This window comes from Streptomyces sp. ISL-10 (assembly GCF_018614575.1).
In the GTDB taxonomy this organism is placed as follows: Bacteria; Actinomycetota; Actinomycetes; order Streptomycetales; family Streptomycetaceae; genus Streptomyces.
Window position 1 is genome coordinate 173,015 of record NZ_JAGGOJ010000002.1, and the last position, 43,083, is coordinate 216,097.

At 71.1% G+C, this 43,083-nt stretch carries 50 protein-coding genes and 3 pseudogenes (1 of these 53 running past the window's edge); 18 read left to right on the forward strand and 35 right to left on the reverse strand.

Annotation, left to right across the window (positions count from 1 at the left end; translation table 11 throughout):
- Positions 1-546, forward strand: partial view of a cupin domain-containing protein gene (locus J7E88_RS00695; RefSeq protein ID WP_215176107.1) — the final stretch only. 666 nt of this gene lie to the left of the window's left edge; 546 of the gene's 1,212 nt are visible here — the last part of the coding sequence; the start codon falls outside the window, past its left edge; its stop codon occupies positions 544-546.
- On the forward strand, positions 456-1,262 hold the full coding sequence (locus J7E88_RS00700) for an aldo/keto reductase (protein ID WP_215176109.1): 807 nt from the start codon (positions 456-458) through the stop codon (positions 1,260-1,262). Before J7E88_RS00695 ends, J7E88_RS00700 begins: the two co-directional genes overlap by 91 nt.
- Here J7E88_RS00700 and J7E88_RS00705 read toward each other — a convergent pair.
- From J7E88_RS00705 to J7E88_RS00805, 21 genes and pseudogenes are all read right to left on the reverse strand, one after another.
- Positions 1,250-2,089, reverse strand: coding sequence for a hypothetical protein (locus J7E88_RS00705; RefSeq protein WP_215176111.1), 840 nt, complete (start codon positions 2,087-2,089; stop codon positions 1,250-1,252). The genes J7E88_RS00700 and J7E88_RS00705 overlap by 13 nt on opposite strands.
- Before the next feature lie 200 nt (positions 2,090-2,289).
- Positions 2,290-3,657: a DUF317 domain-containing protein gene (locus tag J7E88_RS36925; RefSeq protein WP_215176113.1), complete on the reverse strand. Its 1,368-nt coding sequence runs from the start codon at positions 3,655-3,657 to the stop codon at positions 2,290-2,292.
- 67 nt (positions 3,658-3,724) lie between these two features.
- A complete protein-coding gene (locus J7E88_RS00715) occupies positions 3,725-4,834 on the reverse strand; it encodes a DnaB-like helicase N-terminal domain-containing protein (RefSeq protein WP_215176114.1) in 1,110 nt (369 codons plus the stop codon).
- Entirely contained in the window at positions 4,834-6,105 is a 1,272-nt protein-coding gene (locus J7E88_RS00720; protein ID WP_215176116.1) for a DNA cytosine methyltransferase, read from the reverse strand. Before J7E88_RS00720 ends, J7E88_RS00715 begins: the two co-directional genes overlap by 1 nt.
- A pseudogene (locus J7E88_RS00725) lies at positions 6,102-6,966 on the reverse strand (hypothetical protein). Before J7E88_RS00725 ends, J7E88_RS00720 begins: the two are co-directional and overlap by 4 nt.
- 92 nt (positions 6,967-7,058) lie before the next feature.
- Positions 7,059-7,538: a hypothetical protein gene (locus J7E88_RS00730; protein ID WP_215176120.1), complete on the reverse strand. Its 480-nt coding sequence runs from the start codon at positions 7,536-7,538 to the stop codon at positions 7,059-7,061.
- A 58-nt stretch (positions 7,539-7,596) separates the two neighbouring features.
- Positions 7,597-8,169, reverse strand: a complete 573-nt coding sequence (locus J7E88_RS00735) for a hypothetical protein (RefSeq protein WP_215176122.1) — start codon at positions 8,167-8,169, stop codon at positions 7,597-7,599.
- A complete protein-coding gene (locus J7E88_RS00740) occupies positions 8,126-9,055 on the reverse strand; it encodes an alpha/beta fold hydrolase (RefSeq protein WP_215176124.1) in 930 nt (309 codons plus the stop codon). The genes J7E88_RS00735 and J7E88_RS00740 overlap by 44 nt, the downstream gene beginning before the upstream one ends.
- Positions 9,052-10,839, reverse strand: coding sequence for a type IV secretory system conjugative DNA transfer family protein (locus tag J7E88_RS00745; RefSeq protein WP_215176132.1), 1,788 nt, complete (start codon positions 10,837-10,839; stop codon positions 9,052-9,054). The genes J7E88_RS00740 and J7E88_RS00745 overlap by 4 nt, the downstream gene beginning before the upstream one ends.
- Positions 10,840-10,922: 83 nt before the next feature.
- On the reverse strand, positions 10,923-11,513 hold the full coding sequence (locus J7E88_RS00750; protein ID WP_251021946.1) for a DUF317 domain-containing protein: 591 nt from the start codon (positions 11,511-11,513) through the stop codon (positions 10,923-10,925).
- A 133-nt stretch (positions 11,514-11,646) separates the two neighbouring features.
- Positions 11,647-12,195 carry a hypothetical protein gene (locus J7E88_RS00755; protein ID WP_308307210.1) on the reverse strand — a complete coding sequence of 183 codons (549 nt, stop codon included), beginning with the start codon at positions 12,193-12,195 and terminating at the stop codon, positions 11,647-11,649.
- Positions 12,196-12,245: 50 nt separating this feature from the next.
- Complete coding sequence (locus tag J7E88_RS00760) at positions 12,246-12,971, reverse strand: DUF317 domain-containing protein (RefSeq protein ID WP_308307211.1); 726 nt, start codon at positions 12,969-12,971, stop codon at positions 12,246-12,248.
- Between the two features lie 114 nt (positions 12,972-13,085).
- Positions 13,086-13,433: a hypothetical protein gene (locus tag J7E88_RS00765; RefSeq protein WP_215176133.1), complete on the reverse strand. Its 348-nt coding sequence runs from the start codon at positions 13,431-13,433 to the stop codon at positions 13,086-13,088.
- 30 nt (positions 13,434-13,463) lie between these two features.
- The gene (locus J7E88_RS00770) at positions 13,464-14,267 is read right to left on the reverse strand and encodes a DUF317 domain-containing protein (RefSeq protein WP_215176134.1); all 804 of its coding nucleotides are present in this window, start codon (positions 14,265-14,267) and stop codon (positions 13,464-13,466) included.
- Positions 14,264-14,647: a hypothetical protein gene (locus J7E88_RS00775; RefSeq protein ID WP_215176135.1), complete on the reverse strand. Its 384-nt coding sequence runs from the start codon at positions 14,645-14,647 to the stop codon at positions 14,264-14,266. Before J7E88_RS00775 ends, J7E88_RS00770 begins: the two co-directional genes overlap by 4 nt.
- Positions 14,648-14,928: 281 nt before the next feature.
- Positions 14,929-15,336: a hypothetical protein gene (locus tag J7E88_RS00780; protein WP_215176136.1), complete on the reverse strand. Its 408-nt coding sequence runs from the start codon at positions 15,334-15,336 to the stop codon at positions 14,929-14,931.
- A gap of 15 nt (positions 15,337-15,351) precedes the next feature.
- Positions 15,352-16,008 (reverse strand): hypothetical protein, encoded by a 657-nt coding sequence (locus tag J7E88_RS00785; RefSeq protein ID WP_215176137.1) that lies wholly within the window; start codon positions 16,006-16,008, stop codon positions 15,352-15,354.
- Positions 16,005-16,754, reverse strand: coding sequence for a hypothetical protein (locus J7E88_RS00790; RefSeq protein ID WP_215176138.1), 750 nt, complete (start codon positions 16,752-16,754; stop codon positions 16,005-16,007). Before J7E88_RS00790 ends, J7E88_RS00785 begins: the two co-directional genes overlap by 4 nt.
- Before the next feature lie 22 nt (positions 16,755-16,776).
- Positions 16,777-17,475 (reverse strand): hypothetical protein, encoded by a 699-nt coding sequence (locus J7E88_RS00795; RefSeq protein WP_215176139.1) that lies wholly within the window; start codon positions 17,473-17,475, stop codon positions 16,777-16,779.
- Positions 17,476-17,488: 13 nt separating this feature from the next.
- Entirely contained in the window at positions 17,489-18,337 is an 849-nt protein-coding gene (locus J7E88_RS00800; RefSeq protein WP_215176140.1) for a relaxase/mobilization nuclease, read from the reverse strand.
- On the reverse strand, positions 18,334-18,759 hold the full coding sequence (locus tag J7E88_RS00805; RefSeq protein WP_030958056.1) for a hypothetical protein: 426 nt from the start codon (positions 18,757-18,759) through the stop codon (positions 18,334-18,336). Before J7E88_RS00805 ends, J7E88_RS00800 begins: the two co-directional genes overlap by 4 nt.
- A gap of 273 nt (positions 18,760-19,032) precedes the next feature.
- On the opposite strand from J7E88_RS00805, the gene J7E88_RS00810 reads away from it, so the two are divergent.
- Positions 19,033-19,575: an HNH endonuclease gene (locus J7E88_RS00810; protein WP_215176141.1), complete on the forward strand. Its 543-nt coding sequence runs from the start codon at positions 19,033-19,035 to the stop codon at positions 19,573-19,575.
- A 64-nt stretch (positions 19,576-19,639) separates the two neighbouring features.
- Here J7E88_RS00810 and J7E88_RS00815 read toward each other — a convergent pair whose 3' ends face one another.
- The 7 genes from J7E88_RS00815 to J7E88_RS00845 all read right to left on the reverse strand — a co-directional run bounded on the left by J7E88_RS00815 (position 19,640) and on the right by J7E88_RS00845 (position 25,310).
- On the reverse strand, positions 19,640-20,137 hold the full coding sequence (locus J7E88_RS00815) for a hypothetical protein (RefSeq protein ID WP_215176142.1): 498 nt from the start codon (positions 20,135-20,137) through the stop codon (positions 19,640-19,642).
- Between the two features lie 29 nt (positions 20,138-20,166).
- On the reverse strand, positions 20,167-21,459 hold the full coding sequence (locus tag J7E88_RS00820) for an MFS transporter (RefSeq protein WP_285427492.1): 1,293 nt from the start codon (positions 21,457-21,459) through the stop codon (positions 20,167-20,169).
- A 28-nt stretch (positions 21,460-21,487) separates the two neighbouring features.
- Positions 21,488-22,666, reverse strand: a complete 1,179-nt coding sequence (locus tag J7E88_RS00825) for a hypothetical protein (RefSeq protein WP_215176144.1) — start codon at positions 22,664-22,666, stop codon at positions 21,488-21,490.
- The gene (locus J7E88_RS00830) at positions 22,663-23,121 is read right to left on the reverse strand and encodes a hypothetical protein (RefSeq protein WP_030958049.1); all 459 of its coding nucleotides are present in this window, start codon (positions 23,119-23,121) and stop codon (positions 22,663-22,665) included. The genes J7E88_RS00825 and J7E88_RS00830 overlap by 4 nt, the downstream gene beginning before the upstream one ends.
- A 193-nt stretch (positions 23,122-23,314) precedes the next feature.
- Entirely contained in the window at positions 23,315-24,076 is a 762-nt protein-coding gene (locus tag J7E88_RS00835) for a glycosyltransferase (protein ID WP_215176146.1), read from the reverse strand.
- 25 nt (positions 24,077-24,101) lie between these two features.
- Complete coding sequence (locus J7E88_RS00840) at positions 24,102-24,521, reverse strand: hypothetical protein (protein ID WP_308307214.1); 420 nt, start codon at positions 24,519-24,521, stop codon at positions 24,102-24,104.
- A gap of 273 nt (positions 24,522-24,794) precedes the next feature.
- On the reverse strand, positions 24,795-25,310 hold the full coding sequence (locus tag J7E88_RS00845) for a hypothetical protein (RefSeq protein ID WP_215176148.1): 516 nt from the start codon (positions 25,308-25,310) through the stop codon (positions 24,795-24,797).
- A 166-nt stretch (positions 25,311-25,476) separates the two neighbouring features.
- Here J7E88_RS00845 and J7E88_RS00850 point away from each other — a divergent pair, with 166 nt between their 5' ends.
- Positions 25,477-25,680 (forward strand): hypothetical protein, encoded by a 204-nt coding sequence (locus tag J7E88_RS00850; protein ID WP_215176150.1) that lies wholly within the window; start codon positions 25,477-25,479, stop codon positions 25,678-25,680.
- Between the two features lie 237 nt (positions 25,681-25,917).
- Here the strand turns inward: J7E88_RS00850 and J7E88_RS00855 are convergent, their stop codons facing one another.
- From J7E88_RS00855 to J7E88_RS00885, 7 genes are all read right to left on the reverse strand, one after another.
- A complete protein-coding gene (locus J7E88_RS00855; RefSeq protein WP_215176152.1) occupies positions 25,918-27,432 on the reverse strand; it encodes a VirB4 family type IV secretion system protein in 1,515 nt (504 codons plus the stop codon).
- 28 nt (positions 27,433-27,460) lie between these two features.
- Positions 27,461-27,919 (reverse strand): DUF6238 family protein, encoded by a 459-nt coding sequence (locus J7E88_RS00860; RefSeq protein ID WP_215176154.1) that lies wholly within the window; start codon positions 27,917-27,919, stop codon positions 27,461-27,463.
- 84 nt (positions 27,920-28,003) lie between these two features.
- The gene (locus tag J7E88_RS00865; RefSeq protein WP_215176155.1) at positions 28,004-29,476 is read right to left on the reverse strand and encodes an SCO6880 family protein; all 1,473 of its coding nucleotides are present in this window, start codon (positions 29,474-29,476) and stop codon (positions 28,004-28,006) included.
- An 80-nt stretch (positions 29,477-29,556) separates the two neighbouring features.
- A complete protein-coding gene (locus J7E88_RS00870; RefSeq protein ID WP_215176156.1) occupies positions 29,557-30,933 on the reverse strand; it encodes a type IV secretion system protein in 1,377 nt (458 codons plus the stop codon).
- A 36-nt stretch (positions 30,934-30,969) separates the two neighbouring features.
- Positions 30,970-31,662, reverse strand: a complete 693-nt coding sequence (locus J7E88_RS00875) for a hypothetical protein (RefSeq protein WP_215176157.1) — start codon at positions 31,660-31,662, stop codon at positions 30,970-30,972.
- A complete protein-coding gene (locus tag J7E88_RS00880) occupies positions 31,662-31,976 on the reverse strand; it encodes a hypothetical protein (protein ID WP_215176159.1) in 315 nt (104 codons plus the stop codon). Before J7E88_RS00880 ends, J7E88_RS00875 begins: the two co-directional genes overlap by 1 nt.
- Positions 31,977-32,120: 144 nt before the next feature.
- Positions 32,121-33,254, reverse strand: coding sequence for a C40 family peptidase (locus tag J7E88_RS00885; RefSeq protein WP_215176165.1), 1,134 nt, complete (start codon positions 33,252-33,254; stop codon positions 32,121-32,123).
- A 507-nt stretch (positions 33,255-33,761) separates the two neighbouring features.
- Here J7E88_RS00885 and J7E88_RS00890 point away from each other — a divergent pair.
- The 14 genes and pseudogenes from J7E88_RS00890 to J7E88_RS00955 all read left to right on the forward strand — a co-directional run.
- A complete protein-coding gene (locus J7E88_RS00890; RefSeq protein ID WP_215176166.1) occupies positions 33,762-34,517 on the forward strand; it encodes a site-specific DNA-methyltransferase in 756 nt (251 codons plus the stop codon).
- Between the two features lie 243 nt (positions 34,518-34,760).
- Entirely contained in the window at positions 34,761-35,318 is a 558-nt protein-coding gene (locus J7E88_RS00895) for a DUF4913 domain-containing protein (RefSeq protein WP_030958027.1), read from the forward strand.
- Positions 35,315-35,797, forward strand: coding sequence for a hypothetical protein (locus J7E88_RS00900; protein ID WP_030958026.1), 483 nt, complete (start codon positions 35,315-35,317; stop codon positions 35,795-35,797). The genes J7E88_RS00895 and J7E88_RS00900 overlap by 4 nt, the downstream gene beginning before the upstream one ends.
- 17 nt (positions 35,798-35,814) lie before the next feature.
- Positions 35,815-36,514, forward strand: a pseudogene (locus tag J7E88_RS00905) (hypothetical protein).
- Positions 36,515-36,529: 15 nt separating this feature from the next.
- Positions 36,530-37,279: a hypothetical protein gene (locus J7E88_RS00910; protein WP_215176167.1), complete on the forward strand. Its 750-nt coding sequence runs from the start codon at positions 36,530-36,532 to the stop codon at positions 37,277-37,279.
- Between the two features lie 145 nt (positions 37,280-37,424).
- Positions 37,425-37,778, forward strand: a complete 354-nt coding sequence (locus tag J7E88_RS00915; protein ID WP_215176168.1) for an SH3 domain-containing protein — start codon at positions 37,425-37,427, stop codon at positions 37,776-37,778.
- 107 nt (positions 37,779-37,885) lie between these two features.
- On the forward strand, positions 37,886-38,368 hold the full coding sequence (locus tag J7E88_RS00920; protein ID WP_215176170.1) for a hypothetical protein: 483 nt from the start codon (positions 37,886-37,888) through the stop codon (positions 38,366-38,368).
- Positions 38,365-38,814, forward strand: coding sequence for a hypothetical protein (locus J7E88_RS00925; RefSeq protein WP_215176172.1), 450 nt, complete (start codon positions 38,365-38,367; stop codon positions 38,812-38,814). Before J7E88_RS00920 ends, J7E88_RS00925 begins: the two co-directional genes overlap by 4 nt.
- Before the next feature lie 10 nt (positions 38,815-38,824).
- Entirely contained in the window at positions 38,825-39,238 is a 414-nt protein-coding gene (locus tag J7E88_RS00930) for a hypothetical protein (protein ID WP_215176174.1), read from the forward strand.
- A gap of 41 nt (positions 39,239-39,279) precedes the next feature.
- Complete coding sequence (locus tag J7E88_RS00935) at positions 39,280-40,125, forward strand: winged helix-turn-helix transcriptional regulator (protein WP_215176176.1); 846 nt, start codon at positions 39,280-39,282, stop codon at positions 40,123-40,125.
- Positions 40,122-40,640: a regulator gene (locus J7E88_RS00940; RefSeq protein WP_215176178.1), complete on the forward strand. Its 519-nt coding sequence runs from the start codon at positions 40,122-40,124 to the stop codon at positions 40,638-40,640. Before J7E88_RS00935 ends, J7E88_RS00940 begins: the two co-directional genes overlap by 4 nt.
- Entirely contained in the window at positions 40,637-41,872 is a 1,236-nt protein-coding gene (locus tag J7E88_RS00945) for an MFS transporter (protein WP_215176179.1), read from the forward strand. The genes J7E88_RS00940 and J7E88_RS00945 overlap by 4 nt, the downstream gene beginning before the upstream one ends.
- A gap of 37 nt (positions 41,873-41,909) precedes the next feature.
- Entirely contained in the window at positions 41,910-42,212 is a 303-nt protein-coding gene (locus J7E88_RS00950; protein WP_215176181.1) for a hypothetical protein, read from the forward strand.
- A gap of 66 nt (positions 42,213-42,278) precedes the next feature.
- Positions 42,279-43,083 (forward strand): annotated as a pseudogene (locus tag J7E88_RS00955) (acetyl-CoA carboxylase biotin carboxylase subunit family protein); the annotation flags it as partial.

Genomic DNA, 43,083 nt, shown 5'->3' on the forward strand with positions numbered 1-43,083 from the left:
CTGCACGTGACGTTCGGGTTCACCAAACGGACCGGTGTCACCTGGGCTAACTTCCTCTCTGACGCCGCCCGCGCCGACGACGCGTTCCGTCACGACCTGGAGGGCGTGCAGCGCACCGCACACCAGGTGCTGACGGACAAGCTCAGCGCCCTGGCCGCCACCTACAGCCCAGAGCGGTACCTGGACGAACTGCGGTCCAGCACCCCGCCCGCACGCCACATGCCGCACGTGGCCGCCTTCGGTCGGCCGGACGGAGTCGCGGCCGTCACCGAGTTCGCGCCCTCCATCGTCCGCTCCGGTGACACCGTCCAAGTGTGCGGTGGCGGTAAGCGGCTGACCTTCCACGAGCGCGCAGAACCGAGCCTGCGTGCGCTCCTGTCAGGTCACCCGGTCTACCTCGAGGGTGCCCCCGACGACGTCATCACTTTGGCCGACTTGTTGATCACGGAGGGGCTGTGCGAACCGCTGACGGAACTATCGTCCTCGGGCTACACCGGTCTGGTCACGCCCGTGACCTACTCGAAGCAGCCGCCGACCTCGATGTAACACGCCTCGACACCGCGTCTAACTACCTGCGTCATCGCTCCCACGAGGTCCTGAAGACGACGGCAGGCGATCTTCTGCCGAAATTCTCGGTCTCCACCAAGGTCGGGTATTTCCCCGAGGGGCACAGCCTCGCTCCCGCCCGGCTCCGCGTAGCCGTCGAGCAAGCCATCAAGGATCTTGGGCGGGAGCCTGATCTGGTATTTCTCCACAACCCAGAGCACTCGGCACCCGACGCCGAGACGCTGGAACAGGCATGCACGGTCCTGGCCGACGCAGCGCAGGCGGGGCTCTGCCGTTCCTGGGGCGTCTCGACCTGGGATCCGCGCTCGCTCATGAACTTCGACGTGCCAAGCCCTGATGTCCTTATGGCCCGAGCAGGGTTGCTGGTCGGGGTCGACGTCCTCGAAGCGGCCGAAGCCCTGGCGATGCGGTGGTGCCCGTCGCAGGTGTGGGGCATGAGCCCCTTCGGCGGAAGTACGGCCGAGGCGGTGTGGGAACGCTTCGATCCGAGGATCTTCCTGCGAGGCTCCCCGTCCGCCACGAAGATCCAGGCTGCCTTCCGTTCCTCGTACGGCCTCCCTCGGGTCGACGCGGTCGCGGTCGGCACAGACGACGTCGCCCATCTGCGGGAGCTGACCGAGGCCCTGGCGTACGAGGTCGACGAGAACGTGATCCGGGAGTACAGGCAGCTCCTCAAAGCCCGTCAGCGCGCCTGAAGTTCCTGCAGCAGCTGCTCCGCCGTCTTCCTCGCGGGGACCAGGCGGGGGTCCTCGGGATCGGCGTAAGGGCCGAGGATCTTCGCGGCGACGAACAGGGTCATCAGCATGCCGTCCCGGCTCTCCAGATCCTCACGCCGCTCGCTGCGGACGCGGTCTGCCAGAGCTGGGACGGCGAGCGAGGCCCCCCACAGACTTGCCGCGTCCAGGCCGCGAGGGGCCATGCCCCAGTCCTCCCAGTCGAACACACAGAACACCGGCGCCGTGATATTCGCCCAGTTGAAATCTGCATGGGCCGGCCGCCATTCGGCTACGGCCGCATCGACACCCGGGAAGACGTTGTGGATCGTTCCCCTGACCAGGTCCTGAGTGAGGGTCTCGGTATCCGGTGTCGCGATACGGTTTGTGTGCTGCGTGGCAAGGGCATCCAGCGAGGCGTTCAGCGCACTCCACCACTCCTCGGGCAGCTGTGGATCCTCCGCCACTACGGCGCTGCTCACTGGCGCCGCCGGCAGCACCTCCGTCTCGTCCGCTCGCCACATCACCGGCTCCGTGTCGTCCCGCCACGCGACGCCTGTGAGCCAGGCCGGTTTCGCGATCCCGCGAAGGGCCTCGGCGGACGCGGTGCCATCCCCTCCCTGGACCCCGATCCGATCGAGTCCGCGCCGCTCGATCCGCACCCACGTATTGCGGTCCGTACGCGCCCCCAGAGACCGGCGCTTGCGCACTACAGCCTCCCGGCTAAGGCGTACCTCAAGCGACCGTTCGACACGGTCCAGCACGGCTTCCACAGGCTCCTTGCGCAGGTCCACTGAACGCGGTGTCATGCGCCCGAACGTACCAAGTCCCAGCCACATCGCGAGGGAGATTCGGGGCGAGGCGTACAGGTGCAGCTGACGAGGAGATCGATCCCGTGCTGCCCTCTAGGTGAGGACGCGCCCCGAACGGGGACAGGTGCGATACCGGGCTTACCGGGCGCAGGGCTGCCGTTGGGCGGCATCAGCGACATAAGCCGCTCGTGTCCGGTTCAGAGACCGCGGCTGATCGTGTGCCCGGTCGTTGGCGGGGAGATAGCTGGCGGCGAGGGTCGGAGTCGGACGCTGCGGGGGCGCCTTGCGGTATTGGTGCGCCGGGTGCCGGTTCCGTGGGCGAGGGTCTCGGAGAGGTCGGCCAGCAGCGAACTTGGGGTATGTGGGGACGCGGTGAGGGCCCAGGTGGGTCGGTCGGGACCTGGACCTGCCCAGACGGTCCAGGTGGCGAGGTTCTGGCTCGGGTGCTGGGCGGCGAAAGCGTCGAACCGGACCCCCGCGTCCCCGGCGGGGGACGTCCAGCCGATCCATCGCCCGTCCACAGTGTGCTTCCACCCGGCCTCGGACAGGGGCTGTGTGGCGGCGGCGACGGTCTTTTCGTCCACCAGGGCGCCGACGGCCGTGTCCCAGCCGTCGCCGTCGGCGAGGTGATCCAGCAGTTCCTGCAGCACTGGGGCCGGAGTGGCGGCGGTCGCGGTGAGGACCCACATGCGGTCGGAGACGGGCGTCTCGTACGCGGCTACGGTCCAGGCGGTCTCGCGGGGGTGGGCTTCGTGGACGCGCTCGATGCGCAGGGTCTGGGACTCGTGGATCGCGTGGGTCGTCTCGTCCGACCAGGTCCGCCACTTCTCCCAGTCACCGTGGGCGGCGAGGAACGCCTCCAGCAGAGCATCGTGGTCGCCGGCATCAGCCGCGTACGCGGGGACCGTTTCCGGCGGGGGGTGTGGAGGTCCAGATTCGGCGGCGGGTGGGGACGTTTTCGCCTGGGCGGCGGCGCGCTCGGTGTCGGTCATGGGTGCCGGGCCTGGCCGCATGGCGGCGCCGTGGACCCTCTCGAAGGCGACCAGGGCTGCGGCGGGCGAGTCGAAGGTGTCGGCGACCTGCCGCAGATGGTTCTCGCCGTGGAGATAGACGCTCTTGCCGCTGCCGAGGTAGGTGCCGACCGCGACGGTGGTGTGGCCGTCCTCGGCGTGAGCGTGGATGAGGAGCTGGCCATGGCGGATGTCGTCATAGATCTTCTGGGCCGCGTCGGAGACCTCGCGGATTTCGCTGCGGGTGCACCAGGGCATTGGATAGTCGGCCCAGGTCCATTCCTCGGCCATGGCTTCCCGGAGCCGCGGGGTGATCTCGACGCTGACCCCGTCAGCGGCCAGTTGCTGGGCCGCCTTTTCGGCCCAGTAGGGCTCCTCGTGATCGATGCGGGCCAGGACCAGGGTGTTCTCGGCCACCACGGTCCAGTTGGCGGCCTCCAGGCCCACGTGGGGGATGTGGGCCTGGGAGCCGGTCAGGACGGCGGTCACGGCACTGGGGTGGGTGGGGTGGACGTCGAGGCGGACGTGCGCGTCGATGAACTGGGCGGTGGTCACGTGGGGGTGTCATCTCCTGTGCCCGGTGGCCGGGCCTACGGGCCCGGCCACCGGCGTGTGCGGGGGGCTATCGGGTGGCGCGAGTGGTGCGGGCGGCCGCGGTGGTTGGGGGGCCCGCGCGGGTGGTAGGCGCGGGGCGTGGGCGCTGCGGAAGGATCCGTCCGGTGGCGTGCTGCCAGCGGGTGCGGATGGCGCCGAGGTCGGCGAGGGCCCGGCGGGCACCGACGACGAGCTGGAACGGTGTGTTCGCAGGGTCGCTGGCGTACGCCTCGATGCGGCGGCCGACGTGGTCGGCGGCGGCCAGGAGGGAGCGCTGCAAGGTGCGTTCGCCCCAGTGCTCGACGGAGCCGACCGGTCCGGCGAGAAGGCAGAGCACGTCGCCGGGTTCGCTGCCGTGCTCAAGAAGGCCGCGCTGTTGTGCTTCCCATAGGACGGTGACGGGGTCGATGGGCTCGTGGCGGCGTTCGAGGGTGGTGAGGCACTGCCACAGGCCGGCGTGCAGCGGCTGGGTGAAATCCTCGGGAAGCAGCCACCGTACGGACTCGATGCCAGCGGGGTGGGCGGTGGCCGTAGCGAGCAGCAACTGCTCCTCCTGCGCCGCCTCGGCATAGTCGGGTGCGATGGCCGGCGGGGGTGGCGGGGTGCGGGGCAGGACGCCCGCGCGTGGCGGGAAGCGTGCTGCGATGTCGTCCACGACTGCGGCGAGCGCGTCGGCCTCGGCGAGCACCGTCTGGACGGGGTGGGGGAGGGAGGCGTCGTGGACGGTCTGGAGAAGGTGCTCGGCGGCGGCCCGCAGCCGGCGGCGGGCGTGTTCGGCCTCGACCATCCGAGCGTAGGCGGGTGCGTGGCGGGGCCAGGGGCAGACCTGGATGAGGGTGTGCAGATAGGAGGCGGTCAGTCCGCGTGCCTGCTGCTGGCCCGCTGCGAGCACCTGGTTGAGCCACGTGGTGTCCTTCGCGTGCTCGGCCGGGTCGGGCGGCGGCAGGGTGCTGATCGCGGCGAACAGGGCGGCGTGCGCGGCGGTGGAGAACGAGTCGGCGGAGACCCCGGTCACGTCGCCGAGACGGTGCGGATCGAGAAGAAGCGCGCCGAGGAGGGCCTGCTCGACGTGGAACACCGGCTGCGGCGCCGGGATCGTGTCGAGGTCCTCCTCGTCGGGTTCGGGGCTGAGGGGCATCAGGCGGCCAGGGTGAAGTCGTTCGGGTCGAGGGTGACGCCGAGGTGCGGGGCGAGGAGGTGGCCGGCGAGCAGCGGCGGGACCGCGTTGCCGATCTGCGAGAACTGCTGGCCCTTGTTTCCGGCCCACGGGTAGTCGCAGGGGAAGGTCTGCAGGAGGCCGGCCTCGCGAGCGGTGATCCGGATCGGCTCCGGTACTGCCGGCGCGTCCGTGTCCTTCGTCGGCGCCGAGAGCGGTGTGGCGACCCAGGTGCATTCGTTCGCGCGGTGCCCGAAGAACAGCGTGCCTGCCGGCTCCTCGATCGACCGGACAGTGGCGTTGGCCTGGTTGTTGCTGCGCAGAGACCAGGACCAGCGGTGCGCCTCGGCGGTGAACGTCGGCGCCGGGGCGGTGGCAGCACGGTTCTCACGGGTGCCGTGCCGCGCCGCGCACCCCGCGCCTTCGCGACGGGACTGCAGGACCACTCCGTCCGGTCGCGGCATCCAGGTTCCGCGGTCCCGGGCGTCGGAGAGCGTCTTGCGGGAGCCCGAAGGGAACGGTTCGGGCCCGCCGCCGGGCCCGCCCCCGGCACAGACGGTGGGAACGGGCCGGTCGGTCGCACCCCACCCCAGAGCTTCGGCCATGCTCACCCAGCGGGCACGTCCCGGACCGAACAGCGAGTCGGGCTCGGCGACCCGGGCGTGCGTCGGCGTTGGAGGCTGTGCCGTACGGACTCGCGAGGCGAGCAGGATCGCCCGCTTGCGCGTCTGCGGAACGCCGAAGTCGGCCGCGTTGAGGATCCCGTACCAGACCGAGAAACCCCAGCCGCGCAGGATCGCCGCGTACTGCTTCCACAGCGGCAGGACGTCCGGAACCTCCTCCATGGCGACCCACTCGGGCTCGCCGACCGTGTTCAGGGCGTGGAGGTAGCGCATCGGCTCGGCCGCGAGCAGGGAACGCTCGTCACGGCAGGCGGCGAGGAGGCGCTCGCGGGTGTCGCGTCCGGCGGCGAGGTCCTCGACCGCCGCATGCACCAGCGGCTGGTCCACCAGGCCAAGACGTTTGCCGGCCATGCTCCACGCCTGACACGGCGGAGAAGCGATCAGCCCGCGCGTCCGGCCGAGGAAGGGCCACGTCGGATACATCGCCACGTCGGTCCGGATCGTCAACTGCCCAGCGGCAGCACGGGTCCTGCACGCCCACTCGTCCCACTCCAGCCCCACGTCACGCACACCGAAGACACCCAGTGCACTGCTCCAGCCGCCCGGCCCCGCGAAGAGGTCGAGTATCACGTGGCCAGCCCGAAGTCGTCCTGCGCCAGCGCGTCCGCATCCCCGCGGCACGCCCAGGGCGAGCAGCCGTCCGCGACACCCCGCTCCAACTCGTCCTCGTCGGCGAGCTCCTGCTGGAGGGCCGCCCACTCGGAGGCGGTGACGTGGTCGATCGGGGCCCGGCCGAGGGGGCCGCGGGAGCGGTGCAGGAACGCCTCGCCCAGCAGCCGATTGCCGCTGGCGTTGGCGCGGGCATTGCCCTTTCGGATGGCAGCGTCGAATTCCACGACGTCCTCCCACTCGGCGGGGGAGTTGTCGCGGATGCGCCGCCACTGAGCATTGCCATGGAAAGGGCAGCCCAGGCAGCTCGATTTCGGGGTTTCGGCCAGATCGAGAGAGGTGAGATAGCGAACGCAGTCGGAACGCGACCAGCCCATGTCGATCAGCGGATGTCGGTTCTGCATGTACTTCACGTCGGCGTCCTTGGCGCGGTGGAATTCGTCGGTGGATATGCCGATCCACTGCTCGACGAAAACGCCCTTTGGTATCCGAGTCGGATACGGGTAGCCGAGAAGATCGCGGATCTTCTTCTTGATGGGCTTCACCTTGTACTCCCCGGTGCACTGGCGCCGGGTCATCCCAGGACGCCCGTCCGTGTTGAGGGATGTAGAGGGGCATGGAGGCGAAACGATGATCCGGGTTCAGGGCGTCGTTGCGGATGTTTCCGGAGGAAACCCGGAGAACAGGTATACCGGCGGGCGTTGCTATTTCGCGTTCGAGGCGGTCGAGATGGTCATAGACGGATTTGGGCTCCCATCCGGTGTCGGCGAAGATCGCGTAGTCAATTTTCGGGAGGATGTCTTCGGCAGACAGGGCGAGCAGGGTGCTGGACTGGACGCCGGCACCGAGAGAAAGGGCGCGGAACTGGGGGGAGGGGTGAATGGGCAATCCTTGGGCGGAGCGTGGAGGCCGGGTCAGCGGGCGCGGGCTCGGGAGATGTCCGGTTGCGGGACGGGCAGGAGCGCGGGCACGAAGGAGCGCCGTGCGGCGAGGGCGGCGGTGGCCTCGCGGGCGCCGGTGACCGCAGCGGTGTAGTGGGGCAGGACGCGGTCGGTGATCCGCCAGGCGGCGCGGGCCGGATCGAGAGGGCCGGCGACGGTCGGCGGCGCGGGGATGCGGTCGGTGATGCCCTCGTGCAGCCCTTGGGGGATCACAGGGCAGACCAGGGCCCGGCCTCGCCGGTGCTCGACGAGGTACAGCTCCAGGTCGTCGTGCCGCCGCAGGGTGATTCCGTGGCTGCGGAAGGCGATGGCCGGCCTGGCGTCCAGCGGCGTCCACACGCGGCATGTGTCAGCGAACTGGTCGGCGGCGCGGGTGTACTGGCGGTAGAGGGCCGTCCAGGTGCCGGGCAGACGGTCGGCGAGCTGGAGGGCGAACAGGTGGAAGGGGTGCAAGAAGTGTCCTCGGCGGGAGAGAAGGTCAGCGTGTCCAGCTGGCGGCGTCGGGGCAGCGTCAACGCCGTACGCGAGGAGTGCGGGACGCTGAGGGGGCTGTGGTGGGGCCGGTCGCCCGCTGAACAGGCTTCGCTTGTTCTTGTGTGGCGGCGAGGTCGCGGGTGATGCCGGTGGCGACGTTGTGGCACCCGATCGCGCTCAGGTCGAGCTGGTGGGCGGCATCGGCGAGGTGGCCGGTCATACGCGGTATGGCCTCGGCGTGGCGAGCGGTGCGTACCGATTCGTCGTCTGCCGGGTAGCCGACGAACGGCGCGCCTTCGTACGGGTTGGCGTACAGCGCGCTGGCGAGGTCGTTGCCGGCCAGGGAGGAAGCGACCACGACCGAGGCCAGGCACTCCAGGCTGGCGCGGCTGCCGGCGATGTCGGCGTACGCGCCGCCGTCGAGCGCGCCCAGGCGTACGAGGGCGGTGGCCATCAGGTCCTGGACCTTGAGCAGGAGCGGGCTGATCCGGCGCAGCGCGTCGGTGCCGGGGGTGTAGGAGAGGTCCCGGACGCGTGCGTGCAGGGCCTCGAACTCGCCTGCCAGGTCACGGAGTTGTTCTGCCTGTTCTGCAAGGTTGAGCGAAGGCATGGGGCGGTGTGCTCCGGGAGATCGGGTTAGAGATGGAGGCGCAGCGGGAGATTCGGTCGGTGACCAGCTGGGCGTGACGCAGGGGCAATGCGTGGGTGGCGTCCGGGACGATCTCCAGCTGGGCGCTGGGCAGACAGGCGGCGAGACGACCGGTCCGCTCGGGCGGGATGTGGGCGTCGAGGCTTCCGGCCAGAAGGTGGACCCGCCCGCCGAGCTGCTGCAGCGAACCGGGGTCGGGCTGCTGATTGGCGAGGTCGTGCCACAGGGCAGCGAGGTCTCCGGTCGCCATGGTGTGCAGGCCCTGCCGGCACGGCAACGGCAATGCACCGGACGCCGACTGTGCGGGGGAGTGCAGGGCCCACCGGCTGGTGGTGGGAAGGCACCGCCGGACCGCGTCGAGCAGGTACGGCGCGTGCGTGCACGCGGACGCGAGAAGGTTGCGGCCCAGCGTGAGGAAGGACTGGGCCGGACCGGTGCCCGTGCGGGTGCTGATGCCGCCGTACGGGGGCGAGATCAGCACCAGCCCGCGGATCCGGGGCGCGAGGTGGGGGTGGCGCGCGACCAGGCGCATGAGCGTCATCGCCCCCATGGAGTGGCCGGCGAGCACGAGCGGTCCCCGTGGCGCTGTCGTCTCAAGAACCTGGGAGAGGTCGTCGGCCAGTTGGTTGAGGCTCAGGGCGGCGGTGCCGCGGGTTGAATAGCCGTGCGCGCGCTGGTCGTAGCGCACGACGCGCATCCCCTCGCGGAGCAGGAGTGGTACGTGCGAGCGCCACAGGGCAGCGGTGACTGAGAGCCCGTGCACGAGGACTGCCGTCACGGGTGCTTGGGCGGGACCGTCGACGTAGGTTGCGAGCCGGGCACCATCGGGGAGTCGTATCGATCTCATGCTGCGGTCCCGAAGTCGGTCTGCCTCGGTGTGTGCTTGGCGACCGCCCGCTTGGTGATGCCGTCGGAGGCCCGCTTGGAGGCGGCGGAGAGTTCGTCGGCGCCGGGCTCCAGGTACCACGGGCGAAGGTCGAGCATCGCGGCGCGCATGCCGGTGGCGAAGCAGAGCGCGGTGCCCTTGGGTAGGGCGCGGATTGCGTCGGCCGGCAGGATCCGCTCCTGTCGCATCGACACGGAGGTCGACTTGCCGGACTCGGAATGTGAGGTGGACGTCGTCTCGACGTCATGGTCGCCGATCAGCCGGGACAGCTTGTCGGCGAAGTCGGGGTCGTCGATGCCGGAGCCGATCACCTTCACGGTGGACGCTGACCACATGGCGTCCATGCCCGCGTCCCCCCAGACCTTCTGGCCCTGGCGGTAGGACTGCAGGATCGTGATCGGGATGATCCCGCGTGACCCGAGATGCGAGTACAGGTCCGGAAGGTCCGAAATTTTGCAGACGTTGGCGGCCTCGTCGAGGATCGCGAGCATTGGCGGGTCGAGCCGCCCGCCGGCGCGCTCGGCCTGCGCGGTCGCGGCGCGCATCACCGAGTCCGCGCATGCGGCGATCAGCGCGCTGGCGCCGCCTCCGCCGTCCTTGCTCAGGAGGAGGAGCGTGTCGGTGGAGGTGACGAACTCGGTCGGCCGGAACTCGGGCACGTCCTTCTGCGGGGTGACCCAGGCGGCGATCTCGCTGTTCAGCAGAGCGGCGGCGTACTGGCGGGCGGTCTCGTAGATGCCATCGCGGGTCTCCGGCGGTCCCTCGACCGTGCCCTTGAGCTGGGCGGCGACGGCGGCGAAGTCGTGGTCACGGAGGATGTCGAGCGGAGTGCGGTCGGCGGGGAAGGCGAGCCACTGCATGACGTCGGTGATCGGCCGTTCGTCGAGGGCAGCGGCCAGGAACAACTGGGACAGGATGTTGGATCCGGCCTTGGACCAGAAGTCCCCCTGCTGGCTCGCGTCCACCGAGGCGGCGAGGAAGTGGCCGGCCAACCGCCCTGCGCCGTCCAGGGTTTTGGCGTCCGCCAACGGGTTCCACCACATCTCGCGTGCTGCGTGCGCGATCTGCTGCGGATCCATCGACCACACCTGACCGACGCGTGCGCGGGCGTCGTAGGTGGCGGTGAACGCATCACCTGCGGCCTTGTTCGAGGTCAGCAGAACCGGGCCGGGCGCGGCGAGTACGGAGGGGATCGCGAGCGAGGTGGTCTTGCCCGAGCGCGGCGCCATGATGGCGACGGCCACATCCTCGTAGCCCATGCGCACCTCGTGCTTGGTGCCCTGCAGGTTGCCGAGCAGGATGCCGGTGTCGCGGGCCTCGATGTGCTTGGCGTCCTTCAGGCTCGGGCGCAGGGAGCGGGCCTTGGCGGTGATCGCCTTGGCCATCAGCGGTTCGATGTCCCGGGCCTTGGCCATGCCGGTGATCTTCTTCCGGCCGCCGCCGCGGCTCTTGTGCCGAGACCACAGGACGCCGGTCACGGCGCCGAGGGCGAGCAGGGCTGCGATCGGGACGATCCGAGCGCCGACAAGCAGGGACGTTTCTCCGACCTGGGGCCAGAGCTGGTCAGGGTGGAGGAGGGCGGCGGTCGGCTGGTAGGGCGCCCAGTGGTCGGCGGTCAGCCATGCGGTGATGTTGCCGGACAGCCAGGCGAGATGGGACAGCGGGACGACGACGCCGAGCACTCCGAGGAGGAGGCGCAGGACGATGTCGTACCCGTCGGAGGAACGGTTGGAGGAGGGTGGCAAAGGGCTACGTGCTTCCGGGCGGGGACGAAGGGGTTAGCGGCTACGGGTGTTCTTGGCCGGTGACCGTCGAAGGGGACTCGGATTCACCGGCGTGCTGGCGCGGCGGGCGGCGAGGGCGTGGACGCGTTCTTCCAGGGCGGAGGCGACCTGCGCGGCGGGGACTTCCCGCCGCGTGACGGTGATGAGATCCGGGTCCCGGGTGGGGAGGTGACGACGGTGGCCGTACGCAGCACCGGGCTGGGGTCGGTCAGTGCTGTGGTGAACGCGGTGATCAGGTGGGGCGGTGTGTGCTCGCCGAATCGGGCCTGCCAAAGAGGAGGGCCGGTGCGATCGAGGGCGGCTCCGACCCACCAGCAGCCGGTGGTCTCGTTGACCTCGACGCGGATCGTGCCGTCGGCCGAAGCGAGCCGGTCGTGGCTGTAGGCCGGTGACCAGCCCGATGTCCGGAGCGGTTCCAGCGGGTCCCAGTCGTCTGCAGGATCGGCGGCGGGACTGGTGAGGGTGTCGGTGAATGCGGCGATGAGTTCGACCGGGGTGCGGGCACCGAAGCTCGCGTACCAGGCGGGCCGGTCGGGCTGGTGGGCGTGGTGGAACGTCCACCACTGGCCGTCCGGGTCGGGCTCGAGCCGGAGGAGGGCCCTCTGGTCGGGGCTGGAGAGGATCACGCGCGGCATCAGGGGGTCGTGGCCGTAGCTCCAGCCGCACGCCCGATGGAGGGGGACGGTGACCCAGGAGGGATCTCCGCCTCCGGCCAAGTGGCGCGGGCGACGAAGGCGACATCGACGATCTCGGGAGGCTTCGGCATGGTCACCTCCGCACCGTGCTGGCCCGGCCGGACGCGAGGACCGCAGTCGCGGTCGGTGGCGGGGCCAGGGTCGAGGGGGCGTGGCGGGCAGCTGTGTTGATGTCGAGGACGGCCTGGCCGTGGGAGGCCCAGTCGTCGAGGTAGCTCCAGGCTTCGGCGTGGTACTCGGCGAGGGCGTCGTCGTACGCCGGGATTCCGGGGCAGGCGTCGGCAGCGAGACTGTCGCGCGTCTGCCGCCATTCCTCATGCAGTACATCCAGGCGGTCGAGCGCATCCTGCAGGACGCCCAGCTGCCATACCCAGCGGCTCTGTACCGCGTGGGAGGGGAGTTGGGCGAGCTGCGTCTCGGCGGTGGCCAGCAGGTGGCGGGCGCCGCCGTGGACGGTTTCGAACGCAGCGGCTGTCTCGGCGTCGCGCTGGCTCTGGCGGAGTCCGTAGGCGTGGTCGTCGTACGGCCAGCCGTCGAGGCCGGTGTGCTCGTCGGAGTACGCGTCCCAGGCGTCGAGGATCTTCTTGCTATCAGCGACGAAGTCGGAGAGGTGACGCAGCACCTCGCGATGGGCGGCGGGGTCGAGGGGAATGGTGGGGTGTCCTATCGGGATCAGCGGCGAGCGGTGGAACGGGTGGCGTTTTCCTTCGCCGGGGGCGTCACGGCCTCTGGCTGGCGCCGCACGCCGCGGGCCTGCCTGCGGATGCCGGCGAGTCGGGCGGCGTGGGCCTCGACGACCTGCTCCGGGGTGAGCGGGCTCGGCTTCTGCACGGCGCCGTGGGCGGTGCGGTCGTACATGCCGCGCTGGAGCGGGGCGCGGTCAGCGAGCGTGGTGATGAAGGCGGTCACGAGGTGCTCCGGTGTGTTGCCGTCGAACCAGGCGTGCCAGATCCGGGGGCCCGCAGCGGAGGGTCCGGGTTGGTCCCGGACCTCGATGTGCCAGGACGTACGGTCTGGTTCGCGCCACGGCACGGTGCCGTCACCCTTCTCCGGCCGGCGCTCCACCCTGCACCCCGGTGGATCGGAGACGGCGGCCCCGCGGCCGTCGATGAGCCAGCCAGCAGCTTCCAGCGCCGGCAGGGGGTTGGCCGGCTCGGCGGGTGCAGGTGCGACGAGGGCGTCGGTGAGGGCGGCGAGGACCTCGGCGGGAACGAGTTCGCCGAACTCGGCGTACCAGCCCGGCTCGCTGCCGGTGGGCTCGGCCCCGCAGCCGCCACCACGCGGAGGTGGCGGACTGCGGGTCGAACTGCAGGCTGTGACGGTGATCAGGGCTGCGCAGGACGATGTCGGCGCTGAGCGGGTCGGAGGTGGGTCTCCATCCGGCGGCGGCCAGGCCATGGGTGACGTGGCGGGCGTCTCCGGGGCCGGCGAGGTGGCGGGGGCTGGTGTCGAACGGGATCCGCCAGGCGTGCTTGTCGGCGAAGGCGGCGAGCTGCCGTTCGCTCAGCGGCACTAGCCGCACTCCGGCTCGGTGGCGACGGCGCTGCCGTACAGGCCCCGGAGGCCGTCCAGGACGTAGTGGAGGGTGTGCTGGTCTGCCTGCTCCCATGCGGCGGTGCGCAGGTCCGTGATCAGGAGTCCGACCTCGAGGGTGCGCGGGGTGTCCGGATGGTCCTGCACGGCGCGGGCGAGGGCCCGCAAGGTGTCGGCGAGCTGGACGGGCAGGCCCGTGTACTCGTCGAGCAGAGGCTCGACGAGGGCGAGCGCCTCTTCGGGGTCGGGGCTCTCACGCAGGTAGTCGGTAAGAAGGGACAGGGTCTCGGTCGCCGTGCGGACCGTGTCAGGGGTGAGTGCGGGCATCAAGCTCCTCGGTTCGTGGGGTGTGGGTGATCAGTGGTAGGTGCGGGCGCCACCAGCGTTGGCGTGGGGGCGGGCCGCGGTGCGGGGCCGGCTGCTCCGGGCGGCGTTGCGAGCCCAGGTGGCGGCGCGGGCGGCAGTGATCCGGGCCTGCTGCCAGGCGCTGAGCTCGGAGGGCAGCACGGACACGGACGCGGTGCGGATCTGGGCGCTCTGTGGAACCCGTCCCAGCGGGCGCATCACGGGTTCGGGGCTGGCGAGCGCGGTCGAGAAGGCTTCCACCAGGTGCATCGGGGTGCTGGGGGCGAACTGGGCTGTCCAGCCGTTGCCTTGCTTGTCCTTCGCCCCGGACCACCACATCGCCTCGCCGTCGGGGCCCTGGTGGAACTGCATCCAGGCGCTGCCGTCGGGGCTGGTCGCGGTCACGTGCTCGGCGTTGGACGGATGGTCCCACCCGTGCTCCCGCAAAGGTGCCCACACGTTGGGGGCGTGCGCGGAGCGGGGCCGGGTGAGGGCGTCGGTGAGACCGGCGACGATCTCCACCGGCGTTTGCCGCCCGAGTACTGCCCACCACTGCTCTTGGTGGCCGCTCGCGGCACCGTGGATCGTCCACCCGCCGGGCAGTACGAAGGGGTCGTAGGTGATACGGACCGCGCGGTCCGGGCTTTCCATGGCGAGAGGACCGCCGGCCTTGGACTTGTCCCGCCAACCCGAAGCGCGCAGGAACTCGGAGACGTGCCGGAGGTCACCGCCGCCGGCGAGGGCGCGGGGCTCGACGAGGTACTGCTGCTGCGCCTGCTCGCCCGCCCCCCAGCCCTGCCACTGCTTCCTCTTCACCGGCGCCGCCGGACGACGAGTGGAGCAGGGGCCGGCGGCTTCGCCGGTGCGGTGTCGGGCCGGTTGCCGGCGTGCTGGAGGATCTCTCGGTGCTCGTCCAGGTCCCCGCCGATGGCGTCGAGCTCGTTCGTGGCCCGCCCCAGGGCGAGCCACACCTCGGCGGGCAGGGCGCCGCGCTCGGCCTGGACCTTGGCGAACATGCTGCTGACGGAGACGAGGTGGGTGACGCCGGCGAGGACGCCGTCCGCAGGGTCGACAACGCGTGCGATGACCTGCGTTGCTTCATGCGGGGGGAGTATCGCGAGGTGGTCGCCGAGCTGGCCGAGCTGGCGGGCGATCTCGTCGGCCAGCCGCACCGGGTACGGGTTGGAGTGGGGCATGCTCCTCCAGGACGGGGGTCGGTATCAGTGGTGGTGGCGGTGGCCGGTCCGCCGGGCTTCGCCGAGGACGGCTTCGGGGCGGGCAGGTGCCGGCGGGGAGGGGCGGTGGGGGCTGGTGGTGATGCAGGCGCGTAGGTAGCGGCGGAACAGGGCGGTGGCGAGGCGGGGTGTGAGGCGGTGGCTGATCGGCGGGGGCTTGCGGGGTGTTACGGGGTTCTCCGATAAGGCTGTCGGTGCGGGGCGGGCAGCCCGAGCAGGGTGCCGGGGCCGCCCGACGGGCGTTACGGGGTACGCCGGGACGGTGTGGGGCGCGAGGCGGAGGCAGCCCGTGGCGGCTGCTGTCTGATGGGGCGCGGCTTCTTGGCGCGGACTTCCCGCGCGGCCTGCTGGTAGGCGGTTTCGTCGAGCAGGTCGGGGTCGATGTTGACCTTGTATCCGGCCATCAGCAGCGTCGGGATCGCCCGGCTCGCCAGGTGCTTCTGCTCCTCGGCACCGAAGTGGTCGGGCACGGTGTGCCAGATGTACAGGGGGGTGCCGACGGGGTACTCGTGGCGTTCCATACCGAGCTGTTCCAGCAGGTCGTGGAGCTTGGCCGGGGCGCCGGTGGGAGTGGCGGCGTGGATGGTGGTGGTCAACGCTTTGACGTAGATCTCGACGTCGGTGCCGTAATCATCGGCACGATTGCCCATGGGCGGTTCTCCAGTTCAGCGGCGTCGGGGTGCGGGAGCGGACGGCTGCCTCGCGGGGCTCGGCGGCGGTGTTGTGGCTGTCGACCGCTCGGGAGCCCGCGCGGCGTGATTGCGGGCGGCGAGGATCCGGTGGGCGGCGCGTGACAGCGCGTTGGCCGTATTGCCGAGGTCGGCGACGGGGTCGGGGCCTGCGCTCTCGGCGTCCGGGGCAGGGGACAAGGCGATCCAGGCCCTGACCACAACGTCCCGGGTGAGCGGCAGCAGGCCGCTGGCCGGCCCGGCGATCTCGGTCAGGACCTCGGCGACCTCGGTGCTGCTCTCAGCGCGGGAGGCCCGCTCGGCGAGCTGGGCGAGGTAGCGCAGAGCCGCGTCGCGTTCGCCATTCGGCGCGGTCAGCGCGTTCAGGGCGGGGTCGAGATGGACGCTGTGACCGCCGCAGAGCAGGGCGTGCGATGCCGCGGTGGCCTTCAGGCGCTGCTGCTCGATCGGGAGGCCGTGGGGAAGACGGTGGTACTCCCCGCGCGGACCGGGAGCGGTAAGGAAGCCACCGGTTCGCTGGAGGATGTCCGCCGCTCGCTCGGTCCCGCCGATCGCGACGACCAGCCCGGTGCGTGAATCCTTGGTGATGGTGACGTACTCCAGCACCAGGAAGTCGGGCTCCCCTGGCTTCATCGAGCCCTGGAGGCTGGCGTTCGTGTGGCGGCCGGGGCCGGCGGCAGGACGGCACTGGGGGCGGTCCGAGCTGCGGGGTGCTGGAGCGCCGTGCCGATGCCGAGCGCGTCGAGCTGTGGGCCGATCGCGTGCAGGGCGCGGGCCTGGGCCCTGGTGTCGTCTGCGCCGAGGCGGTAGATACCGGTGTGCGGATCCTGGATGAAGCCGTGAGCAGCCAGGACGGCGCCGGCTGCATCACCGACGGGCGCGGCGGCAACGCTGCCGTCCTGCTGCCAGGTCAGGACGACCCGATCCGGCTGGGACGGCTGGATGCCGCCGAGGGCGTTGTGTCGGACCTGGGCGAGCGCGGCTTCGTAGCGGGCGAGCAGGTCGCCGGCGACCTGCTCGGCGCCCAGGAACGGATCGTCCGCGAGCGCGATGCCGTTGGGCTCGGGTACGGGGCGGTACGCCTCGTCGGGCAGTGCGCGCGGGGCGACGGCGGCAATGAGGAATCCGTCGCGTTCGTCGTGCCGTTCCAGGACGACGAGCTGGGCTCCGTCCGGGCGGCTCAGGACGGCTGCCTGCTGGAGTGGGTGCTCAGGGAGTGACGCGGCGACGAGGTCCAGGTCCCAGATGCGGTCGGACAGTTCGGCGAGGTCGTCCTTGTGCTCGGGAGGGTGGTAGGAGCTCGTCCAGGTGCCCGGGAGTTCGCCGGCGAGGACGTCGGCGTACGAGGCGAGGCGCTCGGAGTTGGCGTGATCGTGCATGGTGTCCTTGGGCGAGGTGGGGTCAGCGGCGCAGGCCGGCAGCCACGGGAGGTGGTGGCGGGGCCGGCGCGGTGCGCGGTGGTGGCGGGCAGGCGCAGACGGCGGAGCGATCGCGCTCAGTGGCGGGGACCTCTTCGGCGCAGATGCTGCGGCTGGGGTGCGGGACGTGCCGGTCGGCGAGGGCGTTACGGGTGTCGGAGAGGTCGCTACGGATGGCTTGGAGACGCTCGTCGGCGAGGTAGCGCAGACGGCGGGCGATGTGCGGGTCGGCCGCGTCGCCAAGGCCGTCGTGGAACTCGGCGGTGGCGATGAGGACTTCTTCGAGGGCGGCGAGGATGCCGTCGTGGGAGGCGGTCAGTTCGGTGAGTGCGCCGGCCGCATCCCAGGTGGTGGTGGCTTCGCGGATGCGCTGGGCGAGATGGGCGACGGTGGCGCCCAGCGGCAGATCGTGGACCGGTCGGCGGTCGGTGTCGAAGTCCTCGTCGCAGTCGACGTGGTATCCGACGGCCCGAAGCCGGGCGACGGCTTCGATCCCGAGGCGGGTGTCGTCGCCCTCGATGAGGTTGGTGGGGGCGCGGTGGTAGGTCTCGTGGACGCGGACCACCGGGACGAAGCCCGTACGCTGCAGGACGCTGTGGGCCTCGGGGTCTCCGCCGCGGGCGAGGACCTCCTCGGAGTGCGGGTCGCGGCGGACGGTCAGGAATCGGTCGCCCAGGGGCAAAGAGACGTTTCTCCTACGGTGATCGCCGTGCGGCTGCCGTGATGGTGGGCAGTGCCGGGAAGGCTGTGCGTGGCCGGGTGGGTGCGTTCAGGTGGGTCGCGGTGGTGTCGAGGTCCTGCTGGATGCCGTAGAGGCGGCGGGCGATCAGCTCCAGGCAGTGCGCCGTGGCGGCATCGGGCTGGTGGGCGATGCGGTGGGCGGTGTGTTCGACGAGTCCGCGCACTGTGGCCAACGGGCCGGTCTGCTCGTCGGCGAGCTGCGAGAGGATGGCCGCGAGCTGGGCTGATGCTGTGGAGGCGGGCCGGGCGAGGGCTGGCGGCCTTGGAGTGCTTCGTACGGGCATCAGGCGCAGGTCCTGCTCGATGCGGCGGGACTCGGCCGAGAGGCGTCGCAGGACCTCGGCAGGTTGCGTGTGCCAGGAGCCGTCGAGGCGGATCAGGTTGGCGATCAGGTCGAGGCGTCCGGGCTGGGCCTGGACGGCGATCCACCGGCAGTCGTTCGGCTCGCCGGGGACTTCGATGCCTGCGGCGCGGGCCAGCCGGTGGGCGGCTTCGGCCCATTCGGGGCCGGTCAGCTCACGGTCGTCGGGGTGGAGCCGGACGTCGAGGTGGAAGATCGCGCGCCGGTCGCCGTTCGCGCTGGCGGCGAACGGGTGCTCCATGAGCGGGCCTTCGAGGTGCTCAGCCCACTGGAGGGACGTCCAGATCTTCTGCTCGTCGTCCAAGGTGTAGTAGTCGAGGCCCGGCCAGTGGGCGACGACGGTGTGCTCGGTCAGCCCCTCGTCCGGCGACACCGGACGTCCCAGCGCCTCGGTGAGCACGTCGTTCGGCGTGTGGGTCCGCTCGTGGAGACGGGGAATCACCGGCTGCTCCGGGCGTCGGCTATGTGCACCAACTGGTTGAGGGCGGTGGTGGTGTACCAACCGCAGTCGATCAGGGCGTTGTCGTCGGTGTACTTCGGCAGAAGGGCATCTTCCATGGCCCGGAGATGGATCAGGCAGTCCGGGCAGCGACGCGAGAGGTGCACTAGGTAGCGAGGGTGGGCGGTGATGTACGACTGCGCGCCGCCGGTCGCATCGCGCAGCCGCCATCCGTCCACGTCGGTCGGGGTGTGCCAGGACGGGGCGACCACGCGCATGGCGTCACCCCACAGTTCTCCGCCGGCGACCCCCTTCAGGACGACGACCGTGTCGCCGGCCTGGAAGTGCTGGTGCGTGATGTCCCGATCCGGGGTGAGCGGGTCGGGCGTCGGAGCGAACACCGGTGTGGGCGGGGGCTGGGACATGCGGTTCCTTTCCACGCGAGGCGGGTGGCGGTGGGAGGAACAATGGTCCGGAGGATCGCCGGTTTGGCTAACCGGCGATCGTCGGCTATGTTGCGCCGCGATCAACCGGATCGGCAGCGCAACTGACCGCATCTGACGAACCGTTGGTACGAGAGGCGGCGTCCGCAATTCGCTGACGCGATTGACCTTGTACCAGGCTGCCGCACGTTGTCAGTGCTGCCCGCTAAGTTCCTCCCGAACACGGGGGGTGCCTTGGGCCGGAAGAAGCAGGACATGTGGATCAGGCTGATGGTGCTGTTCACCAACATGGGGCGTTGCGTCTACTGCGACGCTGCCGAGTCAGCGGAGATCGATCACGTCGTCCCGGTAACGCATGCCGGGTGGGACCACTGGGTCAACATGGTCCCGGCCTGTGGGCCGTGCAATCAGGGCAAGAGCGACACGGGGTTGCTGGCGTGGGTTGCTCAGCTGACGTATCAGCGCTACGGCGCGGAAGCCAGTACGTGGCCGCACGGGGACAAGGGCCTCTGGTGGATGCGGGAAAGGATCGAGCGCGCATTCGATGAGGTCACGGCGCGCGTTGAGGGCGTCAAGTCGGAGCTGGACGACAAGGAGCGCCGCGACTGGTTCTTTGACCGTTATTGGTTCCTCGGGAAGAACGATCCGGTCTATCTCTGGCGTGCCTGGGTTTCGACCCGCGTGGAGAAGGCCCGCGAGGAGGGCTGGCCGAAGCCGCCCCCGCCACCGCGCATGAGGGTCGTACGAACCCGCCTGGGGCAGGTGATGGAACCGATCCCGGAGGACGAGACAGCGTGACGGTGGCCCCCCCTACGAAGGGGGCCTGTCTGACGCACGACCCCGGCCGTGCACTGACGGCTGGTCATCGGAACGGGTTCTCCGTCCCGCGGTCGTTCCCGCCGGCGGCGTCGAGGAGTTCGAGCAGGTCGGTGCCCTCCGCATCACGCTGGTCGATCCACCATCCGGCGCGGGTGATGGAGCGGGCCTTCTCCTCCAGCTCCGCCCAGTCCGCCTCGTCCCAAGACCCCTCGACGACCAGTGCGGTGTGAGCGGAGGTCATGAGCTGGTGGCGGGACCGCTCGCCCCAGGCCAGGGCCTTCTCCGGGCCCTCCAGTTGCGGCATGTCGAACTTTTCCGCCCATTCGACGGCAGCCTGCTGCTCTTCGGCGCGCTTGGCGGCGAGCCACTCCTTCGTGGACTCCGTGTCGGCGTCGCGAGCTGCCTTCCAGCAGTCGGTGCAGTCCCGGCCGGCGAGCCAGCGGGCGAATCCGGCGCGCTTGTCGGCGGGACGGTTGGACAGGTCATGGACGACCTCGTGGGAGCAGGAGTGCTCGACAGTCCACTGCGTACGGACAGCCATAGATGAATCTCCTCAAATGGGTATGAAGGTCAGAGGCTTGCGGGGTTGTTCTGGGCGGCCTCGTGCCGGCCTCGGGGTGGGCGGCGGTGTCGACCGGCCCGGGAGAGACGTCCAGCCGGGCCGAGGTGCGGGCGCGCGGCGAGCAGGACGGTGAGGGCGAACGCGGCGCCGGCGGCGGGGAGCGCGGCGCTGGCGAAGGGGTGCTCGGCGAGGCGTCCGGCGAGGGCGGTGCCGGCGGACTGGCCGGCACCGATGGACAGGATCAGCCACGCGTACGCCTCGCTCGTGCGGGCCGCGGCGGTGAGGGCGTCGGTGGTGACGTAGGCGCAGGCGACCACGACGGTGAGGAAGGCGCCGGGCACGATGACCGCGCAGGCGGCCGCGTACGGTCCCAGGAGGGCGAGAAGTGGGAGCCACCCGGCCAGGAACGCGGCCCCGGCAGTGATCATTCGGTCGGTGGTGGTGCTGGTCCAGGTGCGGCGTCCGTAGGCGAGGCCCCCCAGGAAGCTGCCGGTCGAGAATGCGGCGGGCAGGATCCCGGACAGCATGTCCTCGTCGTGGTGCTCGGCCATGGCGATCGACCACACGTTCATGGATCCGATCGCGAACCCGATGCCGGTGAGAGAGACGAAGAGCAGCACCAGGCCGGGGCTGGTCAGCCGCCGTCCTGGCCCGCCGTCCGTGCTCGTCGGCTGCGCGGGACGCCAGCGCCGGGAAGGCGGTGCGCTCGCGACGATGGCGGTGCCGACGAGACCGAGGGCGGCGGTGACGGCGAGAGCGAGGGACGGGCTGTGCGCGGAGGCGAGCGCGGCGGCGAGCAGGGGGCCGACGATGTACAGCAGGCCCTGCGTGCCGGTGTCGAGGGCGAGCGCGGCGTGCCGCAGTCGGCGATTGGGCAGCACACTCGGCCACAGCGCCCGCAGCCCGGCCTCCAGGGGCGGCGTGGTCAGGCCGGCTGCGACGACCACCGCCGTGGCGAGCGCCGGACTTACTTGGGTTCCGACCACAGGCAGGGCCACCAGCAGTGCGGAGTTGAGTACGGCGGCGGGAAGGTGCACGGCGGTCTGTCCGCGGCGGTCCATCAGGCGCCCCTTGACCGGCTGGGACAGTGCGGAGGACAGCCCGTACAGGGCGCTGAGCAGTCCGCCGAAAGCGATGCTGCCTCCGGTCGCGGTGGCCCACAGGAGGATGGCGACGGGTGCCATGCCGTTGGGGAGGCGGCCGGTGAGGGTGCCGCCGAGAAGGCGGGCGACGTACGGGCTGCCCAGCACCGCGCCATAGGTGATGCGCGGTGCCGGGGCCGGGGGTGCGGTCAGGGACAACGGGTGCTTTCTCTCGGGGGAGCGGTGCCTAGCGGTGGCGGGCGGTGGTGGTGCGCGCTGGCGGCGTGGGTGGTGTGGTGTCCACGGCGGGGCGCGGGCGGACCCGTAGGACGGGGGTGCGGTGCGGCGGTAGAACGGCGACGGTCGCCCCGAGGTCCTCGGCCGCGTCATGCACTTCGCGGATGAGGAAGTCGATCTGTCGGCTGAGTGCGGTGAGCCGGGCGGCGATCTGCCGGCCCTGTACGGTCTCCAGGGCGCTGGCGAACTGGCCCGCGGTCTCCAGGAGTTCCTGAAGGCGGACCATCGGGCCCGCGTGGTAGCCGCGTTGGGTGGCACCGAGGAGCGCGTTGGACGCGTCACCGGCGTGCTGGGCCTCGATGACGTCCCGGATGAGTTCCTGCAGCGATATCTCGGGGGCGGGCACGGGCCGGTTGAACACAGAGACGTCCGCGCCAAGTACGCCGGGTGGGACGGGGGCGGGAAGCACCTGTCCGGCCTCGTATTCGTGGGCGAAGTGTCCGATCACCTGCCAGCCGGAGGCGTCCGGGTCACCTCTGAGGGCGACCACCGTCGAGTCGTCGTCCTCGATCAGATGGGCGAGGGTGATGGGCTGCCCGTCAGCGGCGTACCAGGACTCGGTCAGCTCTAGCTCGCCTCGCCGCTGCGCGGCCTGGGCCCGCTCGGTCCACGCCTGCTGTTCTTCGTCGGCCAGCGGGACCTTGTAGTGCTGGTGCTGGTCGGCGAGGTTGCTGGCAATGAAGCCGTGGTCCGCCCAAGCAGCGAGGTAGGGCCACAAGGCCGCATGCTGCGTGCGTACGGCGGAACCGGGGGCGGCGGGCCGGTCGAGCGCCCGCCGGATCTCGGCGGCGGAGACGGCGAGGCCGTCCAGCACGGTCCGCCACCCAGTGATGTGCCGGGCGGGCGGAAGCTCGTCGAGCGCTCGGTGAGCGGCATCGAGCAGTGCATCGGCGTACGGGGCGAGGTGCGTGGCGTACGCCTCCACGGCGGCCTTGTCGCGGTGGGCTCGTGAGGCTGCCGCGGCGCCTTCGTGAACGGTGCGGCCGTAGCGGTCGCGGGTCATGTCGAGCGCGATCTCGGTCTCGCGGGCGATGACGGACATCCGGAGACGGAAGTCGCGTGCTCGGGTTCCGAGGTCGCGTGCCACGGGCAGCGGGCTTTCGGGGGCCGGGTCGCTTCCGGGTGTCATCGGGATCGCCTGCCACCCGACGCCGTCAGGTGGACGGTCGGCGCGTAGGTGGGCTTCGGCGGGATCGGCCGGGCCGACGGCGGCGAGGTGGTGGGTGCCGTGCCGCGCTGCGTCGTACGGCCGGCGGCGGCCTGTGCGAGACGGCTGCGGCGTTCCAGGAGCCCGTTCGGCCGCACGGGAGGTGGCGGGCTGGCCGAAGTGGCGGGGTCGAGAACGACGTCGGCGTGTACGGCGTAACCCTGGCGGCGCAGGTCGTGGACGGCCTGTCGAGTGCGGCGAGGGCCGTCCCGTTCCGGTTCGCTGAGCCTGAACAGCCCGGGTTGGCCGGCGACCGGTTCGAACTCTTCGCGCAGCAGAAACCATTGGGCGAGGTGCGAGGGCATGGAGGAGGTGAAGGAGGCGACGAAGCCGTGTTCCTTGTGAGTGCCGAAGACAAAGTGGGTGCCGGGTTCCAACAGGGTGGGCATCTCCTCACGTGGTCGGTGGTGGAGCAGGTCAGCGGCGGGGTGCCGGACGGGCCGCAGGCAGGGGACGCAGGGGTGCGGACACGGCGAGAGCCGGGCGCCGGTGCGGTGCGCTCACGCGGGCTTGGCGCAGGAACGCGCGGCCCAGGCCGTCGCCGACCGGTAGGCGAGGACGATGTGCGCGTCAGCCACGGGCGAGAGCCTCGCGGGTACGAAGAGCGGCCCGCAGGCTGAGTCCGTAGCCGTGCGCGTGCTCGCGGGCCGCCGCCTCAAGCTGGTCGTACGACGCCTGCTGCGTCATCTGCCCCGGGTGCTTGCGGTATCGGTAGACCGGCAGGCGCAGCAGGATTCCCGGGGCGAGGACCGTGATGCCGACGGCCGCCATATAGTCCTCGCCCTGGACGAGGCCGCCCATTGGGGCTGCTCGTACGAGATCGGTGCGGGCGAGGATCGTGGTCGGCCCGATCGGGATCGTGTCCTGCGGCCGTGCCCAGTAGTTCATGACGTCGCCGGCCCCGTGTCGGCCTGGCGGCGTCGGGCAGCGCCAGAGGGTGGTCGAGCCGTCGGGGTGCAGGTCCTCACTCCAGCCGGCGCACCAGCCCACCCCTGTGGATTCGAGGGCGGACAGCCGTGCCGTCATGGCGTCGTCGGTGAACTCGTCGTCATCGTCTGCCCAGTTCACGTACTTGGTGCGGACCTGGGTGAGGGCGAGGTTGCGGGCGCAGGCGGCGCCGACGGGGCGGGGCAGCGTGAGGGTACGGATGTGCGGGTCCGCCGCGAGAGGGGCGGGCAGGCGGCTCGGGTCGGCGCCGTCGAGGGCGATCACTGCCTCCCACGGCACGGACTGCCGGGTGAGGCTGGCGTGCATGGCGGTCAGGTAATCGAGGCGGTCCTCACGCAGGCGGCTGGCGATGACGATTGTGATCGGGGGCGTGGGCAGGGACATCTCCGGGAAGCGCGGGCGGGAAGGGTCAGCGGCGGGCAACGGTGCGGGGACCAACCGAAGGCGAGGTGGGGGCGGGACGGGCCGGTGGCGCGGCGGCCGAGGCGGGGGCAGACCAGTGCGCCGGGTGGTTGCTGAACCGGGCGCGGGGGTCGGTGCCCCACGCGACGAGAGGACCGGCGGTGGCGTGCAGCACGCTGATCACTTCGATCCCGTGGGGGCGAAGGATGTACCCCCACTGCACGTCCAGATCGGCGGCGGTCTTCTCGGTGACCGTCATGCGGACCGGCGGGGAGCCGTCGGGCGTGACCAGGTGGTCCAGGGTGCTGCTGGCCCACTGTTCACCGCCGGTCAGCGACGAGAGGATCTCGGGCGGGGCACCGTCCAGGAGATCAGTGCCCAGCTCGTCCCATCCCACGGCGACGCCATCCACGAGATGCTGCGCCATAGCTTTGACGTCACGGCCGAACCGGTACCGGTGGGCAGTGAGGAGGATGGGCAGTTTCTCGCTCGGCTGGCCGTCGAGATGGACGTATATGCCGGTGTAGCCGGTCTCGGTGGGGCGAGCGATGAAGGAACCGGTCGACAGGAGGGGCCTCCAGGGCGTTTCAGGATGACTGGGTGGGTGCTGGGCCGGCGGGCGGGACGCGCGGCGGGGTCGGGGCAGTTCTGTCGAGGCCGGTGCCTGGCCCGGCGGCGGGAGGTTCGGCCACGGGTCCTTCTAGACAGAGGCGCTGGGGCCGGCGGCCTTGGCGTCGGTGCGGCGGCAGCTGTAGCCGAGGAGGCTGGACGCCTCAGGCACGCTCGGGACGGCGGCGATGTCCGAGCAGGTGAACGTGTAGGTGAAGGCGGGGCTGGGGCTGGTGCCGAGCCAGGCGCGGTCCTCCTTCTCCGGAATGATCCGCAGACCCGGTGCGGCGACGGCGTCGTGCTGGGTGTGCGTGTGGGAGAAGACGACAAGCGCGCCCGTGGTGGTCTTCAGCGCGGACGCATCGGTGAACTGCGGGTCGGCGGCAGTGAAGCGGGTGGTGCCGCGCGGGCCGAACTTCCGGGTCGTCTCGTCGTGCACCTTGATCTGCCGCTGGGAGGTCTGGTTCGAAGTGAAGACCTTCTTCCCGGTCAGCTCGCCTCCAGTGGCGAAGTTGTCGGTCACCGCCGAGCGGAGCTGGCCGACCGGTGCGGCCAGGGACTTCGAGGAGGCGTCGATGGCGGTGGCGTAACCATCCTTGTCGAGCACGATCTGCGGGAGCTGCTTGGGATCGTCCGTCCGGGCCTACTGCGGGCGGGGTGTAGTGGGCACGCAGGTTCTCCAGATCGGCCTGGGTGACCTGTGCCGGCGCCAGGCGGACACCGTGGGCGGCGTCACGTAGCAGGCGCACCGCCTGTGGTGTGTGGCGGTGCTCATGGCCGGCCCAGAGGGCTATGGCCACGAAGTGGCCGGCTATGTGGTCGAGCACGGGCGTGGTGGCTTCGACGAGCCGACGGGTGACGGCGCTGACCTCGGCGGGCGTCTCCGCCATGGCGAGCGCGGTGAGGTAGGGAGTCAGGTCGGGAAGCGGCAGCGGCTCGTCGGGGAGCAGGTGCGCGGCGCGTCCCGGCGGGCGTAGCGGTGAAGCGTGTTGGGCGAGGTCTCACGCTGTTCCGGATCTTGGTAGGGCAGGGAGAGGTCCGTTCTGATCGACTGGCGGTGAGTGGCAGCAGGATCGTCTGCGGTCACGGTCCGAAGAGGGCGGCCTGATCGGCGTGGACATCGGTCCAGCCGAAGACCACGCGCTCCATCGATTGGTGGCGGTCGGCGGCAGGACGCGGGGTCACTGCCAGTTGGGGTGAACTCGCGGGACTTCTCAGTGCATGCGGGCGTCGGTGTCGAACAGCGACAGCTCGCGCGAATGCAAAAGATGTTGAACGATGAACGATCGCCCGGCGACCTTCCACAGGCCACGCCCTCGGTTGAGGTGGGCGACCGCGTCCATCTCGACGGAGGTCAGGCCGAGCAGGGAGGCCGCGGCGTGGAGCTGGTCGGTCTCCTGGCGGTAGATGATGCGGGTGCTGCAGTCGGCGAGGAGGCCCTCGGCGAGAGCACGGCCCTGGGATCCGGCGTTGCCGGCGGTGAGCAGGTCGGACAGCCGGTGGATCACCATGAGGTTGGCGATGCCGAGTCCGCGGGAGAGCTTCCACTGGGCCTGCATTCGCTGCAACAAGCCGACATGGCGCATCAGGCGCCACGCCTCGTCGTACACGATCCAGCGCCGGCCACCGTTCGGATCGGAGAGTGCGGACTCCATCCAGGCGGAGGCGCACGTCATCGCCAGGACCAGCGCCGTGTCGTCGCCCGAGCCGCCGAGCCGGGACAGGTCGATCGTGAGCATCGGTGCGGTCGGGTCGAAGGCGATGGTGGAGGGGGCGTCGAACATGCCGGCCAAGTCACCGTGGACGAGGCGGCGCATCGCGTGGGCCAGGTCACGGGCCGCGTCGCCGAGCTGTCCCGACACCATCCCGGCGGCCTCATCCAGCGCGCCGGAGTTGTTGAGGGTGGCGGCGACGTCACCGAGGAGCGGGGTGCTGCCGGTGTCGGCGGCGCGGGTGACGACGGCGTCGAGGGCGATATCCAGGGCCGTGTGCTCCATGGGCATCAGGTCCCGGCCCAGGACGGTACGGGCCAGGGAGCCGAGCAGGAGCAGGCGCCGCTTACGGATCTCGCCGACCCAGTCGGCCTCGGAGACGCTCACCGGGCGCGGGGCCGCGTCCAGCGGGTTCAGTCTGCCGGGCAGTCCGGGCCCGAGGGCCACGGACCGGCCGCCGAGGGCTTCGGCCACCGGTGTCCACTCGCCCTTGGGATCACACGGAACGTAGACGCGGTACCCGAAGGCCACAGAGCGCAGCGCGAAGGACTTGGCCAGCGCGCTCTTGCCCTGGCCGATGACTCCGGCGAGGAGGAGATTCGGGTTGGTGAAGCCCTCGACCTTGCCGTACAGCGCGAAGGGGTCGAAGACGAATGATGCCTCGGCGTGTACATCGCGGCCGATGTAAATGCCTTCCGCGCCGAGGCCGCCCTCCGCCAGGAATGGGTACGCGCCAGCGGCCACGGCGGTGGTCATGCGGTGTGCGGGCAGCTTCAGCCGGTTCTTCCGGGCGGAGGCGGGGCCGGGGCGTCCGCTCGGGGGGTAGAGCGCAGCGGGCGTCTCGTGCTCGGTGGAGGTGTTCTCGGCCTGGTGGGCGCTGGCTTCGGCGCGGGCCTTGGCGGTGGCTTCGGCGAGCTGGCGACGGGCCTGTTTGCGGCTGGCCCGGTCGGTTCCGTGGGGAGTGAACAGCGGAGACGCGGACGCGCGGCGGGCGCGGCGGGCGGGCCGGTGGCTCATCGGGGGCCCTCGATTCTGCGGGTGGTGCTCATCGCACGCAGGCCGTGGTGTGCGCGCGGAGGTCGGTGGGGGTGGTCTTGCGCCGGACCACGTGGCCGGCGGCGAGGTGGCGCTGGCAGATGGTCAGCACGGGCGGTCCCTCGGGCAGCCGCTCCGGACGGCACGCGCTTGCTTCGCTGCCCGCCGTCGTGTTGCTGGGCAGCAGGTGGAAGGCGGCGTGGACTTCGCTGGCGGCCTGCCACAGGTGGGTGTGCGCGGTGGCCAGGCGGCGGCCGGCGGCGGGGTGCGGTGGCCGGGTGGTCTCGGCGAGCCGGTCGAGGAGCTGGTGCAGGGTGGTGAGGTGGGCGTGGAGCACGTCAAGGTGCAGTCGGTCTGCCGGCCGGGGAGGGCCTGTGTCCGACGGTGCCAGTGCACGGGTGTGGTGGCGGACTCCGGCGCTCGCGGCGCGAAGGTAGGGGTGCGCGTCCTGTGGAGTGTGAGAGGTCAATGGTGGTGGTCCTTCCTGCCGGGAGGCAGGGGGCGGCGGGCAGCGGTTGCTCTGCCACGCCTTGATCGAAAAGGGATGGGTCCGTCACAGGGCGGTCCGCGCGAGCGGCAGCGCGGTGAGGGTGAAGGCGTCGGGCTGCTGGTAGTTGAGCCGTCGCAGATCGACGCCGGAGGTGACGGCGCTGGTCTCGATCTGCGCGCAGGCCGCGTCCAGGAGGGCATCGGTCTCGGCCGTGACGGTGACCAGGCCGGTCAGGGCCACGTCCGCGTGCCCGGCGATGAGCTGGCGCTCTCGCATTTTGACGTCGGCGTACTCGACGGAGTCTTCCTCGCTGTCGACCTGTCCCCGGCGGGCGCGCTCGTTCGCGTCGGCGATGATCGCGGCCTTCTTCCGCTGGACGTCCCGCAGCGCAGACTCGAGCCCCTGCGGCGCGTATATAAGGGACAGGCTGCGCCGCACTCCGGCCGTGAACATGATCCCGTGCAGGAAGCCGGCTCCCATTTCGGTGCGCGGCCAGTTCTCCACCCAGTACGTGGCGTGGCGGGCGGAGTCGGTGGCGAGGCGGTCGTACTCCTCGAACTGGACGACAGGTCCGGCGGCTGCGGGGTCCGCCTCGGCGCGGCCGGTGTCGGACCACTGCTGGAGCGCGGCGAGGGCCTTCGGGTCGTAGGCGGTGCGGATGACGGCGGCGATCTCCCGGGCGCTCAGCCAGCCCGTGACCATGAGCCCGGCGTTCCGGGCGGCCTGGGCGATGGACGCGGTCGTCTGCTCCATGACGGTGAACGCGCCCGGCAGTCCGCCGCCGGCCTGGCTGATCAGGCGCTTGGCGGCCTTCAGGTCGAGGGAGATGGCGAGGTAGGTCTCGTGCGGGGCGGCGGCGGGACCGGCCGAGGCGACCAGTTCCGAGTAGATCTGTCCGGCGACTGGGGCCTGGGGCTGCCCGTTCTGGGTCCAGTGGCGGGTGAGGGTGTCGCCGCTGTCGGGGACGGTGCGCTCCAGGACCTGCACGGTGGCGATGTGTCCGGTCCGTGCGATGCCCGCGAGCGCACGTCCCCAACTGGCCACGTTGTGGTTCTGGGTGGCGGGGTCGAGGAGGGCGAAGGCGCGAGAGGTGACGCGGGCGATGGCGGTCAGGGTCTGCCGGTGCGGGTCGTGGACCGCTGCAGCGCCGTTGGCGGAGTCGCCGGGGGTGACCACCTTGAGGGAGGCGGTGGTGCCGGGCAGGTGAAGGACGCCTTCCTGCCGGGGCCGGGTGACGGGCCGGGCGAGCCAGAGCGTCTGGCCGGTGCGTCGGCGCTGCGCGTAGCGGGTGACGATCGGCGCCCAGTCGATCAGGGAGCGGCCGTGCCGGCGTATCGCGACGAGAGCGCCCGATGCGGCCCAGAGCGGGGTCAGGGCGACGGCGCCGAGCAGCCCGGTGGAGAGCACCGTCATCAGCAGCAGGGCCAGTGTGCACGACACGAGGACGAGTTGGGGAAGGGAGAGGCCGAGGAGGATGCCGCGACGGGACCGGTGCGGGAATTTCACCGTGACCGGGGCGACGGAAAGGTCAGTCATGGGGCGGGTCCTGGAGGCGCGGGTGGGGGCCCGGGGGCGGGAGCGCGTGGTGCGTCCCGCCCCGGGAAGCGGGCAGAGGATCAGGGGCCGGTCGGGGGCGGGGGCGGCCCAGCCGGTCCGCTGGTCGTGGCGTTCTGTTGGCTGGAGGACGGCGGTGCGCCCTGGGGCGGCGGGGTCGTGGTCGGGGGAGCGGACTGCCATCCGCCGCCCTGGCTGGACGCCGCGCTCGGTCCGGACCCACCCGGGCCTGGGCTGCCTCCCACCTGGCTGCTGGTGTCGTCGGAGACGCTCGTCGGCGGGGGCTGGACGGCCTTCTCCAGGCCGGACTTGATGGCATCACCACCGGGCGAGACGCCCGTGCCACCGCCTTGCGCGTCTTCCTTGCCACCGCCTCCACCGGTCGAGTGGGAGGCGATGTCGCCCGGGAAGCCGCCTCCGCCTGCGGCGTCGGGGCCTTGCGGAGCGGCGCCTGCTCCGGCTGCCGCACCGCCGGTTCCGGCGGTGGCGGCTGCCGCCGCGGCCTTGCGGGTCGCGTTCTCGGCGTGTGCCTTGGCGACTTGGGCTCCGGCGCCGCCGGCGCGGTGGATGGACTCGCCGTCGGTTCCGTCGGCTGCCCAGTGCACGAATTTGAACACCGCGTACGGGCACAGCAGTACCAGGACCATGATCACGATGCCGGACATGACGTCGGCAAGGGCGCCGATGCCGTCCTTGGCCTCGGTCTTGCCCATGGCGGCGATGCCGAGCACGAAGATCACGGTCATCAACAGCTTGGAAACGACGAGGGTGGCGGTGGCTTCGATCCAGCCCTTGCGCCAGCGGCGTGCGACCTCCCAGCCGCCGCCGGCACTGGCGAAGATCGCCAGGGTGACCATGACGAGGATGCCGACCTTGCGGACCATCATCACGCACCAGTAGAGGAAGGCGCCGATGGCGGCGCCGAGGCCGGCCACGACCGGGACGAGCCAGCCGAGCCCGGCCAGGGCGCCGATCTGGCTCACCTTCACGATGCGGCGCACGGCCGACTCGATGTCCAGGCTCGCGGCCTTGAACAGGCCGTCGGAGATCGCGTCGACCACCTCGACGGCGACCGTGGTGAAGGCGATGGCGCAGAAGGCGAACAGGACGCCCGACATGGTGCCGGTGAATGCCTGTGTGAGGGCTTGTCCGTCGCGTCTGACGGCGGCCCGGACGAGCTGTGCGCAGAAGGTTGCGACCAGCAGGACTAGGCCCAGCGGCAGCAGCATCTCGTAGTTGTCGCGGAACCAGCCGGCGTTCAGGTCGACCTTCGTGGTGGTGTTGACGGCCTTGGCCGCCAGGTCGGCAGCGGCGGCAGCGAGTTCGCCTGCCGACTTCGCCATCCAGTCGCCGATGGCCTTGCCGGGATCCGAGGCGAAGTCGACCGCGTCGCCGACGGCGCACAGCTTGTCCGCCAGGGGGAAATCACAGAAACCCACGGAGAGTTGCCCCTCCCTTCTTGTGTCAGGCGCGGGTCACTGCGTGACGCTCGGAGCGATGGCGGCCAGGGCGCAGTCGTGGTTGGGCCGGCACTGCACGGCCAGGGTCACGGCGCGTTCCTCGGCTCCACCGCCGCCCTTCTTCCAGGCGATCTGCTGCTTGCCGTTGACGGTGACGACGTAGATGTACGCCTTGGTGATCGCGGACGGGGCGTCGGCCAGGGCCTGCTTGAACGCGGAGGGGTAGTGGCCCTCGGTGACACTGGCGGTGGCGTGCTGGTCCTGGTCGGCCATGCGCGACCACAGCACCGGATCCGGGACTTGGCCGGAGACCGATGCCCAGTCGGCGTACGTGGGCTCGTTGGTCATCCACGCGCGCATGCCGGCGAGCTGCTGGTCGCGGCTGGTGTTGCGGGTGTCGTAGGACCACAGCATCTGGGCCACGGCCTTGGCGTAGGCGACGGGCTCCGCGATCTGCGGGGGCTTGGGCACCGATCCGGATCCGGCGGCGGGCTTCGGGGCGGCCTCGGAGGAGGACGGGCTGCTCGCCGGCGCCGCGACGGCGTGATCCGGACCCGGGCGGCCGTTGCCGTTCCCGCTGAGCCAGGCGACGGCGGCGGCGGTCGCGAGCAGGACGGTGACGACCAGAGCGACGATCGCGATCCGCTTGTTGGCCGACCAGCCGATGCCGTACGAGGACAGGGAGAGGGAGGGGAATCGTTTCTGCATCAGTGGACCTGGGACCCGAGAGCCGAGAAGAACGCGACGATTCCGTTCGCGGCGCCTAGGCCGAGAGCGGCGCCCGCGGCGACGACGGCGCCCTTCTTGCCGTTGGCCTCGGCCTGGTGGCCACCGGTGTGGTGGCCCCAGGCCCACACGCCGAGGGAGACGGCGAGAGCGCCGACGACGGCGGTGATCCCGAACATGTTGATCGAGTTGACGACGTTCTTCAGCACGGCGAGGCCGGGCAGGCCGCCGCCCGCGGGGGTGATGCCGGGGTCGAAGGCGAGCTGGATGACGCGGTCTGCGAGAGGGAGGGACATGGGTGTGGTGAGGCTCCTTGCGAACGCAGGCCAGGCGAGGGGCCGGCGGGAAAGGGGGAAGCGGAGGGGGAGGCGCGCTCGGCGCGCGGGAAGTGGCCGCGGCGGCGGCCCGCCCGCAGGAGCGGGGTGCGGGCGGGAGCGGCGTCAGAGGACGCGGCGGGCGGCGAGGATGTCCCAGTCCTTGATCGGGGTGATCCGGACGGGCTTTCCGGTGCGCGGGGCCTCGATCACGAGGCCCTCGCCCATGTACATGCCGACGTGCTCGGGGCGGCTCGCGGTGCCGCGGCTGAAGATCAGGTCTCCGGGCTGGAGGTGGCTGTGGGAGACGGGCTTGCCTTCGTTGACCTGCGTGTACGTGGTACGGGTGAGGGTGATGCCGGCGTGGGCGTACGCCTGCTGCATGAGCGAGCTGCAGTCGCAGCGGCCCATCGGGTCGGGGCCGTGCGCGTCGGTGCAGCTGCCGCCCCACTGGTACTGCGTGCCGAGCTGGTGCATCGCCCAGTCCAGGGCCTTTCGGGCCCTGGGGTCGGCATCCTTGGGGATCCTGTATCCCTTCGGGACGCTCCCCTCGGGGATGCGGCCGAAGCCGGATCCGTCCTGGGCTGGGGCGCAGCCGGTGGTGCCGGTCGCGGACTCGTCGCCCTTGTCCGGCCCCTTGTCGTCCTTGTCCTTGCCGGTGCTGGGAAAGGTTTTGGCGATGGCCGTCTGGAGTGCGGTGGCCAGGTTCTCCCACTGCGCGTACGCGTCCGGGTAGCCGGACTTCTGGACGGCTTGTGCCGCCTGGGTGACGGTCATCTGCTGCCAGCCGTTGACCTTGAGCAGCTCCTTGTAGAAGCGCTCACTGGCGTAGACGGGATCACGGATCTGCTGGGCAGTGCCCCAGCCCTGTGAGGGACGCTGCTGGAACAAGCCGAGGCTGTCCCGGTCGCCGTAGTTGAGGTTGCGCAGCCGCGACTCCTGCATCGCGGTGGCGAGCGCGATGATCTGGCCCTTCTTGGGCACGTCGAGGCTGATGCCGGTGGCCACGATGGTCCGCGCGTTGGGGACCTGCTCGGCGGGCAGATCCAGACCCTCGATGTGGACGTCCTTGCCGGACGCGCCGTCGAGGATCTCGGTGACGTGCTTGGCGACCTCGTCGGAGTCGATGTCGGTCAGGCAGCCGCTGAAAGAGCCGGAGGTCTGCACGGCTTCGGCGGAGGAGGCCATCATCATGGCCGTCCCGGCGAGCAGCAGTGGGGAGAGCAAGACGACGCCGATGCCGGCGGCGACCGCCTTCAACCGGCGCGGACCGCTCGCGCGTCAGCGATTTCGGGCATGGGTGGGTAGCAAGGCGTCATGAACGTGTCCTTGGGGGTGCGGTGTCCGGCGTGCCGCGTGCGCGTGGCGGGTGGAAGGGCGCGGCGGCCGGGGTGGGCAATCATGAGGGCCGACGGGCGAGTTGCCGCTCGCTCCGCATGTCCGTGTCGTGAGTTATGTGTGCCGGGGCAGGGGATACCTCCGTGAGGCGTGGTGGGGAGTAGCCAGCGGCGGTGTGCGCCGGGCGGTTCAAAAACAGTAGGCCCGGATTGGCGGCTGACCAAAAAGTCGGCATGAGGTGCCGGAATCCGGTACTTCAGCAGCGGACTTCTTGGTCGTCGGCGTATTCGCCTCTACAGTTTTTGGACTCCCCTCGCCCTCCTCGGTCTGCGGCCCGGGCTTCTTCATGCCCAATTCCGGTCTGTGCGGGGACTCGTATGCGCGACGGGAGTTTCCCTCCACGCTTCCACACCCGAATTGGGGCCCTCTTTGCCTTTTTCCCTGCACCAGGGCGACGCTCTCAGCGTCCTCGCCGGCCTGCCGGACGACTGCGTCGACTCCGTCATCACCGACCCGCCGTACAACTCGGGCGGCCGGACCGCGAAGGAGCGCACCACGCGGTCGGCGAAGCAGAAGTACACCTCCGCCGACGCCCAGCACGCCCTGCCGGACTTCACCGGCGAGAACATGGACCAGCGCAGCTACGGGTTCTGGCTGACGCAGATCATGACCGAAGCCCACCGCCTCACGAAAACTGGTGGCACCGCGCTGCTGTTCACCGACTGGCGGCAGCTCCCCACCACGACGGACGCGATCCAGGCGGCCGGGTGGCTGTGGCGCGGTGTGCTGGCCTGGCACAAGCCGCAGGCCAGGCCGCAGAAGGGCCGGTTCACCCAGAACTGCGAATTCATCGTCTGGGCGAGCAAGGGGTCGATCGACGGCTCCCGGAACCCCGTCTATCTACCGGGCATGTACTCCGCTTCCCAGCCCTCGGGGACGAAGCGCCAGCACATAACGCAGAAGCCGGTCTCGGTCATGCGCGAGCTGGTCAAGATCAGCCCCGAAGGCGGCACGGTGCTCGACTTCTGCGCCGGCTCCGGCTCCACGGGCGTCGCCGCCCTGCTGGCAGGCCGCGACTTCATCGGCGTGGAGAAGACCGAGCACTACGCGTCCATCGCAGCCGACCGACTCACCGAAACGATCCGCGAAACCCTCACCCAGGACGACGTGGACCTCTCCGTCTGAGGCTGCGACCGCCTTTCCTGCGCAGAATCCGACGCCGCTTCCGGCCCCGAGTGGTATCCCGCCGTGACGCCGGTAGGCCGTCGACCGGCCCGCACTGCTTCCGCTCCCCCTTTTTTCCGCACCTCGTAGGAGGCCACACGTTCCATGTCTGAATCCATAGAACCCTCGGACCGCGGGGAGTTGGAACCGGTGCGTATCCCGGACCCCCACCTGGAGGGAATCGAGGCGAGCGTCCGCAGGCTGATGGAGCAGTCGGCTCAGCAGGCCCAGCAGCTCGACCATCTCGCCTCCGCCCCGGCTCCGGGCGGATCACCGTTCGCCGCGTTCGGCATGCCGGGACTCGGCGGACCGCCCCCGGCTGCGCCGCCGGAGCCGCGCCCGATTCTGGAACTGGATGGGGAGGAGCGTGAGGACGAGCTCGACGCCTTGTCCGACTGGGTCGATGACTTCTTCCTCCCGGTCTACGGGGCGGAGGTCACCACCGCGGCGCCCTGGTGCCTGCAGTGGCAGGAGCACGACGACGTCGTTGCATGGCTTCACGCCCTGTGGCTCGCATACCAGCAGCACAAGGACCCCGAAGCCGGTCTCTCCGGTCTGTTCGTGTGGCACCGGGACTTCCTCACCCACGCCATCGCGGCGATCCGCGCGCCGGGCGGTCCGCTGTCGGCCTGCATGACCTCCCCCGAGCGCCCCGCCCACCGGATCCTTCCGGGGCCGCCTCCCTCGGCTCGTACGGAGAAGGCGATGGCGAGCGCGGCGGAGGCGGGCACGCCCCCTGAGCCGGACGAGCCGACGTCGTGAACGGGGGGCAGCAACCGGCTTTCGGCCTGAGCTTCGACCCCCGAGCCCTGACTGACCTCCTCCAGGCGCCCAGCGACATCCGCGATCTCACCCTCGCCTACCTGCAGGAAGTCGTGAACGCGCAGCGCTTCGGCCTCCGGCTCACGGGCGACCTGGAGGGCTACCGCAAGTTGTTCGTGGACTCCCGCAAGGACTGGCGCGTCGTCTACGGCGTCCGCCCGGCACCCGCCGAGTCCACGCACCAGCGGGAGATCCACGTGGTCGCGGTCCGGCCGCGTGCGGGCAACGACGTCTACGACGAGGTCGGCCGCCGCCTGGGCATGACCCGCCGGCCGCTGAGCGCCCGCACCCACGCGGCACGCTCCCGCTCCCCGCAGCTCACGACCCGAGGCCCCGCACCGCGACCCGCTCCGCCGCCCTCCGCGCTGCCGGGCCTGCCCCGCCCCGCACACAACCCCTCGCACCATCACGCCCGCTGAACGACGGAGCCCTGCCTATACCCCCTGACCCCGCGCCGGCAGTCCGGCGTGCGGTGTCCCCACTCGACCATCGCATCGAAGCCGCTCACCGGCCATGACGTCGACACCCTGTGGGCGTACCGCGACCGCGGCGTCCTCGACGAGCCACATGCCCACCTGGTCGACCGGCACCGCGAGCTGGCCCGGGCCGAGACCGGCGTGACCTTCTACCGCGTCCTCCTCCACCGCCTATCCAGCGGCGAGTTCCCCATCGACGGCGCCCTGTTCGCGCGCATCGACCGGACCGTGGACCAGTTGGAGGAGGCCGCCACCGTACGCGACGCTGCCGCCCTGAAGGTGATCAACACCCTGGAGCCCATCGAGGCCGCCGCCGCAGCGTCCTCGGCGCCCAGCGAAACGCCGCTGTCGACTGCCGACCAGGCGGCGCTCCTGGCCATCGCCGGCGGGGCCAAGCTCTACGAGCATCTCCTGACCGGCCGGATGTCGGTGACCACTGCCTCCGGCACCCGCATCCCCTACGCCGAGCTACAGCAGCTGGAGGGTGCCGGCCTGGTCTCCCGTGATACCGGCCACGCCGTGCACGCCGGCCAACCCGTCGCACTGACCGATGCCGGCCGCGCCGCGCTGTTCGCCGTGCGCCGGCCGCCCACCACCCACGTGCCGAAGCCCCCGGCTCGCCCCGGGGCCTGGCCGTCCACCCCAGCACGGCGGCGCTGAACTCCTGAAAGGCCCTTGTTGTCCCCCAGCGAACCGGCACCTGCCCGGAAGCCCCTGCCTCAAGTCGAATTCGACGTGGACGACCTCGACGCCGACGAGCAGGTTCACCTCGACTTCTACCGTCAGGTCGAAGTGCGGTCCGACATGCTCGTCCCCCTGGCGGAACACCACACCGCCAACGGTGTGCACAGCTACTACGTCCTGTTCGACCGCACCGCCACCTGGGGCCACCCCGGCACACCCCAGTACGTCGCCGTGCACCTGCAGCGGAACCAGCAGGAGCGGACGTTCGCCTTCGAGAAGGCTCCGCTGCCGCTGCCCGCCATGGCTCAGTCCTGGCTGATCCACCGCGGCTGCCCCTCCGATGCCATCGGCCTCGACCCCGAACTGGGTCCACCGCCGGCGGACGAGGCGACGCGGGCGCTGGAGCAACGCCTCGCGGGTGACGGCGACCACTACGCGATGGGCTGCTTTTACACCAGCGACGACCCGGACGACATGGTCACCGTCGTGGCTCTGCGCGCTCTCGACGAGCGAGCCCCCTCCCCGTTCCGCGTTGTGGTCGAGGAGGTCGACACGGACGCGTGGACCCACACCCTCCGCGAGGGCGGCTTCACCACGGTCGAGGAGGCCCTTCGGTGGTGCGACGACCGGCTCAGAGGCGAGGCCGGCCCTCTCCCGCCGGTCCGTCCGGCAGCGTCATTCACCCGCCCGGCTGCCATGCCGAAGGCCCCCGCTCCGCGCCCGCCTGGCCGATCCCGCTGAATTCCGAGGCCGACCGGCGCGGCGGAACATAGCCGACGATCGCCGGTTAGCCAAACCGGCGATTCTCCGGACTCTTATACAGCCGCCGGGGCGAAGCCCCGGTGCCTTCCTCTCAAGCCTTATGCCTCATGGAGGTTTCTTCCGCATGCGCTCAACCCGTATTGCCATATCCGCTGCGCTGCTCGGCGCGCTCGCTGTGCCGGTGCTGTCCGCCACCGCCGCGAGCGCGGCATCGGTAGCCACCGCGGCAACTGCCCTGCCGACGAGCAGCTGCTCGTCTCTGCCGCCGCTGCCGTACGAGGTGCACACGAAGGCGGTGACCATCCGGTCCAAGGCCACCACGAAGTCCACCGCGGTCGGGGTGCTCTACCGCAGTCACAAGTTCACCGTGCACAAGAAGAGCGGGAACTGGCTCTACATCACGGACAGGACGACCGGCGTAAAGGGCTGGGTCTCCGGCACGTACATCTACCGAGACGTCCGCATGTGCCTTAGCTGACAGGCCGGCAGCAGTAACCGGCCTACTTCGCAGCCAGGGTTGTCCGACCGCCCGTCATTTCCCTGCCCCTGAAGTTCCAGGTGTCGTCTTCCGAAAAGGAGTTCCCGTTGTCCGACGACATACCCGAAGACACAGCGGATGTCCTGGGTGTGCTCACCGAACGGATCGAAGCCCACTTCGGCATGGGCATGGATCAGTTGAGGGCCTCAGTCGCCGTCGCACCGGCCGCGAACCCTGACGCCACCGAGGTCGTCAAGTGGCACGGCCATCTCGTTGACTCCCAGGCTGTGCTCGACCGAGCGGAGGACGACCTCCTCGCCGCGCTGGAAACGCAGCCCGGTGAGGTCGACGACCCCACGATGGGCCTTGCCCAGCGCGTCAACGCGGCCGTCACGGCACGCGACGGCCGGGCCCAGGTCGTGGCCTGGCTTCTCGATCCGGACGCTCCGGGGAAGAAGGGCCTCGCTGCCGAACGCCTTGCCCGTCTCAGTCGTGGAGCCCGCAAGGGCCCGGCGGTGCCGACCAGCGCTCCGCACCGCCCCGCGGTTGCGCCGGCGTCGGTGCCGCGAGCGGGAAGGGCCGTGCTGTGAGCGTCCGGTTGAAGTCCAGCACCGCAGACGGCCGGCTGCAGGAGGTCTTCGGCGCCCCGGTCGCCGAGCTGTACGCGACGGCTACCGCACCCGATGCGCCTCCCGCGCTGACCCGCGCCCTGGAGCTGCGGTCCTTCCTCGCCCTGGCCGAGGAGCAGGTCGCCCGTGTGCGCGACCGCGTGCACGAGGCGATGGCGCCCGACCGGGACATGGGCGAGCTGTCAGCCGGTGACCTCCGCTTCGACGCGCAGTGGCTGGAGGCGGCGCTCGATGCCCGCGACGGCTACCGCGCCGCGCTCGGCGAGCTGCTGCGCACCATGCCGCCGCCCGACCAGCAGTCCCGCCCCGTCCGTACGGCGCAGCCGGTGGTCGCCGCCGCCCTGCCCCCGTCCCTTGCCGCCCCGGCCCCCGCGCGTGCCGGGGCGGCAAGGGCCCGCCGACCGTGAAAGCCCCCGCTTGCCCCACTCGACGTCCACCGAGATAGCCGGACGGATCGAGGACCTGTACGGCGCACCGCTCGCCGACCTCGAAGCCCACGCCCGCGACCAGCCGCCGGGCATGCTCTCCGCCCTGCTCGGCATGCACGACGACCTCACCCTCGCCGAGCGCAGCATCGACTTCCATCGCGACCGCCTCGCCCAGCTCCTCCACCTCGAGCGGCAGATCGGCGGACACGAGGTCTCCCACCTTCTCGACGGCGCCCGCCGGCTCGCCGAAGCGGTCGCCGTCCGCGACGCCCAGACCAAGTCGGCGCTGGCTGTTCTGCAGAGCCTGGCGCGCGTCCCGGCCCCGGCGCAGTCCCCGCCGACTCCCTCGCTGCCGCCCCCGGCCCCGCCTCGTCCGGCCGAGAGCACGGCGCACCGGCGCTGACACGCAGGCGATTTCCCTTTACTCATCCAGGAGTTCCTCCCTTGGCCATCACCGCTCTGCCCCCTGACACCGATGCCGACATCGCCCGGGTCACCGAAGCCCTCGCCATGATCACCCCGCGATGGAACGTCCGGATCCTGCTGGCTCTGTCCGGTCCGCCGCTGCGGTACAGCGAGCTGGCGGGCAAGGTGTCCTGGCTGCAGAACGGCCAGCTCCACCCCAAGCTCAAGTCGCTGTGCGACGCCGGCCTCGTCGGGCGCACCGAACACACCTCGCGGCACGTCACCTACGGACACACCGACCGCGGCGCAGCGCTGCTGCCGGTGCTGCCGCTGATCGTCACCTGGGCCGAGGAGCATCTGGAGAAGGCGGACCGCCCGCTGCCCGCGATCGAGCAGATCGAGGACAGCCTCACCCTGCTCACCCGGCGGCATGCCGCCGCCATCCTGTGGGTGCTGAAGTCCCGCGGCGAGGTCAGCGGCCGGGCCCTGGCCAGGATCGTCATGCCCAGCAGTGACTGGACCAACGTGTACCCGCCGCTGCGGCAGCTCGTGGCCGACGGTCTGGTCGACACCGAGGGCATTGGCCAGCCCTACCGTCTGTCTGCGGCGGGCGAGGGCCTGGGGCCCGTCTTCGGTGCCCTGTCCGCGTGGTCCTCCGGGCAGCCCCTCACCTGTGCTGCCCAGCACCCGGTCTGGGGGCGCCCGGGTGCCGCACCCGCCCCAAAGCAGTGGGTCAGCAATCTGTCCCTGCCGGCACCATCAGCCCCGTCGGCTGCCCGGGTGGGAGGGGCCTCTCGCCTGACGTGGCACAACCGCGACCTGTTCTCGCACATCACGGCTGCCCTCCCGAAGGCGGCGCTCGTGGCGGGAGGTCCGCGCCGATGACTGCCTCCTTCACTGCGGCCGAACTCCGCAACGCACTGGCCCTGTTGTCCTCGCCGGGCTTGATCCGGTTGATCACCGAGATCGACGACAACGGGCCGATCCCGCCGAGAAGGCTCGCCGCCACCCTTCCCGACCTCTCTTCGCACCACCTTCGCCGGACCACCCACGTTGCCCGTGCGCACGGTCTCGCCCGGGTCGCACCCGGCGCCGGCCTTTCCCTTACCGACGCAGGTTCCGAGCTGGCCGACGTCTATGACGCCACCGCCCGCTGGGCCCGTCGCCACGCCTACCCGACCCGGGTCTGCGACTTCACCACCCGCCTCCAGCACTCCCTGAGCCTCCTGGTCCCCGCGCTCGTGGCCGACCGAGCCGACGGCTCCCCACGCTCAGCGGGCGAGGAGACGCTTAGCGCCGGGGCCGCAACGGATCTCGCCCACCCTCGCGCTCTGCTGCTGCAGTGGCTGGACGCCAACCCGCAGGTCGCCGTGCTCCTTGAAGCAGAGTCGGTCGCGTGAGCGCAGGCGTCACCCCCCGGCACGCCCACCACACCGGGGGACTGCTGCGCAGCATCTACCTGCCGCGCACGGTGGACGCCCTCGCGTTCGCCATGTCCACCTACGGCATCCCGCTCCTGGTGCTCGTCACCACGCGCTCCCCGGCGCTGACGGGCCTGGCGTTCGCCCTGGAGTGGATTCCCCGGCTGGCAGCGTTCGGGTGGGCCGGCGGGATCGTCGACCGGCGCGGGGCAGCGGTCGTCTTCTTCCTCGCCTCCCTCGGCCGCGCGCTGGTCATCGCCGCCGGCGCAGTCCTTCTCTACCTCCACCCATCCGGCGCCGTGGCGAGCGTGACGGTGATGGCGCTCGCCGCCGTGACCGGGGTGCTCACCGAGTTCAGTTACATCGCGGCCGAGACCGCGGGCGCAGCCGCCGGCCGCCGCGCGGGGGAGCGGGCCCACCGTGTCCAAGCCGTCCTGCTCGGGATCGACCAGACCGCCACCCTGGCCGGCCCGGCACTGGCAGGTCTGCTGCTGCTCGCCGGACCATGGCAGATGCTCGCGGTCATCACGGCGTTCTCGCTGCTCGCCGCGCTGCTCGCGCTGCGCACACCGCCGCCGCCGGTCACCCCGGCCCGGGCGCCGAAGGGCAACACGGGTGCGGGACTGCTCACCGGGTGGCGGACCATCCGGTCTCTGCCCGCGCTCGGCTGGCTCGTGACCGGCCTGACCCTGTCCAACCTTGCCATCGGCTTCCTCCAGGCGGCCGGTCCGGTGATCGTCGTCCACCACTACGGGCAGTCGACCACCGCTGTCGGTCTGGTCTGGTCCGCCGCCGCCGGCGCGACGCTCTTGAGCGTCACGCTCTGCCGGTTCGCGATCGACCGCCTGGGCCTGTGGCCGGTCGGTGCGGCCTGCGCCGCGTTCGCCTCGATCGCCACCCTGGCCGCCGCCCAGGCCCCCGACTACTTGTCCTATCTGGTCCTGGTCGCGGTCCTGATGGCGGCCGAGGGCGGCATGACGGTCGTCCTGCGCACGCTGCGCTCCCGCCTGATCCCGCCGGAGAAGTTCGGCAGCACCTTGTCGGTGACCATCCTCATCCTCCTGCTGCCCTTCCCCGTCGCCGGTGTGCTTACCGCGCTCACCCCGCCCGACGCGCTGGGCCACGTCATCACCGCGTGCGCCGTCCTGCAGGCCCTCGGCTTGTTCCCGGCCTTCGTCCGCCTGCGCACCGATCCCGCCCTGCGCACCTGACCCCCTGCGCTCCCCAGCCTGTGGAGAACTCCCCGCCATGTCCGTTGCCTGCCCCAGGACGCACCGTCCGAGCGGTCGCACCATCACCGAGCAGTTCCACGCCTTCGACGCGCGGCACCCGCACGTCTACCGCGCGCTGGAGCGCATGGCCGCCCGGCGCCTTGCTGCCGGCGCCACCCGCGTCAGCCTCAAGGACCTCTTCGAGGACTTGCGTCGCCAACTCCCGTACGGCGTGCCCGGCCTGAACAACAACTTCACCGCCCTGTACGCCAGGCGGCTGATCGCCGCGCATCCCCACTGGGCCAGCGCCTTCGAGCTACACCGCCGCCGTGCCGACTGACAGCCCTCTTCCCGCGCCTTGCCGTCCAACGATCCGGAGAACTCCTTCTTGTCCGCTCGCCCCCTCGTGCTCGTCGTCTCTCCCGGCGATGAGACCTATCGCGGCTACTGCCTGGAGCAGGTGGCCGCCGCGTACGACGTCGTCCTGCTGACCGGCACCGAGCCGTCGTGGGAGAAGCCCCGTACATCGTCGACCACGCCGTCGTCGACCTCCACGACGACGCCGCGCTGCTCGCCGCGGGCCGGGCTCTGGCGGCACGCCACCAACTCGCCGGCGTCGTCACCTGGCAGGAGTGGCACCTTGTCTCCACCGCCCGCCTTGCCCGCGCGCTCGGTCTGCCCGCGGACTCCCTCGAGGTGATGCGGGCCTGCCGCAACAAGGCCACCGCCCGTACGCTGTTCGCCCGCCACGGGGTGCCGTCGGCCGCCTCGATGAAGGCCCGCACCCTGGCGGAGGCCGGACGGGCGACGGCGACCATCGGCTTGACCGCCGTCATCAAGCCCGCCGCGTTCGCCGGCAGCATCGGCGTGATCCGCATCGACCGCCCCGAGGAACTGCCCGCCGCATTCGAGTTCGCCTCGACCGGAGCGACCCAGAGCCGTGAGGACACCGGTGTCCTGGTCGAGGAGTACCTCGACGGCCCGGAAGTCTCCGTCGAGTGCGTCACCCAGCGCGGTGAGACGACCGCCGTCGCCGTGACCCGCAAGAGCCTCGGGCCCGCCCCGTACTTCTACGAGACCGGGCACACCGTCGATGCCACCGACCCGCTCCTCGCGCAGGTCGCCCCCGCGGCCACCGCCGCGGTCAAAGCCGTGGGGATCACCGACGGCGTGCAGCACGTCGAGATGCGCCTAGTGTCCTGCGCCAGAGA

What these genes read in the sequence shown, in the direction of transcription:
- J7E88_RS00705 (WP_215176111.1), bottom strand. Translation starts at nt 2,089, where the DNA reads ATGACACCGCGTTCAGTGGACCTGCGCAAGGAGCCTGTGGAAGCCGTG.
- J7E88_RS00715 (WP_215176114.1), bottom strand. Translation starts at nt 4,834, where the DNA reads ATGCCCCTCAGCCCCGAACCCGACGAGGAGGACCTCGACACGATCCCG.
- J7E88_RS00735 (WP_215176122.1), bottom strand. Translation starts at nt 8,169, where the DNA reads ATGCCTTCGCTCAACCTTGCAGAACAGGCAGAACAACTCCGTGACCTG.
- J7E88_RS00740 (WP_215176124.1), bottom strand. Translation starts at nt 9,055, where the DNA reads ATGAGATCGATACGACTCCCCGATGGTGCCCGGCTCGCAACCTACGTC.
- J7E88_RS00750 (WP_251021946.1), bottom strand. Translation starts at nt 11,513, where the DNA reads ATGCCGCGCGTGATCCTCTCCAGCCCCGACCAGAGGGCCCTCCTCCGG.
- J7E88_RS00760 (WP_308307211.1), bottom strand. Translation starts at nt 12,971, where the DNA reads ATGGCCTGGCCGCCGCCGGATGGAGACCCACCTCCGACCCGCTCAGCG.
- J7E88_RS00765 (WP_215176133.1), bottom strand. Translation starts at nt 13,433, where the DNA reads ATGCCCGCACTCACCCCTGACACGGTCCGCACGGCGACCGAGACCCTG.
- J7E88_RS00775 (WP_215176135.1), bottom strand. Translation starts at nt 14,647, where the DNA reads ATGCCCCACTCCAACCCGTACCCGGTGCGGCTGGCCGACGAGATCGCC.
- J7E88_RS00780 (WP_215176136.1), bottom strand. Translation starts at nt 15,336, where the DNA reads ATGGGCAATCGTGCCGATGATTACGGCACCGACGTCGAGATCTACGTC.
- J7E88_RS00785 (WP_215176137.1), bottom strand. Translation starts at nt 16,008, where the DNA reads ATGAAGCCAGGGGAGCCCGACTTCCTGGTGCTGGAGTACGTCACCATC.
- J7E88_RS00790 (WP_215176138.1), bottom strand. Translation starts at nt 16,754, where the DNA reads ATGCACGATCACGCCAACTCCGAGCGCCTCGCCTCGTACGCCGACGTC.
- J7E88_RS00805 (WP_030958056.1), bottom strand. Translation starts at nt 18,759, where the DNA reads ATGTCCCAGCCCCCGCCCACACCGGTGTTCGCTCCGACGCCCGACCCG.
- J7E88_RS00810 (WP_215176141.1), top strand. Translation starts at nt 19,033, where the DNA reads ATGTGGATCAGGCTGATGGTGCTGTTCACCAACATGGGGCGTTGCGTC.
- J7E88_RS00815 (WP_215176142.1), bottom strand. Translation starts at nt 20,137, where the DNA reads ATGGCTGTCCGTACGCAGTGGACTGTCGAGCACTCCTGCTCCCACGAG.
- J7E88_RS00825 (WP_215176144.1), bottom strand. Translation starts at nt 22,666, where the DNA reads ATGACACCCGGAAGCGACCCGGCCCCCGAAAGCCCGCTGCCCGTGGCA.
- J7E88_RS00835 (WP_215176146.1), bottom strand. Translation starts at nt 24,076, where the DNA reads ATGTCCCTGCCCACGCCCCCGATCACAATCGTCATCGCCAGCCGCCTG.
- J7E88_RS00840 (WP_308307214.1), bottom strand. Translation starts at nt 24,521, where the DNA reads ATGGCGCAGCATCTCGTGGATGGCGTCGCCGTGGGATGGGACGAGCTG.
- J7E88_RS00850 (WP_215176150.1), top strand. Translation starts at nt 25,477, where the DNA reads ATGGCCGGCCCAGAGGGCTATGGCCACGAAGTGGCCGGCTATGTGGTC.
- J7E88_RS00855 (WP_215176152.1), bottom strand. Translation starts at nt 27,432, where the DNA reads ATGAGCCACCGGCCCGCCCGCCGCGCCCGCCGCGCGTCCGCGTCTCCG.
- J7E88_RS00865 (WP_215176155.1), bottom strand. Translation starts at nt 29,476, where the DNA reads ATGACTGACCTTTCCGTCGCCCCGGTCACGGTGAAATTCCCGCACCGG.
- J7E88_RS00875 (WP_215176157.1), bottom strand. Translation starts at nt 31,662, where the DNA reads ATGCAGAAACGATTCCCCTCCCTCTCCCTGTCCTCGTACGGCATCGGC.
- J7E88_RS00880 (WP_215176159.1), bottom strand. Translation starts at nt 31,976, where the DNA reads ATGTCCCTCCCTCTCGCAGACCGCGTCATCCAGCTCGCCTTCGACCCC.
- J7E88_RS00895 (WP_030958027.1), top strand. Translation starts at nt 34,761, where the DNA reads ATGGAGCAGTCGGCTCAGCAGGCCCAGCAGCTCGACCATCTCGCCTCC.
- J7E88_RS00915 (WP_215176168.1), top strand. Translation starts at nt 37,425, where the DNA reads ATGCGCTCAACCCGTATTGCCATATCCGCTGCGCTGCTCGGCGCGCTC.
- J7E88_RS00940 (WP_215176178.1), top strand. Translation starts at nt 40,122, where the DNA reads ATGACTGCCTCCTTCACTGCGGCCGAACTCCGCAACGCACTGGCCCTG.
- J7E88_RS00950 (WP_215176181.1), top strand. Translation starts at nt 41,910, where the DNA reads ATGTCCGTTGCCTGCCCCAGGACGCACCGTCCGAGCGGTCGCACCATC.